The organism is Streptomyces himastatinicus ATCC 53653 (assembly GCF_000158915.1).
GTDB lineage: Bacteria > Actinomycetota > Actinomycetes > Streptomycetales > Streptomycetaceae > Streptomyces > Streptomyces himastatinicus.
The window spans coordinates 10,414,431-10,471,447 of record NZ_GG657754.1; the positions used below are offsets into that span (position 1 = coordinate 10,414,431).

General features: G+C 70.4%; 49 protein-coding genes and 2 pseudogenes. 18 read left to right on the plus strand and 33 right to left on the minus strand.

Annotated elements, in window-relative coordinates; all coding sequences use genetic code 11:
* On the minus strand, positions 1-774 hold a 774-nt coding region (locus SSOG_RS43795), incomplete at its 3' end, for an acyl-CoA thioesterase (RefSeq protein WP_039940190.1).
* Between the two features lie 52 nt (positions 775-826).
* A complete protein-coding gene (locus SSOG_RS43800; protein WP_009720762.1) occupies positions 827-3,340 on the minus strand; it encodes a DEAD/DEAH box helicase in 2,514 nt (837 codons plus the stop codon).
* Between the two features lie 136 nt (positions 3,341-3,476).
* On the opposite strand from SSOG_RS43800, the gene SSOG_RS43805 reads away from it, so the two are divergent.
* Positions 3,477-4,268: a metal-dependent hydrolase gene (locus SSOG_RS43805; protein WP_009720763.1), complete on the plus strand. Its 792-nt coding sequence runs from the start codon at positions 3,477-3,479 to the stop codon at positions 4,266-4,268.
* Positions 4,269-4,343: 75 nt separating this feature from the next.
* On the opposite strand, the gene SSOG_RS43810 is transcribed toward SSOG_RS43805, so the two are convergent.
* The gene (locus SSOG_RS43810; protein WP_009720764.1) at positions 4,344-6,125 is read right to left on the minus strand and encodes an ABC transporter ATP-binding protein; all 1,782 of its coding nucleotides are present in this window, start codon (positions 6,123-6,125) and stop codon (positions 4,344-4,346) included.
* Positions 6,122-8,005, minus strand: coding sequence for an ABC transporter transmembrane domain-containing protein (locus tag SSOG_RS43815; protein WP_009720765.1), 1,884 nt, complete (start codon positions 8,003-8,005; stop codon positions 6,122-6,124). Before SSOG_RS43815 ends, SSOG_RS43810 begins: the two co-directional genes overlap by 4 nt.
* A 146-nt stretch (positions 8,006-8,151) precedes the next feature.
* On the opposite strand from SSOG_RS43815, the gene SSOG_RS43820 reads away from it, so the two are divergent.
* Complete coding sequence (locus SSOG_RS43820) at positions 8,152-8,898, plus strand: L,D-transpeptidase family protein (RefSeq protein WP_009720766.1); 747 nt, start codon at positions 8,152-8,154, stop codon at positions 8,896-8,898.
* A gap of 163 nt (positions 8,899-9,061) precedes the next feature.
* Complete coding sequence (locus tag SSOG_RS43825; protein ID WP_009720767.1) at positions 9,062-10,420, plus strand: C4-dicarboxylate transporter DctA; 1,359 nt, start codon at positions 9,062-9,064, stop codon at positions 10,418-10,420.
* A 24-nt stretch (positions 10,421-10,444) separates the two neighbouring features.
* On the opposite strand, the gene SSOG_RS43830 is transcribed toward SSOG_RS43825, so the two are convergent.
* Entirely contained in the window at positions 10,445-10,885 is a 441-nt protein-coding gene (locus tag SSOG_RS43830) for a MarR family winged helix-turn-helix transcriptional regulator (protein WP_009720768.1), read from the minus strand.
* 92 nt (positions 10,886-10,977) lie between these two features.
* Here SSOG_RS43830 and SSOG_RS43835 point away from each other — a divergent pair, with 92 nt between their 5' ends.
* Positions 10,978-12,798, plus strand: a complete 1,821-nt coding sequence (locus tag SSOG_RS43835) for an ABC transporter ATP-binding protein (protein ID WP_039940194.1) — start codon at positions 10,978-10,980, stop codon at positions 12,796-12,798.
* A 23-nt stretch (positions 12,799-12,821) separates the two neighbouring features.
* Here SSOG_RS43835 and SSOG_RS43840 read toward each other — a convergent pair whose 3' ends face one another.
* The 10 genes from SSOG_RS43840 to SSOG_RS43885 form a co-directional block, all read right to left on the minus strand.
* Positions 12,822-13,961 (minus strand): CaiB/BaiF CoA transferase family protein, encoded by a 1,140-nt coding sequence (locus tag SSOG_RS43840; RefSeq protein ID WP_009720770.1) that lies wholly within the window; start codon positions 13,959-13,961, stop codon positions 12,822-12,824.
* Positions 13,962-14,058: 97 nt separating this feature from the next.
* Positions 14,059-15,027, minus strand: coding sequence for an acetylxylan esterase (locus SSOG_RS43845; RefSeq protein ID WP_009720771.1), 969 nt, complete (start codon positions 15,025-15,027; stop codon positions 14,059-14,061).
* 111 nt (positions 15,028-15,138) lie between these two features.
* Positions 15,139-16,182 (minus strand): LacI family DNA-binding transcriptional regulator, encoded by a 1,044-nt coding sequence (locus tag SSOG_RS43850; protein WP_009720772.1) that lies wholly within the window; start codon positions 16,180-16,182, stop codon positions 15,139-15,141.
* A 129-nt stretch (positions 16,183-16,311) separates the two neighbouring features.
* Positions 16,312-17,166: a hypothetical protein gene (locus tag SSOG_RS43855; protein ID WP_039940195.1), complete on the minus strand. Its 855-nt coding sequence runs from the start codon at positions 17,164-17,166 to the stop codon at positions 16,312-16,314.
* Between the two features lie 168 nt (positions 17,167-17,334).
* Positions 17,335-18,123 (minus strand): amino acid ABC transporter ATP-binding protein, encoded by a 789-nt coding sequence (locus tag SSOG_RS43860; protein WP_009720774.1) that lies wholly within the window; start codon positions 18,121-18,123, stop codon positions 17,335-17,337.
* Between the two features lie 7 nt (positions 18,124-18,130).
* On the minus strand, positions 18,131-18,916 hold the full coding sequence (locus tag SSOG_RS43865; protein WP_009720775.1) for an amino acid ABC transporter permease: 786 nt from the start codon (positions 18,914-18,916) through the stop codon (positions 18,131-18,133).
* A gap of 15 nt (positions 18,917-18,931) precedes the next feature.
* Positions 18,932-19,726 carry an ABC transporter substrate-binding protein gene (locus SSOG_RS43870; protein ID WP_009720776.1) on the minus strand — a complete coding sequence of 265 codons (795 nt, stop codon included), beginning with the start codon at positions 19,724-19,726 and terminating at the stop codon, positions 18,932-18,934.
* Positions 19,727-19,876: 150 nt separating this feature from the next.
* Positions 19,877-20,110, minus strand: a complete 234-nt coding sequence (locus tag SSOG_RS43875) for an SGM_3592 family protein (protein WP_039940196.1) — start codon at positions 20,108-20,110, stop codon at positions 19,877-19,879.
* A 133-nt stretch (positions 20,111-20,243) separates the two neighbouring features.
* Positions 20,244-22,178, minus strand: coding sequence for a glycoside hydrolase family 127 protein (locus SSOG_RS43880; protein ID WP_009720778.1), 1,935 nt, complete (start codon positions 22,176-22,178; stop codon positions 20,244-20,246).
* A 146-nt stretch (positions 22,179-22,324) separates the two neighbouring features.
* The gene (locus SSOG_RS43885) at positions 22,325-23,437 is read right to left on the minus strand and encodes a MerR family transcriptional regulator (RefSeq protein WP_009720779.1); all 1,113 of its coding nucleotides are present in this window, start codon (positions 23,435-23,437) and stop codon (positions 22,325-22,327) included.
* 256 nt (positions 23,438-23,693) lie between these two features.
* Between SSOG_RS43885 and SSOG_RS43890 the strand changes: the two genes are divergently transcribed.
* The 5 genes and pseudogenes from SSOG_RS43890 (at position 23,694) to SSOG_RS43910 (ending at position 31,964) form a co-directional block, all read left to right on the plus strand.
* Positions 23,694-24,725: a DUF8189 domain-containing protein gene (locus tag SSOG_RS43890; protein ID WP_009720780.1), complete on the plus strand. Its 1,032-nt coding sequence runs from the start codon at positions 23,694-23,696 to the stop codon at positions 24,723-24,725.
* 189 nt (positions 24,726-24,914) lie between these two features.
* Positions 24,915-26,798, plus strand: coding sequence for a family 43 glycosylhydrolase (locus SSOG_RS58810; RefSeq protein WP_039940199.1), 1,884 nt, complete (start codon positions 24,915-24,917; stop codon positions 26,796-26,798).
* Positions 26,798-28,232 (plus strand): annotated as a pseudogene (locus SSOG_RS43900) (RICIN domain-containing protein). The gene SSOG_RS58810 and the pseudogene SSOG_RS43900 overlap by 1 nt, the downstream one beginning before the upstream one ends.
* 106 nt (positions 28,233-28,338) lie before the next feature.
* Entirely contained in the window at positions 28,339-30,888 is a 2,550-nt protein-coding gene (locus SSOG_RS43905) for a glycoside hydrolase family 127 protein (RefSeq protein WP_009720783.1), read from the plus strand.
* A gap of 68 nt (positions 30,889-30,956) precedes the next feature.
* On the plus strand, positions 30,957-31,964 hold the full coding sequence (locus SSOG_RS43910) for an aldo/keto reductase (protein ID WP_009720784.1): 1,008 nt from the start codon (positions 30,957-30,959) through the stop codon (positions 31,962-31,964).
* Between the two features lie 60 nt (positions 31,965-32,024).
* On the opposite strand, the gene SSOG_RS43915 is transcribed toward SSOG_RS43910, so the two are convergent.
* Genes SSOG_RS43915 through SSOG_RS43925 form a run of 3 tightly spaced genes read right to left on the minus strand, consistent with a single transcriptional unit; the run spans position 32,025 to position 35,756 of the window.
* On the minus strand, positions 32,025-32,792 hold the full coding sequence (locus SSOG_RS43915; RefSeq protein WP_009720785.1) for an enoyl-CoA hydratase-related protein: 768 nt from the start codon (positions 32,790-32,792) through the stop codon (positions 32,025-32,027).
* 25 nt (positions 32,793-32,817) lie between these two features.
* On the minus strand, positions 32,818-34,155 hold the full coding sequence (locus SSOG_RS43920) for a ferredoxin reductase domain-containing protein (protein ID WP_009720786.1): 1,338 nt from the start codon (positions 34,153-34,155) through the stop codon (positions 32,818-32,820).
* Positions 34,152-35,756 (minus strand): amino acid adenylation domain-containing protein, encoded by a 1,605-nt coding sequence (locus tag SSOG_RS43925; RefSeq protein WP_050800197.1) that lies wholly within the window; start codon positions 35,754-35,756, stop codon positions 34,152-34,154. Before SSOG_RS43925 ends, SSOG_RS43920 begins: the two co-directional genes overlap by 4 nt.
* A gap of 461 nt (positions 35,757-36,217) precedes the next feature.
* Between SSOG_RS43925 and SSOG_RS43930 the strand changes: the two genes are divergently transcribed.
* Positions 36,218-37,261 (plus strand): CobW family GTP-binding protein, encoded by a 1,044-nt coding sequence (locus SSOG_RS43930; RefSeq protein ID WP_039940202.1) that lies wholly within the window; start codon positions 36,218-36,220, stop codon positions 37,259-37,261.
* 9 nt (positions 37,262-37,270) lie between these two features.
* Here the strand turns inward: SSOG_RS43930 and SSOG_RS43935 are convergent, their stop codons facing one another.
* Positions 37,271-37,696: a VOC family protein gene (locus SSOG_RS43935; RefSeq protein ID WP_009720789.1), complete on the minus strand. Its 426-nt coding sequence runs from the start codon at positions 37,694-37,696 to the stop codon at positions 37,271-37,273.
* Positions 37,697-37,792: 96 nt separating this feature from the next.
* On the opposite strand from SSOG_RS43935, the gene SSOG_RS43940 reads away from it, so the two are divergent.
* Entirely contained in the window at positions 37,793-38,515 is a 723-nt protein-coding gene (locus tag SSOG_RS43940; RefSeq protein WP_009720790.1) for an SDR family NAD(P)-dependent oxidoreductase, read from the plus strand.
* A 26-nt stretch (positions 38,516-38,541) separates the two neighbouring features.
* On the opposite strand, the gene SSOG_RS43945 is transcribed toward SSOG_RS43940, so the two are convergent.
* Entirely contained in the window at positions 38,542-39,309 is a 768-nt protein-coding gene (locus SSOG_RS43945) for an SDR family NAD(P)-dependent oxidoreductase (protein WP_009720791.1), read from the minus strand.
* Between the two features lie 144 nt (positions 39,310-39,453).
* Complete coding sequence (locus SSOG_RS43950) at positions 39,454-40,470, minus strand: zinc-dependent alcohol dehydrogenase family protein (RefSeq protein ID WP_009720792.1); 1,017 nt, start codon at positions 40,468-40,470, stop codon at positions 39,454-39,456.
* A 176-nt stretch (positions 40,471-40,646) separates the two neighbouring features.
* Here SSOG_RS43950 and SSOG_RS43955 point away from each other — a divergent pair, with 176 nt between their 5' ends.
* Positions 40,647-41,522 carry a helix-turn-helix domain-containing protein gene (locus SSOG_RS43955; protein WP_078510545.1) on the plus strand — a complete coding sequence of 292 codons (876 nt, stop codon included), beginning with the start codon at positions 40,647-40,649 and terminating at the stop codon, positions 41,520-41,522.
* 19 nt (positions 41,523-41,541) lie between these two features.
* Here the strand turns inward: SSOG_RS43955 and SSOG_RS43960 are convergent.
* The 5 genes and pseudogenes from SSOG_RS43960 to SSOG_RS43980 all read right to left on the minus strand — a co-directional run bounded on the left by SSOG_RS43960 (position 41,542) and on the right by SSOG_RS43980 (position 46,309).
* A pseudogene (locus SSOG_RS43960) lies at positions 41,542-43,736 on the minus strand (xanthine dehydrogenase family protein molybdopterin-binding subunit).
* On the minus strand, positions 43,733-44,713 hold the full coding sequence (locus tag SSOG_RS43965) for an FAD binding domain-containing protein (RefSeq protein WP_009720795.1): 981 nt from the start codon (positions 44,711-44,713) through the stop codon (positions 43,733-43,735). Before SSOG_RS43965 ends, SSOG_RS43960 begins: the two are co-directional and overlap by 4 nt.
* A gap of 12 nt (positions 44,714-44,725) precedes the next feature.
* Positions 44,726-45,346, minus strand: coding sequence for a (2Fe-2S)-binding protein (locus SSOG_RS43970; RefSeq protein WP_009720796.1), 621 nt, complete (start codon positions 45,344-45,346; stop codon positions 44,726-44,728).
* Positions 45,347-45,520: 174 nt separating this feature from the next.
* The gene (locus SSOG_RS43975) at positions 45,521-45,934 is read right to left on the minus strand and encodes a (R)-mandelonitrile lyase (protein WP_039940207.1); all 414 of its coding nucleotides are present in this window, start codon (positions 45,932-45,934) and stop codon (positions 45,521-45,523) included.
* Positions 45,935-45,991: 57 nt separating this feature from the next.
* Entirely contained in the window at positions 45,992-46,309 is a 318-nt protein-coding gene (locus tag SSOG_RS43980) for a carboxymuconolactone decarboxylase family protein (RefSeq protein WP_009720798.1), read from the minus strand.
* Positions 46,310-46,466: 157 nt separating this feature from the next.
* On the opposite strand from SSOG_RS43980, the gene SSOG_RS43985 reads away from it, so the two are divergent.
* Positions 46,467-47,333 carry a helix-turn-helix transcriptional regulator gene (locus SSOG_RS43985; protein ID WP_039940208.1) on the plus strand — a complete coding sequence of 289 codons (867 nt, stop codon included), beginning with the start codon at positions 46,467-46,469 and terminating at the stop codon, positions 47,331-47,333.
* A gap of 43 nt (positions 47,334-47,376) precedes the next feature.
* Here the strand turns inward: SSOG_RS43985 and SSOG_RS43990 are convergent, their stop codons facing one another.
* The gene (locus SSOG_RS43990; RefSeq protein WP_050800198.1) at positions 47,377-48,774 is read right to left on the minus strand and encodes an MFS transporter; all 1,398 of its coding nucleotides are present in this window, start codon (positions 48,772-48,774) and stop codon (positions 47,377-47,379) included.
* Between the two features lie 155 nt (positions 48,775-48,929).
* Here SSOG_RS43990 and SSOG_RS43995 point away from each other — a divergent pair, with 155 nt between their 5' ends.
* Positions 48,930-49,781 (plus strand): helix-turn-helix transcriptional regulator, encoded by an 852-nt coding sequence (locus SSOG_RS43995; RefSeq protein ID WP_009720801.1) that lies wholly within the window; start codon positions 48,930-48,932, stop codon positions 49,779-49,781.
* Positions 49,782-49,985: 204 nt separating this feature from the next.
* Positions 49,986-50,684 (plus strand): TetR/AcrR family transcriptional regulator, encoded by a 699-nt coding sequence (locus tag SSOG_RS44000; protein WP_009720802.1) that lies wholly within the window; start codon positions 49,986-49,988, stop codon positions 50,682-50,684.
* Positions 50,685-50,752: 68 nt separating this feature from the next.
* Here SSOG_RS44000 and SSOG_RS44005 read toward each other — a convergent pair whose 3' ends face one another.
* Together SSOG_RS44005 and SSOG_RS44010 are read right to left on the minus strand one after the other, a co-directional pair.
* Positions 50,753-51,121 (minus strand): dioxygenase family protein, encoded by a 369-nt coding sequence (locus tag SSOG_RS44005; RefSeq protein ID WP_009720803.1) that lies wholly within the window; start codon positions 51,119-51,121, stop codon positions 50,753-50,755.
* Between the two features lie 66 nt (positions 51,122-51,187).
* Positions 51,188-51,865, minus strand: a complete 678-nt coding sequence (locus SSOG_RS44010) for an SDR family NAD(P)-dependent oxidoreductase (RefSeq protein WP_009720804.1) — start codon at positions 51,863-51,865, stop codon at positions 51,188-51,190.
* Positions 51,866-52,115: 250 nt separating this feature from the next.
* Between SSOG_RS44010 and SSOG_RS52895 the strand changes: the two genes are divergently transcribed.
* Positions 52,116-52,307 (plus strand): hypothetical protein, encoded by a 192-nt coding sequence (locus SSOG_RS52895; RefSeq protein ID WP_154686052.1) that lies wholly within the window; start codon positions 52,116-52,118, stop codon positions 52,305-52,307.
* A 59-nt stretch (positions 52,308-52,366) separates the two neighbouring features.
* Here SSOG_RS52895 and SSOG_RS44015 read toward each other — a convergent pair whose 3' ends face one another.
* Positions 52,367-53,113: a hypothetical protein gene (locus tag SSOG_RS44015; RefSeq protein ID WP_039940210.1), complete on the minus strand. Its 747-nt coding sequence runs from the start codon at positions 53,111-53,113 to the stop codon at positions 52,367-52,369.
* A 238-nt stretch (positions 53,114-53,351) separates the two neighbouring features.
* Here SSOG_RS44015 and SSOG_RS44020 point away from each other — a divergent pair, with 238 nt between their 5' ends.
* Both SSOG_RS44020 and SSOG_RS47390 read left to right on the plus strand, forming a co-directional pair.
* Positions 53,352-53,561, plus strand: a complete 210-nt coding sequence (locus SSOG_RS44020) for an IclR family transcriptional regulator (protein WP_009720806.1) — start codon at positions 53,352-53,354, stop codon at positions 53,559-53,561.
* A gap of 149 nt (positions 53,562-53,710) precedes the next feature.
* Entirely contained in the window at positions 53,711-54,517 is an 807-nt protein-coding gene (locus SSOG_RS47390; RefSeq protein WP_009720807.1) for an MFS transporter, read from the plus strand.
* A gap of 41 nt (positions 54,518-54,558) precedes the next feature.
* Here SSOG_RS47390 and paaK read toward each other — a convergent pair whose 3' ends face one another.
* The 3 genes from paaK to SSOG_RS44040 all read right to left on the minus strand — a co-directional run bounded on the left by paaK (position 54,559) and on the right by SSOG_RS44040 (position 56,861).
* Positions 54,559-55,905, minus strand: coding sequence for a phenylacetate--CoA ligase PaaK (paaK, locus tag SSOG_RS44030; protein ID WP_039940211.1), 1,347 nt, complete (start codon positions 55,903-55,905; stop codon positions 54,559-54,561).
* The gene (gene paaI / locus SSOG_RS44035) at positions 55,902-56,351 is read right to left on the minus strand and encodes a hydroxyphenylacetyl-CoA thioesterase PaaI (protein ID WP_009720809.1); all 450 of its coding nucleotides are present in this window, start codon (positions 56,349-56,351) and stop codon (positions 55,902-55,904) included. Before paaI ends, paaK begins: the two co-directional genes overlap by 4 nt.
* A 189-nt stretch (positions 56,352-56,540) precedes the next feature.
* Complete coding sequence (locus SSOG_RS44040; RefSeq protein ID WP_245606523.1) at positions 56,541-56,861, minus strand: cadmium resistance transporter; 321 nt, start codon at positions 56,859-56,861, stop codon at positions 56,541-56,543.
* Positions 56,862-57,017: the final 156 nt, after the last annotated feature.

Sequence of the window (57,017 nt, forward strand, 5' to 3'; positions counted from 1 at the left end):
GCCGCCGGTCGCCACGGGCGACTCCTGGTCGTAGAGGAACCACTCATCGGTACGGAAGGACCGGTGGAACCACATGGCGTGATCCAGCGAGGCCATGTCGAAGCCCCGTGGACCCCATAGCGGCTCGACGGGCACCCGCACCGCGTCCAGCAGCATCATGTCGCTCGCGTAGGTGAGCGCGCAGGTGTGGACGAGCGGGTCGTCCCCGAGCGGTCCGACCGCGCGCATCCACACCGCGCTGCGCGGTTCCGCTTCCCTCAGTTCCTCATCGGTCCAGCGCAGCCGCTCGACGTACCGGATGTCGAAGGGCTGGCGGCGCTCCATCCGGGCGAGCGACTCGGGGAGGGCCCCCAAGTGCTCGCGGATCTCGTCGGAGAGCTTCGGAAGGCTCTCCGGCTCAGGTACCTCGGGCATCGGCAGCTGCTGTTCGATGCCCGGCTCCGGACGGTGGAAGGAGGCCGTCAGATTGAAGATCGTCCGACCCTGCTGGACGGCGACGACCCGGCGGGTGGTAAAGGAGCGTCCGTCCCGGATCCGCTCCACCTGGTACACGATGGGCACGCCCGGCCGCCCCGGGCGCAGGAAGTACGCGTGCAGCGAGTGCACCGGGCGGTCCCCTTCGGTGGTGCGCCCGGCGGCCACCAGCGCCTGCCCCGCCACCTGCCCGCCGAACACCCTCTGGAGCGACTCGTCGGGGCTGAGTCCACGGAAGATGTCCACCTCGATCCGTTCCAGGTCGAGCAGATCGACCAGACGTTCGGCGGGATTGGTCATCGGAGGCGCTCCTTCGCTGAGGTGGTTCGGGGGCCGGTCGGCGGCCGGGGGCCTACAGCTGGCCCACGTCGGTGACCCGGACCACGGCACGGCCCTCCTCGTCCGAGGCGGTCAGGTCGACCTCGGCCGAGATGCCCCAGTCGTGGTCGCCGTTCGGGTCGTCGAAGGTCTGCCGCACCCGCCACAGCCCGTGCTCGGGCTGCTCCTCGATCTGGAGCAGCTTCGGACCGCGCGCCTGCGGACCGGTGCCCAGCTCGTCGTACTCGTCCCAGTACGCGTCCAGCGCGTCTCCCCAGGCGTCCTCGTCCCAGCCGGACTCGGCGTCCATCTCGCCCAGCTCCGCCGCCTTGTCGAGCGCGGCCAGCTCGACCCGGCGGAACATCGCGTTGCGCACCAGCACCCGGAAGGCGCGGGCGTTCGCGGTGACCGGCCGCACCTGGTCGGCACGCTCCTGCGCCTCCTCCGCGGACTCCTCCTCCGGGTTGGCGAGCTGTTCCCACTCGTCCAGGAGGCTGGAGTCGACCTGTCGCACCATCTCGCCGAGCCAGGCGATGATGTCCTCGAAGTCGTCCGACTTCAGGTCGTCCGGCACGGTGTGGTCCAGCGCCTTGTAGGCGCTGGCCAGGTAGCGCAGCACGATGCCCTCGGTCCGCGCGAGGTCGTAGAGCGCGGTGAACTCGGTGAAGGTCATGGCCCGCTCGTACATGTCGCGGATCACCGACTTCGGCGACAGCGGGTGGTCGCCGACCCAGGGGTGGCTCTTGCGGTAGAGCCCGTAGGCGTGGAAGAGCAGCTCCTCCAGCGGCTTGGGGTAGGAGACGTCCTGGAGCCGCTCCATGCGCTCCTCGTACTCGATCCCGTCCGCCTTCATCGCGGCGACCGCCTCACCGCGCGCCTTGTTCTGCTGGGCCGCCAGGATCTGCCGCGGGTCGTCCAGCGTCGATTCCACCACCGAGACCATGTCCAGGGCATAGGACGGCGATTCGGGGTCCAGCAGCTCGAAGGCGGCGAGCGCGAAGGTGGACAGCGGCTGGTTGAGCGCGAAGTCCTGCTGGAGGTCCACCGTCAGCCGGATGTGCCGCCCCTCCGCGTCGGGAGCCTCCAGCTGCTCGACGATCCCGCCGTCCAGCAGCGAGCGGTAGATCGCGATCGCCCGGCGGATGTGCCGCAGCTGGTTCTTGCGCGGCTCATGGTTGTCCTCGAGGAGGAGGCGCATCGCGCGGAACGCGTTGCCGGGGCGCGCGATGACCGACAGCAGCATCGTGTGGGTGACCCGGAACCGGGAGGTGAGCGGCTCGGGGTCGGAGGCGATGAGCTTTTCGAAGGTGTTCTGGCCCCAGTTGACGAAGCCCTCGGGGGCCTTCTTGCGGACCACCTTGCGGCGCTTCTTGGGGTCGTCGCCCGCCTTCGCGAGCGCCTTCTCGTTCTCGACGACGTGCTCGGGCGCCTGCGCCACCACGAACCCGGCGGTGTCGAACCCGGCGCGCCCGGCCCGGCCCGCGATCTGGTGGAACTCCCGTGCCCGCAGCGTCCGCACCCGCTGGCCGTCGTACTTCGTCAGCGCGGTGAACAGCACGGTCCGGATCGGTACGTTGACGCCCACGCCGAGCGTGTCCGTGCCGCAGATGACCTTCAGCAGTCCGGCCTGGGCCAGCTTCTCCACCAGCCGCCGGTACTTCGGCAGCATCCCCGCGTGATGCACCCCGATCCCGTGCCGGACATAACGGGACAGGTTCCGGCCGAACTTGGTGGTGAAGCGGAAATTGCCGATCAGAGAGGCGATCTCGTCCTTCTCCGCCCGCGTGCACATGTTGATGCTCATCAGTGCCTGCGCCCGTTCGACCGCCGCGGCCTGGGTGAAGTGCACGATGTAGACGGGGGCTTGCCGGGTCTCCAGCAGTTCGGTGAGCGTCTCGGTGAGCGGCGTCGTGCGGTATTCGTAGCTCAGCGGCACCGGCCGGGTCGCCGACCGCACCACCGCGGTGGACCGCCCGGTACGCCGCTTCAGGTCCTCCTCGAACCGCGTCACATCGCCGAGCGTCGCCGACATCAGGATGAACTGCGCCTGCGGCAGCTCCAGCAGCGGGATCTGCCACGCCCAGCCCCGGTCGGGCTCCGCATAGAAGTGGAACTCGTCCATCACCACCTGGCCGATATCGGCGTCCTTGCCGTCCCGCAGGGCGATGGACGCGAGCACCTCGGCCGTACAGCAGATGACGGGCGCGTCCGCGTTGACCGACGCGTCCCCGGTGAGCATGCCGACGTTCTCGGTGCCGAACATCTTGCACAGCTCGAAGAACTTCTCCGAGACCAGGGCCTTGATCGGCGCGGTGTAGAAGGTGACCTCGTCCCGGGCCAGCGCGGCGAAGTGGGCGCCCGCGGCCACCAGGCTCTTTCCCGATCCGGTGGGCGTCGACAGAATGACGTTCGCACCGGACACCACTTCGATCAGCGCCTCCTCCTGGGCGGGATAGAGCGAGATGCCCCGCTCCTCGACCCAGGTCGAGAACCTCTCGAAGAGAGTGTCGGGGTCGGCTTCGCTCGGCAGCTGATCGATAAGAGTCACGGACCTATACTGCCTGGTTTCCCCGGCGGGGCGGGAACCGGCTGTGCGGACGAAGATCGTCCGTGGCTAGGGTGTGGTGAGCCGATGCAACCAACTCCCGCACCGAAGCGGGCAAGAACAGGGGCGGGGTACGACCATGATGGGACCGGCGCATTCGCTGTCCGGAGCGGCAGCCTGGCTGGGAGTAGGCGCGGCGGCCGCCGCGGCCGGCCACGAGATGCCCTGGCCGGTGCTCGTCGTCGGCGCGCTGATCTGCGCCGGAGCGGCGCTCGCCCCCGACCTCGACCACAAGGCGGCGACGATATCCCGCGCCTTCGGGCCGATCTCCCGGGTCCTGTGCGAAGTGATCGACAAGCTGTCGTACGCGGTCTACAAGTCGACCAGGAAGCCGGGCGACCCCCGTCGCTCGGGTGGTCACCGCACCCTGACCCACACCTGGGTCTGGGCCGTCCTCATCGGCGCGGGATCATCGGCCCTCGCCCTGGTCGGCGGCCGCTGGGCGGTGCTCGGCATCCTGTTCGTCCATATGGTGCTGGCAGTCGAGGGGCTGCTGTGGCGGGCGGCTCGGGTCTCCAGCGACGTCCTGGTGTGGCTGCTCGGCGCCACCAGCGCCTGGATACTCGCCGACATCCTGAACAAGCCGGGCAACGGCTCGGACTGGCTGTTCACCGCGCCGGGCCAGGAATACCTCTGGCTGGGGCTGCCGATCATCCTCGGTGCCCTCGTGCACGACATCGGCGACGCGCTCACCGTCTCCGGCTGCCCGATCCTGTGGCCCATACCGATCGGCCGCAAGCGCTGGTACCCGATCGGTCCGCCGGAGGCCATGCGCTTCCGGGCCGGCAGCTGGGTCGAGCTGAAGGTGCTGATGCCCGTCTTCATGGTGCTCGGCGGAATCGGCGGGCTGGGTGCCCTCGGCTTCATCTGAGCCCCCGCCCCACGGCGGTCCCGGTCCGGGCGATGCCGGTGCCGGGGACCGCCGGGGCGCAGGTGCCCCGGGGTGTCACTGGTGCCAGGAGCGCCACAGTGCCGCGTACGCGCCGTCGGCCGCCACCAGCTCGTCGTGGCTGCCCAGCTCGCTGATCCGGCCCGCCTCGACCACCGCGATCACATCCGCGTCATGAGCGGTGTGCAGCCGGTGCGCGATGGCGACCACCGTCCGGCCGTTCAGCACCTGGGCCAGCGACCGTTCCAGATGGCGGGCCGCCCGCGGGTCCAGCAGCGAGGTGGCCTCGTCCAGCACCAGGGTGTGCGGATCGGCGAGCACCAGCCGGGCCAGCGCGATCTGCTGCGCCTGCGCCGGGGTCAGCGCCAGGCCGCCCGAGCCGACCTCGGTGTCCAGGCCCTCCTTCAGCGCCCGTGCCCAGCCGTCCGCGTCCACCGCGGCGAGCGCGGCCCACAGCTCGGCATCCTGCGCGGAGGTCCGGGCCAGCAGCAGATTGTCGCGCAGCGAGCCCACGAACACATGGTGCTCCTGGTTGACCAGGGCGACATGGGTGCGCACCTGCTCGGCGGGCATCCGCGCCAGCTCCGCGTCGCCCAGGGTCACCCGGCCGGTCCGCGGGCCGTAGATCCCGGCCAGCAGCCGGCCCAGCGTGGACTTGCCCGCGCCGGACGGGCCCACCAGCGCCAGCCGCGTCCCCGGCGGCACCGTCATGGACACCTCGTGCAGCACATCGCTGCCCTCCCGGTAGCCGAACCGCACCTCGTCCGCCCGCACCTCACGGCCGACGGGCGTCACCCCGGCATCGGCCGGGCCCGGCTCGATCTCCCGCACCCCCACCAGCCGGGCCAGCGACACCTGTGCGACCTGGAGTTCGTCGTACCAGCGCAGGATCAGCCCGATCGGCTCGACCAGCATCTGCGACAGCAGCGCCCCCGTCGTCAGCTCGCCGACCGACATCCAGCCTTGCATCACACAGACGCCGCCGATCATCAGCACCGAGCCGGTGATCAGCGTGTAGCTCACATTGATCACGGGGAAGAGCACCGAGCGGAGCCACAACGTATAGCGCTCCCATGCGGTCCATTCTTTGATCCGCAGCTCGGACTGGGCGATCCGCCGGTCGCCGAGCCGGTGGGCCTCGATGGTCCGGCCGGCGTCCACGCTCTCGGTCAGGGAGGCGGACACCGCCGCGTACCCGGCCGCTTCCGAGCGATAGGCGCTGGGCGCCCGTTTGAAGTACCAGCGGCAGCCGATCACCAGCACCGGCAGCGCCACCAGCACCGCGAGACCCAGCGGCGGGGCCGTCACGGTCAGCGCTCCCAGCAGCAGGCCCGTCCAGACCACGCCGATGGAGAGCTGGGGGACCGCCTCGCGCATCGCGTTCGCCAGCCGGTCGATGTCGGTGGTGATCCGGGACAGCAGATCACCGGTCCCGGCCCGCTCCAGCACGCCCGGCGGCAGGCCCACCGACCGTACGAGGAAGTCCTCGCGCAGATCGGCCAGCATCTGTTCGCCCAGCACGGCACCGCGCAGCCGGACCATCCGCACGAATACGGTCTGCACCACGAGCGCCACCGCGAACAGCGCGACGGTGCGCTCGATATGGAGATCGTCCTTGCCCTGCGACAGATCCTCGACCACCCCGCCCAGCAGCTGGGGGCCGACCATCGAGGCGAGCACGGCGGTGGCGTTCACCGCCATCAGCACGCTGAAGGCCTTCCGGTGCCGCCGCAGCAGCTCGCGCACATAGTCCCGCACGGTGGCGGCCGTGCCGACCGGCAGTGTCGTCGCCGACTCCGGTGCGGCCGGGTCGTAGACGGGTGGCGCCACGCCGATCATGCCGACTCCTCGATCTGTTCCTCGATGCGTTCCAGTTCCGTGAGCCTGTCGCGGCCGTTGTCCCGCTCCCGGACGCCGTCGGGCTCCCGGGTGACCACCGCGCGATACGCGGGGTCGGTGCCCAGCAGCTCGCGGTGGCTTCCCACCCCCGCCGCCACGCCGTCGTGCACGAACACCACCCGGTCGGCCTGGTCCAGCAGCAGCGGGCTGGAGGTGAACACGACCGTGGTCCGGTCCGCCCTGAGCCGCTTCAGCCCCTCCCCGATGCGTGCCTCGGTGTGCGAGTCCACGGCGGACGTCGGTTCGTCCAGCACCAGCACCTCCGGGTCGGTCACCAGCGAGCGGGCCAGCGCCAGCCGTTGCCGCTGGCCGCCCGACAGCGAGCGGCCGCGTTCGGTGATCCGGGCACCCATCGGGTCGCCGTCGCCGGAGTCGGCCACCGAGGCCTGCTCCAGCGCCTCCAGCACGTCACCGCACTGCGCCGCGTCCAGCGCCTCCTTCGGCGGCACCGCGCCCGACCGCGGCACGTCCAGCAGCTCGGTGAGCGTGCCCGACAGCAGCACCGGGTCCTTGTCCTGGACGAGTACCGCGGCGCGCGCGGTGGCCAGCGGCACATCGTCCAGCGCGACCCCGCCCAGCAGCGCCGAGGGCGCCCCGCCGCCGTCCCCGGATTCCGCGTCGTCCTCGGTGGGATGACCGCCGAGCCGGTCCGCCATCCGCCCCGCCGCGTCCGGATCGCCGCACACCACCGCGGTCAGCTGCCCGCTCGGTGCGAGCATCCCGGTGGCCGGGTCGTAGAGATCACCGGTCGGCGGCTTCGCGTCGATCCCAGCGTCGAGCCCGGCGTCGGACCCGGCCGCCCGCGCGTCCTCGAGCGCGGCCGAGGGGCGCCGCAGCGCCAGCACCCGGGCCGCGCGCCGCGCCGAAGGCCGGGAGAAGGAGTAGGCCATCGCGATCTCCTCGAAGTGGCGCAGAGGAAACAGCAGAAACGTGACCGCGCTGTACACGGTGACCAGTTCGCCCACCGTGATCCGCCCGTTTCCTGCCAGCACCGCCCCGTACCAGACGACCCCGATCAGCAGCATCCCCGGCAGCGCGACCTGCACCGCCGCGATCAGCGACCACATCCGCGCGCTGCGCACCGCCGCGGTCCGCACCTCCTGGGAGGCCCGCCGGTAGCGGCTCAGGAACAGGTCCTCGCCGCCGATACCGCGCAGCACGCGCAGCCCGGCCACGGTGTCCGACGCCAGCTCGGTCGCCCGGCCCGCCTTCTCCCGCTGCTCATCGGCCCGGCGCGCGGCCCGCGGCAGCAGGGGCAGCACCGCCAGCGCCAGCGCGGGTACGCCGAGCGCCACCACCGCGCCGAGCGCGGGCTGGTAGATCACCAGCCCCACGCACACCCCGACGATCGTGATCGCGGCCGCGGTGAAGCGGGACAGCGCCTCCACGAACCAGCCGATCTTCTCGACGTCGCCCGTGGACACGGCGACGACCTCGCCCGCCGCCACCCGCCGGGTCAGCGCCGAACCCAGCTCGACCGTCTTACGCGCCAGCAGCTGCTGCACCCGGGCAGCCGCCGTGATCCAGTTGGTGACCGCCGCCCGGTGCAGCATGGCGTCGCCGAGCGCGATGAGCACGGTGAGCCCCACCATCAGCGCCCCGGCCAGGGCGAGCCGCGCACCGGAGCGGTCGACGACCGCCTGTACGCCGGTGCCGATCGCGAGCGGGAAGCACACCAGGGCGCCCATGTGCAGCAGCCCCCACAGGGCGGCCTTGATCTGCCCGCCCAACTGGTTCCGGCCCAGCCAGACGAGGAACCGGGTACCTGACCGTACGTCGGGTAGACCGGGGTCGGAGTACGGAAGATCGCGAATGCGCATGACGTTCCTGGGTGAGTGGCGGCGGCCGCGAAGGCAAAGAGACGTGAAAGGTTGGCTCTTCACGGGTGCGAATTTCAACTGGTTTTTCCGCAGTGGGACGGAACGCGCCAATCCCGTGCGCGCCGGGCCCGCGCCGGAGTGGGACGATGGGGCACATGCGAATTTCCGGGACGATGTCCATGCGTACGGCGGTCGCGGCCGCCGCTGCCCTCGCCCTGCTCACCGCCTGCGGCGGCGGCGGGGACGGCGGTGGCGACAAGGGCGGTGGCCAGGGGAAGCAGGCGATGGGCAGCAAGGCCCCGGCGTCGGACCCCACGCGCATCCCGGAGGTGGGGAACGCCCTCCAGTCCAAAATCCCCGGAAATTCACGGCAGGTTGTCGCGGTCTACGGCAAAGGAGTGAACTCCGCCGACGCGACCGTGGTGCTGTACACCAAGGAAGGCAAGGACTGGAAGCGCACCCGTAGTTGGGCCGGTCACAACGGCAAGCGCGGCTGGACGACGCGTCATCACGAGGGCGACAAGCGCAGTCCTGTCGGTGTCTACACGCTCAGCGACGCGGGCGGAGTGCTCCCGGACCCGGGCGCCCGGTTGCCGTACACCGAAACGGCCGCCTTCGCCGCTCCCCACTACTGGCCCAAGTCGCACTGGACGGACTTCAACTACGTCATCGCCATCGACTACAACCGCGTCAAGGGCACCTCGCCCCTCGACCCGTCCCGGCCCGAGGGGCAGCGCAAGGGCGGGAGCATCTGGCTGCACATGGACCACGGCAGTGGCACGTCGGCCTGTGTGAGCCTGCCCAAGTCCGGTATGGAGTATCTGCTGCGGAACCTCGACCCCGAGCGGCACCCGGCGGTGGTGATGGGGGACAAGGCGCATCTGGCCGCCTGACCCCAGTGGGGCGCCGCCTGAACCCGGCGAGGCACAGACGTAACACAACGACACCAGGGTTTTCGCGGCTGTTACACGGAACTCATCGGCGGAAACGTGCGCTCGGCAATAGTGGCGCGGAATTAGTTTTCCGCATCTCAGAAGTTCTGCCGAGGAGTTTCTCGTGCCGCACCCCTCACCGTCCGTCGTCCGGCGCGCAGGCCGAATGCTGCGCACCTCGCTGTTCACGCAGGTCGCCTGCGCGCTCGTCCTCGGCATCGCGGTCGGGAAGCTATGGCCGGACGTCGGCACGGCCGTCCAGCCGCTCGGCGACGGCTTCGTGCGCCTGATCAAGGCGGTCATCGCGCCGCTCGTCTTCTGCGTGGTCGTCGCGGGCATCGCGAAGGCCGGGGATCTGAAGGCGTTCGGGCGGATCGGGCTGAAGGCGCTGATCTGGTTCGAGGTGGCCACCACGGCGGCGCTGATCATCGGTCTGCTCGCCGCCAACCTCGTCGGGCCCGGCACCGGTATGCACGTCAATCCCGCTTCCCTGGACGGCTCGGCCGTGGACGACCAGACCGCGGGCGGCCATCTGCCGTCGGCGTCCCAGTTCGTGCTGGACGCGCTGCCGGACAGCGCGGTCGGCGCCTTCGCCGAGAACTCGCTGCTCCAAGTCCTGGTGCTGGCCTGCCTGGTGGGTGCGGCCGTGCTGCACCTCGGCAAGACCAAGGTGCCCGCGATCCTCTCGGGCATCGACCAGGCGCAGCAGGTCGTCTTCGCCGTCGTCGGCTTCCTCATGAGGCTCGCGCCGCTCGCGGTCTTCGGCGCCATGGCCCATCTGGTCGGGGAGTACGGACTGGGCGCCCTGTCGACGTACGGCAAGCTGATCGCCCTGTGCTACGGCGTCGCGCTGCTCTTCCTCGTCCTGCTCGCCGTGGCCCTCAAGCTGGTCACCGGGCTGAGCCTGTGGAAGTTCGTCAGGTACACCCGCGAGGAGATGCTGCTCGCGCTCGGCACCGCCTCCAGCGAGAGCGTGCTGCCGCGCATGATGCAGAAGCTGCGCGCGGCCGGGTGCCGCGAGGACGCGGTCGGGCTGGTGCTGCCCACCGGCTACTCCTTCAACCTGGACGGCGCGTCGATCTACCTGTCCATCGGCACGCTGTTCATCGCCCAGGCGGTCGGCGTGGACCTGAGCCTCGGCCAGCAGATCACCGTCGTCCTCGTGCTGATGCTCACCAGCAAGGGCATGGCGGGCGTGCCCGGATCGGCCTTCCTCGCCCTGTCGGCGACGGCCTCGGCCCTCGGGGTGATCCCTGCCGCCGCCGTCGCGCTGCTGCTCGGGGTGGACCGGATCATGGACTCGATGCGGGTGGCCACCAACCTGCTCGGCAACTGTGTGGCGGTCTTCGCCGTCGCGCGGTGGGAAGGTGCGCTGGACATCGAACGGGCCAAGCGGGTCCTCGCCGGTGAGGAGGTCGTGGCCCCGGCGCCGGACCCCGTGGTTCCGGCCGAGTCCGTCACCGCTCCGGCCCCGCGCGGCTGACCGCTCGCAAGCTCCGCCCCCGGTTCAGCAGCGGTTGCCGGGGGACCCGGAGAGGTCGTCGAGCAGATCGCCCAGGGCGTCGCGCTGCTGATCGTTCAGCGGTGCCAGGACGTCCTCGGCGGCTGCTCGGCGCGCGTCGCGCAGGGCGCGCAGCGTCGACCGGCCGGTGTCGGTCAGCTCGATCCGCACCACCCGGCGGTTGGACGGATCCGGCGCACGGCGTACCGAGCCGTGCGCCTCCAGTGCGTCCACCAGCGAGGTCACCGCGCGCGGCACCACCTCCAAGCGCTCTGCGAGGTCCGCCATCCGCGGCAGCCCGTCGTGGTGGGCCACGGTGCGCAGCAGCCGGGCCTGGGCCGGGGTGATGCCCAGCGGCTCCATGTGGCGCTTCTGGGCGCGCTGAAGTCGGCGGGTCAGGCGCAGCAGCTGCTCCGCGAGGCGGCCGGATGTCTCGGGGGTGGACATGATCGCAGTCTATCGGACCCCGTTCATTGTGAGTATAGGTAACAGTGAGCTATGCTCGGAAAGTCCGTGCCGTCTGCCATCAGAAGGAGCCCATGCGTCACGACACACCGCCGTGGACCCCAGCCACCCCCGATCCGGAGCGGCCCGCACAAGTGCGGCGCATCCTCCGGCTCTTCCGCCCCTACCGCGGCCGCCTCGCCCTGGTCGGCCTGCTGGTCGCCGCCTCCGCCCTGGTCTCGGTCGCCTCGCCGTTCCTGCTCCGCGAGATCCTCGACGACGCCATCCCCGGGCGGCGCACCGGTCTGCTGACCCTGCTCGCCCTCGGCATGATCGCGGCCGCCGTCGTCAACAGCGTCTTCGGCGTCCTCCAGACCCTCATATCCACCACCGTCGGCCAGCGCGTCATGCACGACCTGCGCGCCGCCGTCTACGACCGGCTCCAGCGGATGCCGCTCGCGTTCTTCACCCGCACCCGCACCGGCGAGGTGCAGTCCCGGATCGCCAATGACATCGGCGGCATGCAGGCCACCGTCACCTCCACCGCGACCTCGCTGGTCTCCAACCTCACCAGCGTCGTGGCCACGGTCGTCGCCATGCTCGCGCTCGACTGGCGGCTGACCGTCGTCTCGCTGCTCCTGCTGCCGCTGTTCGTCTGGATCAGCCGCCGGGTCGGCAACGAGCGCAAGAAGATCACCTCGCAGCGCCAGAAGCAGATGGCGGCGATGTCCGCGATGGTCACCGAGTCCCTGTCGGTGAGCGGCATCCTGCTCGGTCGCACCATGGGCCGCTCCGACTCGCTCACCCAGGACTTCACCCGGGAGTCCGAGCGCCTGGTCGGCCTCGAGGTGCGGGCCAGCATGGCGGGCCGCTGGCGGATGTCCACCATCGGCGTCGTGATGGCCGCCATGCCCGCCGTCATCTACTGGGCCGCCGGAATCGCCCTCCAGGCCGGGGGCCCGGCCGTCTCCATCGGCACCCTGGTCGCCTTCGTCTCGTTGCAGCAGGGGCTGTTCCGGCCCACCGTCAGCCTGCTGTCCACCGGGGTGGACATGCAGACCTCCCTCGCCCTCTTCGCCCGCATCTTCGAGTACCTCGACCTGCCGATCGACATCACCGAGCCCGCCCGGCCGGTGCGGCTGGAGACGGTGCGCGGCGAAGTCCGCTTCGACGGCGTCGACTTCGACTACGACGCCAAGGACCCGGCCTCCCCGAAGGGGACCCTGCGCGGCATCGACCTGACCATCCCGGCGGGCGGCAGCCTGGCCGTCGTCGGGTCGACCGGCTCCGGTAAGACGACCCTCAGCTATCTGGTGCCCCGGCTGTACGACGTGACCGGCGGCCGGGTGCTGATCGACGGGGTCGACGTGCGGGACCTGGACTTCGACAGCCTCGCCCGCGCGGTCGGCGTCGTCTCCCAGGAGACCTATCTCTTCCACGCCTCGATCGCCGACAACCTGCGCTTCGCCAAGCCCGACGCGACCGACGCGGAGATCGTCGCGGCGGCCGAGGCCGCCCAGATCCATGACCACATCGCCGCCCTCCCCGAGGGCTACGACACTCTGGTGGGGGAGCGGGGGTACCGCTTCTCCGGCGGTGAGAAGCAGCGGCTGGCCCTGGCCAGGACGATTCTGCGCGACCCGCCCGTCCTCATCCTCGACGAGGCCACCAGCGCCCTCGACACCCGCACCGAGCAGGCCGTGCAGAAGGCCATCGACGGCCTCACGGCCGGCCGCACCACCCTCACCATCGCCCACCGGCTCTCCACGGTGCGCGACGCCGACCGGATCGTCGTCCTCGACGGCGGCCGGATCGCCGAGCAGGGCACCCATGAGGAACTGCTCGCCCTGGACGGCCGCTACGCCGCCCTGGTACGGCGCGACGCCAAGCTGTCGCCCGTCGTCCCCGCCGCGTAAGCCCCGGCCGCGCTCGTGGGGCGTCAGGAGAACTCGGCGCGCACCGCATCCGTGTGCTCGCCCAGCGCGGGCACCGGCCGCAGCGCCGCCTGACGCCCCGCCACCTCGACCGGCGGCAGCAGGCCGCGCAGCGGCCCGACGGGCGAGCCGAACTCGCCCCAGCGCTCCCGGGCGGCCAGCTGCGGATGGTCGGCCAGCCCCGCGACATCCCGCAGCCGGGCATTGGCGATGCCCGCCCCGTCCAGCAGGGCCACCAGACCGTCGGCCGTATGGTCCGCGAAGGACCGCTCCAGCTCGGCCGTCAGCTCCTCGTCGTGGGTGCGGCGCAGCGGATTGTCGGCGAAGCGCGGATCGCGGATCAGATCCGGGCGGCCCACGACGCGTTCGCACAGGGTGATCCACTCGCGGTCGTTCTGCACGCTCAGGAACACCTGGGCGCCGTCGCCGCAGCGATAGGCACCGTACGGGGAGATCGAGGGATGGCGGGCCCCGCTGCGCACCACCCCGCCCCCGCCGTACGCCTGCGCGAAGTACGGATGGCCCATCCACTCGCCCAGCGCGTCGAGGAGGCTGACGCTCAGATCCGTCCCCGCACCGGTGCGCTCCCGCTCGTACAGCGCGGTGAGGATGCCGGTGTACGCGTACATCCCGCCCGCGATGTCGGCGATCGAGATGCCGGGGCGGGCGGGCTCCTCGGGGCTCCCGGTGATCGACAGCAGCCCCGCCTCGCACTGGACGAGCAGGTCGTACGCCTTCTTGTCCCGGTACGGCCCGTGGTCCCCGTAGCCGGTGATCGCGCAGTTGATCAGGCGCGGATGCCCGGCCCGCAGCACCTCCGCCGAGAGCCCGAGCCGGTCCACCGCGCCGGGCGCCAGGTTGTGCACGAACACATCGGCGCGGGCCAGGAGCGCGTCGAGCAGGGCCCGGTCCGCGGCGTCCTTCACATCGAGGACGACGCTCTCCTTGCCGCGGTTGACCCAGACGAAGTACGCCGACATGCCCTTGACCTCACGGTCGTACTCCCGGGCGAAGTCGCCCCGCCCCGGCCGCTCCACCTTGATGACCCGCGCGCCGAGATCGGCGAGCTGGCGCGTGGCGTACGGGGCGGCGACGGCCTGTTCGAGGGCGACGACGGTGATCCCGTCCAGGGGCTGTGCGGGCATGGGCGACTCCTTCGGTACGGGTAGCCCCTGTCTTCCCCGCGGTGAGCGGCCGCCGAACGCCGCTCACCGCGCCGGGTTCACCGGAAAGGCTTCCGGTTCAGCCCAGCAGCTTCCGCAGGTAGGCGATCTGCTCGCCCTGCTGGTGGGTGCCCCCGCCCTCGTGGCCGTTGAAGGACCACACCTTCAGCTCCTTCTCGCCCGCGTAGTGGTGGTACGCGGCGAAGCCGCACGAGGTCGGGGTGGTCGCGTCGCGCAGGGCGGTCGAGAAGAGCGCGGGCGCGGTGGCCCGGGCCGCGAAGTTGAGGCCGTCGAAGTGGTCGAGGGTCGCGAAGACCTGCTCTGCGAGATCGCGCTGACCGGCGCAGAAGCGGACCAGTTCGCCGTAGGGCTCGGCGTCGGTGATCTCGACGGCCCGCCGGATGTGCGTCATGAACGGCACGTCCACCAGCGCCGCGGTCAGATCCGGCACCAGACCGGCCGCCGCCAGCGCCATGCCGCCGCCCTGGCTGCCGCCGCTGACGACGATCCGGCCCGGGTCGACCAGCGGATGGGCGCGGGCGGCCTCCACGGCGCGCACGGCGTCGGTGTACAGCCGCCGGTAGTAGTAGTCGTCCGGGGAGAGGATCCCCTGGGTCATCTTGCCCGGTGCCTCGGGACCGGTGCCGCCGGCCGGATCGGGGGTGGCGCCGGGGGTCTGCTGGGCCCAGCCCTGGCCGCGGGTGTCCATGACGAAGACCGCGTAGCCCACCGACGGCCACAGCAGCCAGTTGTGCGGCAGGCCCCGGCCGCCGGTGTAGCCGATGTACTGCACCACGCACGGCAGCGGGCCCGCGGCCTCACGCGGCGCCAGCAGCCAGCCGCGTATCCGGTGGCCGCCGAACCCGGAGAACTCGACGTCGTAGGTGTGCAGCCGGGCCAGGCCCGTGTCGGTCTCGGTGAAGACCGCGTTCAGGTCCGCGGTGCGGGCCTCGGCGAGGGTGCGCTCCCAGAACGCGTCGAAGCCGTCCGGCTCGGGCAGCGGGGGCCGGTACGTGCGCAGCTGGTCCAGGGGCAGATCGACGAACACGGGGCGAAGACCTCCGGAAATCGGTACGGCGATGGCCAGGGACAACGTGGTAGGAGTGAGGTGCGGACGTCATGGATCGTTCGGATATCCGATCAGCGTTCGACTTCTCGGTCAAGAGGAAGTACGGGCCGGGGGAGCGGTGCTGGAGCGGACGATCAGCCGGGTGGACAGCTCGGTCCGCATCCCCTCCGGAACCTCACCCGCCCTCAGCCGCAGCAGGGTCCGCAGCGCCGTCGCCGCCATCTCGGACAGCGGCTGACGGACCGTGGTGAGCGCGGGGGTGGTCCAGCGGGCCTGCGGCAGATCGTCGAAGCCCACCACGCTGACGTCCTCCGGCACCCGCAACCCCCGCTCCCGCAGCGCCCGGTACGCGCCGAGCGCCATCGGGTCGGAGCACACGAACACCGCCGTCGGCGGCTCGGGCAGCGTCAGCAGCTCCGTCATCCGCTGGTACGCCCCGGCCTCCCGGAAGTCCCCGTAGCGTACGTACGCGGGCGGCACCCGCAGCCCGGCCGCGGCCATCGCCGAGCGGAACCCGGCCACCCGCGCCCCGCTGCACACCTTCTGCCGGTACCCGCCGATCACCGCGATCCGCCGGTGCCCGAGCCCGAGCAGATGCTCGGTCGCGCTCACCCCGCCCTGCCAGTCGGCGGCGCCCACGGACGGCACACCCGGCGGCGGCACCGGCCCGGGATCGATCAGCACGAACGGGACCCGGTGCTCATCGAGCCAGGCGTACTGCGTGGGCGTCAGCTCCGCGAGATGGAACAACACCCCGGAACTGCCCCGGGCGCACAGCTTGTCCAGCCAGCCCCGCTCGGGCCGCCCGTCGCGGAGGCGCGGCAGCCCCGCCGACACCACCACCTCGAGCCCCGCGTCATGCGCCGCCGCCTCCACGCCGTGCAGCACCGCGCCCGACCACGCGCCGTCCAGGGACTGCACCACCAGATCGACCAGGGCGGGCGGCCGGGGCGTCTCCGGGCGCGGTTTGCGGACGTACCCCAGACGGTCCAGGACCTCGCTGACCCGGCGGCGGGTGTCGGGCGCCACGTCCTCGCGGCCGTTGACCACCTTCGAAGCGGTCGGCACCGAAACCCCTGCCTCGCGGGCGATGACCGCCAGCGTAGGACCCGTCGATCCCGGGGAACGCGCCATCGAGATACCCCTTCCCGAACCCGCCCAAGCGCGACACCGACCGGGCAGAAACCGGTTACTACAGTAAGGCCGCCCCAACTCGGACGGGAAGACCCGGGAGTTGAGGCGGCCCCCTTCGGTCCGTGACGGTCACAGGCCGTAGCGGCTCTTCAGATGGCGCCAGAAGTCCCGGTACATCCACTTGTCGAATTCGGTGATGCGGTCGGCCGATCCCGCCTTCATGAGGAAGCCGCCCACCCCGGTCGGGGACCAGTCGTAGAAGTCGTCCAGACCGTAGGTGTGCCCGATCTCGTGCAGCAGGATGTGGATGTTGTCCTGGTTCACCGCGCCCAGCATGTACTCACTGCCGATGCGCTGCCCCCAGTCGCCCCCGGCGCCGCCGCCGAAGCCCTTGGTCAGCCACAGCGACTGGTCGTAGTGGCGCGCCGCGCCACCGGGGCACTTGGAATAGTTGCCGTCCTGGTGGAAGAAGCGGCCGCAGTCCGGGGCGCACTGCGGAGCGCCGCCGCCGTCCAGTCCGGTGTAGATGTCGACCGAGTTGTCGCTCCACTGGAGCGTGGAGCGGTTCTTGACCGCCCAGCCGACGATCTTGACCGGGACATCGTTGTACGGGAATTTCTCGAATCCCGCGACCTGGTCGATCCACTTCTTCGACTGGCGCTTGAGCGCCGTATGGATCTGGTCGCGCATCTGCGCCGTGACCGGCTGGTCGGATTCCCAGCGGACGCAGTAGTTCAGGCTGCCCTTGTTGGCCATCACCTGATCCCAGCCGTAGTTCTTGAAACCGTACAGGTCGGGATAGGTGGACTCGACGTGCCTCCAGACCTCGTTCAGCGGCTGGACGAGGTTGCTCGGCGGGTTCCAGGTGTCCGACGCGCCCGTCCCGGCGGCGTCGGCGGGTGCGGTGAATCCGATGAGGGACAGCGCCCCGGCCGCGGTGGCGGTCAGGAGGGCGCGTAATCCGCGAAGTCTTCGTTTGGGCATCCCCGGCTCGCTTCCGTGTGGGGAACGGGAGCGGGCGGCGCACCGCCGGGGAGTGGCCGTACGGGGACGCCGCCCGCACCCCCCCAGTGGCCCCCGAGCCCCGGAAAGTTGCCGCCCCTCCCCGGATACGCACGGACTGACAAAACGCACCGACACACCGCGGTGCGCTCAGCCGCCGGTACGGGCGTCATGCGGCCCCTTGTCCGGGACCTCCCCCACCCGGGCCGCTGCCGGGTCCAGCACCCGGGTGAGGAACGCCCGGGTGCGCGGATGCCGTGGCGCGGCCACCACCTGCTCCGGGCCGCCCTCCTCCACGATCACCCCGTCGTCCATGAACACCACCCGGTCGGCGACCTCCCGCGCGAAGCTCATCTCATGCGTGACGACCAGCATCGTCATCCCCTCGTCTGCCAGCGCGCGCATGACGGCGAGCACATCCCCGACCAGCTCGGGGTCGAGGGCCGAGGTCGGCTCGTCGAACAGCATCAGCTCCGGATCCATCGCCAGCGCCCGCGCGATCGCCACCCGCTGCTGCTGTCCGCCCGACAGCTGCGCCGGATAAGCGGTCTCCTTGTCCGTCAGGCCCACCCGGCGCAGGGTGTCCCGCCCGATCCGTACCGCCTCGGCCCTGTCGCGGCGCAGCACCCGCCGCTGCGCGATGGTCAGGTTCTCCAGCGCCGTCAGATGCGGGAAGAGGTTGAACGCCTGGAACACCATGCCGATCCGCCGCCGCACCCGGTCGATGTCCACATCCGGGTCGGTGACCTCGGCCCCGCCCACGGTCACCGAGCCCGACGTCGGCTCCTCCAGCAGGTTCACACAGCGCAGCAGGGTCGACTTGCCGGAGCCGGACGGCCCGATGACGCAGACCACCTCCCCCCGCTCCACCGCGAGGTCGATGCCCTTCAGCACCTCCAGCCCGTCGAAGGACTTGTGCAGCCCCCGGATCCGGATCACGGTCCGTTCACCTCGCCTTCGCCGTACGGGACTCCAGCCACCGGACCAGCTGGCCCAGCGGAACGGTGATCAGCAGGTAGCACAGCCCGGCGACCAGGATCGGAGTGAGGCTGCGGTGCTGATTGAGCGCCTCCCGGCCGAACTTGGACAGTTCGTACTGGTCCAGGGAGAGCCCGAGCAGATAGACCAGGGACGAGTCCTTGGTCAGCAGGATCAGTTCGTTGGTCAGCGGCGGCAGCACGATCCGGAACGCCTGCGGAATGATGATCGAGACCATCGCCCGGCCATGGGACATACCGAGCGAACGCGCCGCCTCCATCTGCCCCTTGGGCACGGCCCGGATGCCCGCGCGGATCGTCTCCGCCATGTACGCGGCCCCGACCAGACCGAGCGCCAGCATGACCGTGACATAGCGGTCCAGCGCCACCTGGAAGGCGAGCGGCACCCCGAAGCCGAGCGCGATGAACACCAGCAGCGCCGGAACGCCGCGGAAGAACTCGATGTACGCCACCGACAGCCAGCGGTACGGCGGCACCTGCGAGAGCCGCATCAGCGCCAGCACGAGCCCGGCCACGAGCCCGAACCCGAAGCCGAGCAGGGTGTAGACGACGGTGTTGAGCAGGGCGGTGGTGAGGATGTCGGGTAACAGGGACCGGGCCACGCCCGCGTCGAAGAACGCGCGGCGCAGTTCACCCCAGTCCGCGGCCAGGACGATGACGAGCAGCACGACGGCGAGCACGGCGTACTGCACCGTCCGTACCGCCCGCGCCCGCTGCCGACGGGTCATTGCCATAACGGTGCGGACTCCTCAGCTACTGGGCGCGGTGCCGAACCACTTCCGGTAGATCGTGTCGTAGCGGCCGTCCTTCTTCGCGTCGGCCAGCACCTGGTTGATCTTCTTGCGCAGGGCGTCGTTGCCGGTGCGTACGGCGATGCCGTACTTCTCCCCGGTGCTGAACTCGGCCGTCACCTCCGTGTCCGGGTTGTCCTTGACGAAGTCGTACAGCACCCCGTTGTCGTTGATGCCCGCCGCGACCTGTCCGGTCTTGACCGCGGACACCAGCAGCCCGAGGTCCTCGAACTGGACCAGCGTGGCGCCCACGGCCCGCTTCTGTGCGTAGGTCTCCCCGGTGGTCCCCTGCTGGACCGCCAGCCGCTTGCCCTTGAGGTCGGCGAGGGTCCGGTACGGCTTGCCCTTCCGGGTGAGCAGCGCCTGGGTGGCTTCGAAGTAGGGGCGGGAGAAGTCCAGGTTCTTCTCGCGGACGGCAGTGATCGTCATCCCGGCCGCGGCGACATCGCAGGTGCTGGTGTTGAGGTCCTCACCGGACTGGATGCCCTCGAAGGGCGTGTCCACGATCTCCTGCTTCACCTTCAGCTCCGAGGCGACGAGATCGACCAGATCCACGTCGAAGCCGACGATCTTCTTGCCCTGCCGGGACTGGAAGGGCGGATAGGGCAGATGGGTGCAGGTGGTCAGCTTGCCGGACTTCACCAGGCTGATGTCCGGGCCGCCGGAGGCCGACGGTTCGGTGCTGGTACAGCCGATGAGCAGGACGGCAGCGGCGGCAGTGGCTATGGCGGGCAGCGCGGAGCGAGCGGACACGGCACCTCCGGGACGTGGTCGGTGAACGACCCCACGGGACACGTGATCAGTACGTCGGCCCGCATCCTGCCACTCTCCGTGCCGCCTTGACCCCGCCGTGTGCGTTGCGAGCGCATAACGGCCGCGCGGCCCGCGATACGGGAGGCTCCGCTAGCGCCGCCGCCGTCGCCGCCTGCGGCGCTTGCTCCAGAACCAGCCGGCCGGCGGTTCGTCCGCCCGCCAGGGCTCGGGCTCGGGCGCACCGCGCCGCCGCCAGCGCGCGGTCAGCATGCGCGTGCGCGCGGCGGGCTCGGTGACCTCGGCACCCCGGACGAAGTCCTCGTCGAGAACGACGTCGTCCCAGTCGTCCGCGTCGTCCCCGGGGGCTGTGGATCCGGTGCTCAAGGGGCACCTCCCGTCCGCCGTGTGCCACTCGGGCACGAAAGCGTGTTCCTGGAGCGAAAAACGTGCGGGACGCCCACCGAGTTCCGGCGGGTTCACAAGGCTCACAAGGCTCACAAGGCTGACGAAGGGAGGCTTACGAGGGGATCCAGACCCGCATCGGTCCGGCCTCCCGGTTCGCCCAGGCGTAATAGGGGATCGCGGTGACGCGCACCGGGTCGCCCACGCCGCCGATGTCGCCCCCGGCGCCCGGGTACGGCCACCAGCCGCCGTCCGGGGCCGCCCGGCGCAGCGCCCGGGCCATGATCACGGTCACTCCGCCCAGCAGCCGCGGCCGGTGCTCGGCGACCAGCTCGGTGCCGGTGTCGAGCGTGATGCCGTCCAGCCGCAGCCCGGCGGGCTGATCCGGCTGCTCCAGGCAGTACACCAGCGGTCCGTGCTCGATCGCGGCGCAGCCGCGCACCGCGTCCACCCGTGGATCGGGGCGGGTCAGCCGGGGCGCCAGCGGCAGGGTCAGGACCACGGTCTCGCCCGGCCGCCAGCGGCGCCGCAACCGTAGCCAGCCCCGCTCCGCGCGCTCCGTCGCCGCCTCGCCGCCGACGGTCGCCTCGTACCGGTCGGCCCAGTGGGGGATGCGCAGCGACAGCGTCCAGTCCGCCTCCGCGGGAGCCTCGTCCACGACCACCGCGATCCGGCCTTCCCACGGGTAGCCGGTGCCCACCCGCACCGTTCCGCCGCCCGCCGCGTACACCCCCGACGCGTACTGGTGCAGCTGAAGGCCGCCGGCGTCACCGCTCGCCATGTAGTGCGGCAGCGACGCCAGCAGCCGCATCACGTTGGGCGGGCAGCAGGCGCAGCGGAACCAGGGCGTCCGCCGCGCCTCCTGGTCGCCGTGGGACTCCGTACGGCCCTCCGTACGGCCGTCGCGGACCTGGAGCGGATTCACGTACAGCCAGCGCTCGCCGTCCAGCGAGACGCCGGACGCGAAGCCGTTGAACAGGATCCGTTCGATCAGGTCGCTGTAGCGGGCGTCCCCCGTGAGCAACGCCATCCGCCAGCTGAACTGGATGGAGGCGATGGCCGCGCAGGTCTCCGCGTACGCCCGGTCCGGCGGGAGTTCGTAGGCGTCGCCGAAGGACTCCAGATCGTGCCGGGAGCCCACGCCGCCCGTCAGATAGGTCTTGGTGGCGACCATGTCCTCCCACAGCCGCACCAGCGCGTCCCGCAGCTCCCGGTCGCCGGTCTCGGCCGCCAGGTCCGCGGCCCCGGCCAGCAGATACAGCTGGCGCACCGCATGCCCGGCGACCGCCCTCGCGTCCCGCACCGGGATGTGGTCCTGCCAGTACGGCGCCCCGGGGCGCGGGCCGGTCCCGCCGCTGTCGCCCAGGGTGCCCTGTCCGCGCCGGTCCACGAAATACCCGGCCAGATCGAGATAGCGCCGCTCGCCGGTCTCCCGGTACAGCTCGACCAGCGCCGTCTCGATCTCCGGATGCCCGCACACCGCGTCCACGGCCTTGTCCGGGCCGAAGACCGCGTCGATGTGATCGGCGAACCGCACCGCCACATCGAGCAGTCCGTCCTCACCGGTGGCCCGCCGGTGCGCGACGGCCGCTTGGAGGAGATGGCCCGCGCAGTACAGCTCGTGCCCCCAGTGCAGCTCCGACCACCGCCGGGCGCCTGGCCGGGCCTGGTAGTACGTCTGCACATAGCCGTCCGCGTCCTGAGCGTCCGACACCAGGGCCGCCAGCCGCGCCACGTGCCCGGCCAGCTTCTCGGCGGCCGGGCCGCCGTGCTCCTCGGCGAGCTGCCAGGACGCGGCCTCCAGCCACTTGTGCACATCGGAGTCCTGGAACGGGAAGTCCCCGGTGAACCCCTCCTCCGCCGTCCCCGCGGCAGCCCGCAGATTGGCGAGATTGCCCGCCTCCTCCAGTCTCCCCGGCCCCTGTGGAACGCTGACCTCGGCGTTGACGCGCCGCTTCGCGGCCCAGAACCCTCCGGTGATCCGGGCCATGACGGGCGGCCGGAGAGCGGTGTGCGCATCCTGCGAGAGCCGGATCGGTCCTACGGACATCTGCCTACCCCTTACCCCGTACGTTCCGTGGCGGCCATGCCTTCCACGGACTGGCGAGCCGCGCGCGCCATGTGGGCCATTCCACTGCACTTCGGCGCCGGAGTCAGGAGGGGCGACCGTGGTTCGTGCGAGGAGGCGACGGGACGTCAGGCGGCGGGCAGCTCCGCCCCGTCCACCACATGGGCCACGCCGCACGTGACGTTGTCGGGCCCGCCCGCGCGGTTGGCGAGGGCGATGAGTTCGCGCGCCGCCTCCCCGGGATCGGCCACCGAGCCCAGTACGCGCCGGATCTCCTCCGCGGCCACCACACCGCTGAGCCCGTCCGAGCACAGCAGATACCGGTCACCCACCAGGGCGTCCCGCAGCGCCAGATCGGGCTCGAACGCCGCACCGCCGCCCACGGCCCGCAGCAGCAACGCCCTTTGGGGGTGGGACACGGCCTCCGCCGCGGTGATCCGCCCCTCGTCGAGCAGCGACCGCACCACGGTGTGGTCGTGGGTGATCTGGAACAGTTCGCCGTCGCGCAGCAGATACGCCCGCGAATCGCCGATGTGCACCAGGCCCAGCCGGGACCCCGACCACACCAGCGCGGTCAGCGTCGTCCCGACTCCGCGCAGCGCGGGGTCGGACGCGGCCAGCTCGCACACCGAGGCGTGCGCCCGGTGCGCCGCGTCCTCCAGGGCGCTCAGCAGCTCGGCTCCCGGGACCTCGGCCTCCAGCGGCTTGAGCGCCTCGATCGCCGCCTCGCTCGCATGGCGGCTGCCGCCGAAGCCGTCGGCGACGGCGAGCAGACGGGGCCCGGCGTACCCGGAGTCCTCGTTGCTTGTCCGGACCGAGCCCCGGTCGGAGAGCATGGCGTAGCGAACTCCCAGAGTGGCGTGGGCAGAAGACATGGCGTTGTCCTTTCCGGACAGCTGTGGCAGTTGAGACAGCTGTGACAGCTGGTCGACGAGGAAGGCGGCCAGGTCGCGCCGGGCCGCCGTATCGGCCTCGACCTGCGCCCAGTACGCCCGGACCTCCCGCGCCGCCGCGCCCGGGTCCAGCTCGCACACGGTACGGATCCGGGCCAGCGGCATCCCCAGCCGGCGCAGCCAGGCCACCAGCCGGGCCCGCTCCAGCTGCGCCGGGTCGTAGAGGCGGTAGCCGGAGTACGGGTCGACGCGGGCGGGCGGCAGCAGCCCGAGTTCGTCGTACAGGCGCAGCGCCTTGGGGGACAGCCTCGATGCCTTCGCGAACGCGCCGATCGTCAGCAGTCCCATGCTCGCCCTCCTCGTGCCGGGCGCCTCGCCCGGCCACCACGATGCTGGAGCTTCCCCCTCGGAGAAGGTCAATCGACGTCAATCAAGGCCAATGAAGACCAATCAGAGATCGCATCCAAACCCATATACCGCACTCATTTATATTTATCAGTCATATACTTTCATTCAGCCTTCTTCAGGTATTCGTTGTGATTAGCGCGGGAATTGACGGGACATCCGCACAGACTCGTGGCAGCCACGAGGTGAGGGAGGACCCATGTCCGTTTCCACCACGCCCGGAACCGTGTGGGGCACCTGGATCAACTTGCAAGGCGGCATCCACTCCGAGCCCGCACCGGTGGCCCAGGCCGACGACCGGATCCAAGTCTTCATCCGCGGCGGGTCGAACGTCCTCTGGAGCAGACTCGAGACCCGCGACGGGGGGTGGGGGCCCTGGCAGCAGTACCCCGGCGTGTCCGTCGACGGCATCCCCGCCCCGATCCGCGGGAAGGACGGAAAGGTGCGGGTCTTCTACCGCACCCCGGGCAACAACCTGGAGGTCATCACCCAGACCTCCATCAACTCCGGTTACGGATCGCCCCAGATCCTGGCCACCGGTATCGGGGACGATCCGGCCGCGACGCTCGGCGCCGACGGCCGAATCTATGTGTTCTTCCCCGGCACGGACGACGCCCTGTGGTACCTGCGCAACCTGGATCTTCAGTACGAGACGTACACCGCCGCGACATCGCTGACCGGCGCCATCTTCGCCACGCCCTCGCCCATCCTCGACGGGGGAGGGCGGATCGTGGTGGCGGTCAAGGGCAGCGGCGAGACTCTCTACACCATCCAGCAAACGGGCACGAACTCCGCCACCTGGGAGCCCTTCTCGCTGGACGCCCCCAACGTGACGAGCCGCCCGTCGGTGTGTCTGGACGCGGCGGGCAGAGTACAGATCTTCTTCCGGGGCGTCGACGGCTCCGTCCGGCGCGTCGGGCAGACCGACGACTACAACTCGTTCAACGCCCCCGTGAGCCTGGGTGCCCAGATCGTGTGGCGGCCCACCTGCGGCCTGGGCCAGGACGGCCGGGTCAACGTGTTCATCAAGGCGACGGACAACGCGCTGTGGGTCGCCGTCCAGACCACGGAGAACGGCAACACCTACACCGGCTTCCAGTCCCTCGGTGGCGTCATCGGCTCCGCCGGGATCAGCGTCCCCATCGCCAACGAGGAGAACCTGCTGTACGTGTTCCTCCAGGGCAACGGGATCGCCAGGGACCTCTGGCTCCAGCGCCAGACGTTCGTCTGAGCCGTCCGTCCGCGTCGCATCCCAGGGGGCATGTTCCCGGGGGCTCCACGGTTTTCGAAACTTTCGCACCTGCCTCAGGGGCTGTCGGAAGTCATCAGAACCCTTAATCTCCGAACAAATTCGATCAACGAACAGGTTGATCAACGGAGAGCGCGGGAGCCCCCGCATGCCCACAGCAGGAGAGCGACGATGAGCCGCAGTGACGGACAGCCCAGCCGCAGACGGGTCCTGATGGGTGCCCTGGCCCTGGGAGCGGTGGCAGGAACCCCCGGCTTGGCCGAGGCCGCCACCCCCTCCGCACGGGAGACGGCCGCCAGGGCCGCCCGGTACGTCAATCCGCTGGTCCGCAACCGCGCCGATCCGCACATCTTCAAGCACACCGACGGCTACTACTACTTCACCGCCACCGCCCCGGAGTACGACCGCATCATCCTGCGCCGCTCCAGAACCCTCGGTGGCCTCGCCACCGCTTCCGAGTCGGTGATCTGGAAGAAGCACACCAGCGGCGACATGGGCGCCCACATCTGGGCTCCGGAAATCCACTTCATCGACGGGAAGTGGTACGTCTACTTCGCGTCCGCGCCCGCGAACGACGTCTGGAAGATCCGGATGTGGGTGCTGGAGAACGCGAGCGCCAACCCCTTCACCGGGACCTGGACCGAGAAGGGCCGCATCGCCACCCCCATCGACTCGTTCTCGCTGGACGCCACCACCTTCGTCCACCGCGGGACCCGCTATCTCCTCTGGGCCCAGAGCAACCCGGACGTCGGCAACAACTCCAGCATCTACATCGCCAAGATGGCCAACCCCTGGACCATCACCGGGCCGCAGGTGGAGATCTCCCGCCCCACCTACGACTGGGAGACCCGCGGCTACAAGGTCAACGAGGGCCCGTCCGTCCTGTCGAAGAACGGCCGGCTGTTCCTCACCTACTCCGCCAGCGCCACCGACGCCAACTACTGCATGGGGCTCCTCACCGCCTCCGCGGACAGCGACCCACTGTCCGCCGCCTCCTGGAAGAAGAGCCCCCAGCCGGTCTTCACCAGCAACGACACCACCAAGCAGTACGGCCCGGGCCACAACTCCTTCACCGTCGCCGAGGACGGCCGCACCACTGTCCTCGTCTACCACGCCCGCCAGTACAAGGACATCACCGGCGACCCGCTCAACGACCCCAACCGGCACACCCGCGTCCAGACCCTCGGCTGGAAGGCCGACGGCACCCCGGACTTCGGCATCCCCGTGGCCGACGGGCCCGCCCCGGACACCACGGCCGCCACCCGCTACACCATGACCGCCTTCACCAACAGCAGCGAATCCAACATGTACGTGTACGAGTCGGCGGACGCGCTCACCTACACGCTGCTCAAGGGGCCGGCGTTCACCCCGCCTTCGGAGCTGATCCGCGACCCCAGCATCATCAAGCACACCGACGGCTACTACTACATCGTCTACACGACCAACTGGACCGGGAACACGATCGGTTTCGCGCGCAGCCGGGACCGGGTCAACTGGACCTTCGTCCGCAACCACACGCTGCCGCTCGCCGGGGTCGAGCGCACCTGGGCGCCCGAGTTCTTCGTCGACGCGAACGGCAGCGTCAACATCATCGTGTCGCTCGACACCACCGCCACCCCGGATTACATCTTCCGGCCGCATCTGCTCACCGCCACCAACGCCTCGCTCTCGTCCTGGACCACCCCGAAGCCGCTCACCGGCCTGGACAAGGCGAACTACATCGACACCTTCGTGGTCCGCCACGGCGGGCAGTACCACGCCTTCACCAAGCAGGAGACGACGAAGTACATCGAGTACGCGACCGCCACCAGCCTCGGCGGCCCCTACACCCTTCGCGGCACCGGTGACTGGGCGGGCTGGGGCAGCTGGCGGGAGGGACCGGCGCTGGTGCCCCTGGCAGGCGGCGGCTGGCGGATCTACTTCGACGGCTACGCCGAGAAGAAGTACTACTACAGCGACAGCCTCGACGGTTTCCGGACCTGGACCCCCATCCGGCAGTTGCCGGGGCTCTCCGGCTTCGCCCGCCACTTCACCGTCCTGAAGGAGAGCGTGTGATGCGCGGACGTCTGTGGGCCCTCGTCGTGGCCGCCGTTCTCGGGCTGCTGGCCCCGCTGGCGGGCGCCGGTGCGGCGCAGGCGGCCCCCGCCACCATCGTCAACGCGACGCAGTTCACCACCACATCGGGAGAGGCGGTGCACGCGCACGGCGGCGGAGTCATCAAAGGTTCGGGCGCGTACTACTACTGGTTCGGCGAGGAACCGCAACCCGGACAACACCTTCCGCTATGTGTCCGCCTACCGCTCGACGGACCTCAAGAGCTGGGAGTTCCGCCGCCACGTCCTCACCGAGGCCACGGATCCCGAGCTGGCCACCGCCAACATCGAACGGCCCAAGGTCATCTACAACGAGCGCACCAAGCAGTTCGTGATGTGGATGCACAAGGAGAACGGCAGCGACTACAGCGAGGCGCGCGCCGCCGTCGCCACCTCCGCCACCGTCGACGGCGACTACACCTGGCGGGGCAGCTTCCGCCCGCTGGACCAGCACATGTCGCGCGACATCACCCTGTTCAAGGACAGCGACGGCACCGGCTACATGATCTCGGCCGCCCGGGAGAACTACGACCTGCACATCTACCGGCTGACCGACGACTACACCGGGGTGGCGAGCCTGGTGGGCAACCCCTGGCCCGGCGGCCACCGTGAGGCCCCGGCCCTCTTCAAGCGCGGCAACGTGTACTTCATGCTGACCTCCGGCGCCACCGGCTGGAACCCCAACCAGCAGCAGTACGCCACCGCCACCAGCCTGGCCGGTCCCTGGAGCGCGATGCGCAACGTGGGCGACGCCACCGCGTACGGCTCGCAGACCGCGTATGTCCTGCCGGTGCAGGGCGACCGGGCGACCTCGTACCTCTACCTGGGCGACCGCTGGGGCAACTCCTTCGGCGGCAAGGTCAACGACTCGCGTTATGTGTGGCTGCCGCTGAACTTCCCCACCGCGACCACCATGACCATGGACTGGTATCCGCAGCTGACCATCGACACCGCGGCGGGCACCGTGACCGGCTCCGGCGGCCCGTACACCCCGCTGAAGGCCCGGCACAGCGGCAAGTGCGCCGACATCCTCTCCGCCGCGCAGACCGACGGCACCGCGGCCGTGCAGTACACCTGCAACGGCGGCGGCAACCAGCTGTTCTGGTCCAGGAGCACGGGCGGCGGGTACGTCCAGCTGATCGCACGGCACAGCTCCCAGTGCCTCACCGTGGCCGGTGGCTCCACCGCCGACGGCGCGGCGGTCGTCCAGTCGGCCTGCGGTACGGGCGCGAACCAGCAGTGGCAGGTCACGGACGCGGGCAGCGGCTACGTCCGGCTCGCCGCCCGTTCCAGCGGCAAATGCCTGGACGTGGCCGACTCCTCCACGGCGGACAAGGCCGCCGTCATCCAGTGGAGTTGCACGGGCGGCGCCAACCAGCAGTGGCTGCGCGGCTGAACTTCTCCTCGGTGCAGGGCTGTTGACATCCCCGGAGGCGCCGGTAGCTTCACGTGCGCACGATGTCGGACATTGTTCGTAATTTCGAACCTCCGTGAGGAGAGTCATGAACGAACCAGTCGACAGACGGCACTTCATCGCCACCACCGCCTCCGGGGCCGCGGCCGTGGTGCTCACCGCGGCCGCCGGTGGCACCGCGGCGGCGGTCACGCCCGGCGCCGCCCCGGCCGCGGCCCCGCGGAAGCCCCGGGCGCTGACGCGCGTCCAGCCCTTCCCGCTCACCGCCGTGACCCTGCTCCCCGGCGCCTTCAAGGACAACCAGTCCCGCAACACCGCCTATCTGCGCTTCGTCGACATCAACCGGCTGCTGCACACCTTCCGCCTCAACGTCGGCATCGCCAGCAGCGCCCAGCCCTGCGGCGGCTGGGAGAGCCCGACCACCGAACTGCGCGGCCACAGCACCGGCCACCTCCTGTCCGGCCTCGCCCTGACCTACGCCAACACCGGAGACACCGCGCTCCTCGACAAGAGCCGCAAACTGGTCTCCGCGCTCGCCGCCTGCCAGGCCAAATCCCCGGCGGCCGGCTACCGGACGGGCTATCTGTCGGCGTTCCCGGAGAACTTCTTCGACCGGCTGGAGGCCGGCAGCGGGGTCTGGGCCCCGTACTACACCATCCACAAGATCATGGCCGGACTGGTCGACCAGTACCGGCTCGCGGGCAACGCCGAGGCCCTGGAGACCGTGCTGCGGCAGGCCGCCTGGGTCGACACCCGCACGGCGCGGCTCAGCTACGACCAGATGCAGCGCGTCCTGGAGACCGAGTACGGCGGCATGAACGACGTCCTCGCCGACCTCCACGCGATCACCGGCGACAGCCGGTGGCTGAGGGTCGCCGAGCGCTTCACCCACGCCCGCGTCTTCGATCCGCTCAGCCGGAACGAGGACCGGCTCGCCGGACTCCACGCCAACACCCAGATTCCCAAGATGGTCGGCGCCCTGCGGCTGTGGGAAGAGGGGCTGGACAGCCGCTACCGCACCATCGGCGAGAACTTCTGGAAGATCGTCACCGACCACCACACCTACGTCATCGGTGGCAACAGCAACGGCGAGGCCTTCCACGAACCCGACGCCATCGCCGCCCAGCTCAGCGGCAGCTGCTGCGAGAACTGCAATTCGTACAACATGCTCAAGCTCGCCCGGCTGATCCACTTCCACGCGCCCGAACGCACCGACCTGCTCGACTACTACGAGCGCACCCTTTTCAACCAGATGCTCGGCGAACAGGACCCCGACTCCGCCCACGGCTTCAACATTTACTACACGGGCCTCGCCCCCGGCTCCTTCAAACAGCAGCCGTCCTTCATGGGCCCCGACCCGAACCAGTACTCCACCGACTACGACAACTTCTCCTGCGACCACGGCAGCGGCATGGAGACCCACGCCAAGTTCGCCGACACCATCTACACCCGCGGCGACCGCAGCCTCCTGGTGAACCTCTTCATCCCCTCCGAGCTGCGCTGGCAGGAGAAGGGCATCACCTGGCGCCAGACCACCGGCTTCCCCGATCAGCAGACCACCACCCTCACCGTCAGCTCCGGCGGGGCCTCCCTGGAACTGCGCGTCCGGATCCCCTCGTGGGCCTCCGGGGCCCGCGCCGCCCTCAATGGCGCCACCCTCCCCGACCAGCCGAAACCCGGCAGCTGGCTGATCATCGACCGGCAGTGGAAGACCGGCGACCGGGTCGAGGTGACCCTGCCGATGAAGCTGCGGCTCGACCCCACCCCAGACGATCCCGACATCCAGGCCGTGCTGTACGGGCCCGTCGTGCTGGCCGGGGCGTACGGCACCGTCACCGGCATGACCATGTCGCGCCTCAAGCAGGACTCCGTGGTCCAGCAGGCCACCAGCCCGATGCGCTTCACCGCCACCGCGGACGGGCAGAGCGTCACCCTGCTGCCCATCGCCCGCGTCCACCACCAGCGCTACAACGTCTATTGGCTCACCGGGCAGCCGCCCACCCCGCCGCCCGCCTTCGCCGCCTGGTACCGCTTCGACGAGACCTCCGGCACCACCGCCGCCGACGCCACCGGCCGCGGCAAGACCGCCCGGCTCACCGGCGGCGCCACCTGGACCACGGGCCGGAGCGGCGGCGCCGTCGCTTTGAGCGGCAGCAATGGGTACGTGACCCTCGCCGACGACCTCCTCGCGGGCGCCACCGCGTACACGGTCGCCACCTGGGTCCGGCTGGACGGCACCCCCGCCCAGTGGACCCGGATCTTCGACATCGGCACCGGCGTGACCGCCAACATGTTCCTCACCCCGATCGCCGACTCCGGGAAGCTGCGCTTCGCCATCACCGCGGGCGGCGGCGGCGCCGAGCAGCGCATCGAGGCCGCGCCGCTGCCCACCGGCCAGTGGACCCATGTCGCCGTCGCCTACGGCAGCGGCACCGCCGTCCTCTACGTCGGCGGGCGCGAGGTCGGCCGCAACACCCGCGTCACCGTCGAGCCGGTCCACTTCGGCAACCACATCCGCGCGGCCTACCTCGGCAAGTCGCAGTACCCGGACCCGTACCTCAAGGCCGCGTTCGACGACTTCCGCGTGTACGGCCGGACACTCAGCGCGAATGAGGTCGCCACCCTGGCAGAAAGCTGACAAGCTCGGGCGGGCGGGCCACGGCCTGCCCGCCCCCGAACCGATCGGCATGGACAAGGACGACGTACATGGCCCACCTCGCGGCGGAGAACCGCTACGACTCCATGCAGTACCAGCGCTGCGGGCGCAGCGGTGTGCTGCTGCCGAAGGTCTCGCTCGGCCTATGGCACAACTTCGGCGACACCCATCCGCTCGAAACCCAGCGCGCCGTGCTGCGCCGCGCCTTCGACCTCGGCGTCACCCACATCGACCTGGCCAACAACTACGGGCCACCGCCCGGCAGCGCCGAGAGCAACTTCGGCACGGTCTTCGCCCAGGACTTCCGCCCCTACCGCGACGAGCTGTTCATCGCGAGCAAGGCCGGATACCTGATGTGGCCCGGGCCGTACGGCGAGTGGGGCTCGCGCAAGTACATGCTGTCCAGCCTCGACCAGTCGCTGACCCGCATGGGCCTGGACTACGTCGACGTGTTCTACTCCCACCGTTTCGACCCGGACACCCCGCTCGAAGAGACGATGGGCGCGCTCGACAGCGCCGTACGGCAGGGCAAGGCCCTGTACGCCGGGCTGTCGAACTACCCGCCGGAGGCCATCGCCGAGGCGGCCGCGATCCTGAGGGAGCTGCGCACCCCGTACCTGATCAACCAGCATCCGTACTCGATGCTCCAGCGCGGGGTCGAGGGCGGGGTGCTGGAGGCCTCCGCCGCGGCCGGTGCCGGTGTCATCGCCTTCTCGCCGCTCGCGCAAGGCCAGCTCACCGACCGCTACCTGAACGGTGTGCCCGCGGACTCCCGCATGGCGCTCGGCCACTTCCTCAAGCGCGACGCGCTCACCGAGGAGCGGCTGGCGCTGCTGCACGCCCTCAACAAGATCGCCGGGGAGCGTGGCCAGACCCTCGCCCAGCTGGCGCTCGCCTGGGTGCTGCGGGACCCGCGGGTGGTCTCCGTGCTGATCGGCGCGAGCAGCGTCGCCCAGCTGGAGCAGAACATCGCGGTCCTGGACTCGCCCGGCTTCAGCGACGCCGAGCTGGCCGAGATCGACCGGCTGTCCGCCGAGGCGGGCGTCGAGATTCCCTGACCGGGCGCTTCCCGTCCCCGCTCCCGGGCTTCCGGCACCGGGAGCGGGGACGGGTGCGCCTCAGCGGCCGGTGAAACGCGGAGCGCGCTTCTCACGGAACGCGGCCATCCCCTCGGACTGGTCCTCGGTGGCGAACAGGGCGTGGAAGGTGCGCCGTTCGAAGAGCAGCCCCTCGCGCAGTCCCACCTCCAGCGCCCGTTCCACCGCCTCGCGCGCCGCCATGGCGGCCGGTTTTCCGTACGAGGCGACGGTCGCGGCCATGGCCGCCGCCTCCGCCGTCAGCCGGTCGTCGGGGACCACCCGGGAGACCAGCCCGGCGCGCTCCGCCTCTTGGGCGCCCATGGTGCGCCCGGTCAGGATCAGGTCCATCGCCTTGGCCTTTCCGACCAGTTTCGTCAGCCGCTGGGTGCCGCCGATGCCCGGGATCACGCCCAGTTTGATCTCCGGCTGACCGAACGTGGCCGATTCTCCGGCCAGGATGATGTCGCACATCATCGCCAGCTCGCAGCCGCCGCCCAGGGCATAGCCGGACACCGCCGCGATCTTGGGGGTGCGCAGCGCGGCGAAGGCGTCCCAGCCCGCGAAGTAGTCCTCGGCGAACATCTCGACGGACGTCTTGGGCTCCATCTCCTTGATGTCGGCGCCCGCCGCGAATGCCCGCTCCGAACCGGTGATCACGAAGCAGCCGGTCCCGGGGTCGCGGTCCAGCGGCCGCAGCGCCTCGACCAGTTCGGCCAGCAGCCCGCTGCTGAGCGCGTTGAGCACCTCGGGGCGGTGCAGCGTCACGGTGACGACGCGCTCCTGTCGCTCGATCTTGATGAAGTTCACGGTGTCTCCCTTTCCGGGGGCCGGTTCACGAGTCCCAGATGGCGCCGTACGCGGGGATCCCGCGGCACTCCAGGCCGTGGACCACCTGCCAGGTGAGCTTCTTGTTGGAGATGCAGATGACGGCCTCGGCCCCGAAGTCCGCGTACGCGGCGTGGGCGAGCCGGACCATGTCGGGCTTGCCGTGTTCGGAGGTGTCCCAGATGACCGCGTCGGGCTGAACGGCCAGGATCTCGTCCACCAGGCCGTCGCCGTAGGTCGTACGGGGGCTGCGGGTCGCCCACACCAGCCGCGCCGGGACCTCCTGGGCCAGCAGGTGGGGGAGGCAGGGACCGATGCCACTGCCGGTGGCCACGTAGACCACCTTGCGGAACAGCGTCTCGATGTTGGCCACGCCCGCGGTGGTGATGCCCTTCACCCACACCCGGGACGGTGCGTCGTCGATGAACTTCCCCGTCCAGTCCCCGGCGCGGGAGATGGTGAGCCGGAACCCCGACTCGCCGGGCGCGGGCACATTGGCGAACGAATGCCACTCCCGCAGCGGGCTGCGGCTGATCGCCGTCGAGGACCCGGCGAAGGGCGTCACCCCATGGTTGAACCGGGCGAGCGCCACATGGGCGGAGGGGCGTTCGACGGCCACCCGTACCCGGCGCAGCCGCAGCCACGGCAGCGCCACACTGAAGGTGATCACGGCCAGCACCCACACGCCCGGCGCCGCCAGCAGCCGCCCGGCGGCCGACCCGTCGCCGGGCGCGTCGAGCGTGGTCAGCACGGTCTGCGCCCAGAAGAGCACGAGCGCCGCCCAGCCGCCGAAGCGATGTGTCCTCTCGAAATGGTCGTGGCACCGCGCCCGGAAGGGCGGCAGCGCCGTGGCCGTGATCCCGATCAGCAGGACGACCAGGGCGTACGAGACGGCGAGCGTCGCGGCCGGGGCGGCGTGCCGGGTCAGCGAGGCCACCAGGGCGAGGAACCAGACCGTGCCCGCGAGGGCGCCGCCGACGTGCACCCCTCCGAAGTGGTAGACCTTCGCCAGCGTCCACCGGATCCTCAGCGGCCAGCTGGTGGGCGCCGCGGTGGCGATGCGGAAGAGCAGATTGATGACGTACTGCTGGCGGATGACGATGGCGACCGCGAAGTTGACGAGCGCCGCGTCGGAGAGCGTACGAGGCGTCAGGCCATCGCCCGAACGGGACAGCAGGAACGCCAGGTTGACGGCGAGGACCAGGGCGATGAGCCGGTTGTAGTGCATCAGGCGCGGATGCTTCAGCAGCCCGCGTACCCCCGGTGTCCGGGGCGGCAGCGGCAGGTCCGCGGCGCGCGGCGGCGCTTCGGCGCGGGGTGTGGTCACGATGCGGGGTGTGGTCACGACGCCACCTCACCGGCCGTGCGGCGCTCGGCGGCCAGCCGCAGCAGCGCCGGCTTGTCGACCTTTCCGCGGCTGGTGAGCGGCAGCGCGGGGAGGGTGTGGACGGCCACCGGAACGCAGTAGTAGGGGAGGGCCCGGGCCACGGCCTGCCGCGCCGTCTCGGGGTCGACCCGCAGCGGGGCGGCGAAGGACACCAGACTGCGGTCGTCCAGCTTGAGCGTCACCGCGCGGACGCAGCCGGGGACCGCTTCGAGGACGGCCGATACGGAGTCCAGTTCGACGCGGAACCCCCGCACCTTGACCTGGTCGTCGGTGCGTCCCAGATGCTCCAGCTCGCCATCGGGCGTCCAGCGGCCCAGGTCGCGGGTGCGGAACATCAGCCGCCCGCCGCCGAGGAACGGGTCGGGGGCGTACCGTTCCGCGGTGAGCCGTGGATTGTGCAGATAGCCGGCGGACACGCAGTCGCCACCGGCCCACATCTCGCCGGTCTCGCCGATGGCACACGGGCGCCGCTCGGCGTCCAGGACGTACACGGTGTTGTTGGGGGTCGGCCGTCCGATGGTCAGCCGCAGCGCCGCCGGGTCATGGCGCTGCATGGTGTTGACGATGGTGGTCTCGGTCGGCCCGCACGCGTTGTAGAAGGTGCAGACCCGGGCCCAGCGGTCGGCGAGCGCGCGCGGACACGGCTCCCCGGCGACGGCCGCGACCTTGATACGCCCGCACAGCTCCGGTTCGACCGCGCTGAGCACGGTGGGGGTCGCGATGACCACGTCCACCCGGCGTACGGTCTCGGCGATGTCGGCGCCGCGGATGACCAGGGTGGCGCCGTGGCTCAGGCAGCCGAGGATCTCCCACGCGGCCATGTCGAAGGCCACGTTGAGGATCTGGGACACCCGCATCCCGGGCCGCATTCCCAGGTCACCCGGCTCGGTGAGCAGGAGGTTGCACACATTGCGATGGGTGACGGTGACCCCGTTGGGCGCTCCCGTGGTGCCGGAGGTGAAGAGTACGTAGCAGCCGTCGTCCGGTGTCACGGGCCGGGCGGGGGCGAAGGGGCATCCGGTCCCCTCGCCGTCGAAGGGTTCGGCCATCGCGGTGTCGATCGGGACGACGGTGTGGCCGGGCGGCGCCGGTATGCGGTCCGCGTAGCCGGACGTCGTCAGGATCACCCGGGTCGACGCCGTACGGATGACGTGGCCGAGCTGGGCCGGGGGCGCCAGGCCCGCGTCCTGCGGCACATAGGCCGCGCCCGCTTTCAGGGTCGCCAGCAGCCCGACGAGCATGGGGATGGAGCGCCGGACGAACAGCGCGACGTGGTCACCGGGGCGTACGCCCAGCCGGGCGAGCCGCGCCGCCAGCCGCCCGGCCTGCCGGTCCAGCTCCCCGTACGTGATCGTCTCGCCGAGGTGCTCGGCCGCGACGGCGAGCGGGGACGCGGTGGCGTGCCGCTCGATGGTCTGGTGGATCAGGGACCAGGGCGGCGTGGTCACCGGCCCTTGGCCGAACCGCTGGAACAGCCGCCGGTCCATGCCGGAGAGGTGCCGGAGGGGATCGGCGGGCCAATCCGGTCGTGCGTCGTGATGCAGGGTGTGTATCCGCATATGTCGCCCACTCTCGTTCGACAAGTCGGTCATCGTTCGGCTGATGGAGCCGGGTGCGGGCACGACAGGCCCAGGTGCGGAGGTGAGGGTGAAAGTGATGAGCCGTATGAGGTGCGGAGGTGGCACGTCGGTGAGGAGATCAGGCCGCCGCCGACCAGGTCACATGCGCATCGTGTGGCACGTGGTCATCAGCCTTCTCGCTTGCTTGAGAGCTTAAGGACCTGCGCGGCGCACACGGAAGACGGACGACGGGCGCAAGTTGGCCAGGATCCCACTAGAGTGCGTCCGCGCGGAAAGGTATGCCTTGTGGCCTTGATGCCGACCTGGTAGCGGGCAGAAGCGGGGCGGCGCCACCGAAACTGACGCCATGTCACCCCGCTCGCCGATGGCCGAGATCCGCCCCGGGCCGTCGTCCGGATAGCATGAACGGCCCGCCCGCACCGCCGCACGGAGACAGAGCCTTGGCCACACAACGGATCCCGGTCCTTCTCATCACGGGTTTCCTGGGTTCCGGAAAAACCACGATGCTCAACCATCTGATGCGCGACAGCGTGGACACCCGGATCGGGGTCATCGTCAACGACTTCGGCAGCATCAACATCGACGCCATGGCCGTCGCCGGACAGGTCGACTCGATGATCCCCATCGAGAACGGCTGTCTGTGCTGCGCCGCGGACGCCTCCGAAATGGACGAGATGCTCGACCGGCTCACCGATCCGGAGCTGCGCATCGACGTGGTCGTGATCGAGGCGAGCGGCCTGGCCGAACCGCAGAGCATGATCCGTACGCTGCTGTCCAGCGGCAACGAGCGCATCCGCTACGGCGGCCTGGTGGAGGTCGTGGACGCCGCCGAGTTCGCGAGCACCCGCGACCGCCACCCCGAGCTGGACCGCCATGTGCGCGACGCCGACCTGATCGTGCTCAACAAGACCGACCGGGTGGGGGAGGAGGAGCGGCAGCGCGTCCTGGACACCGTCGCCGAGATCGCCCCGGGGCTGCCCGTCCTCACCGCCGAGCACGGCCGCGTCGACCCCGGCCTCCTCTTCGACCACGAGCCCCGGGACACCCCCGAAGAGCGCTTCCGGCAGCTGTCCTTCGCCGATGTGTGCACCGACGAGCACGACGACCACAGCCGCCATCTGCATGCCGCTTACGAGAGCGTCGAATTCACCTCGGCCGAGCCGCTGGACCCGCGCCGGTTCATGGAATTCGTCGACGCCCGGCCCGCGGGCCTCTACCGCCTCAAGGGCTTCGTCCACTTCGCGGGCGCCGACCCGCAGCGGAAGTACGGACTGCACGCCGTCGGCGCGTACCTCCGGTTCCAGCCGGTGCCCTGGGAGCGCGGGGAACCCCGCACCACCCAGCTGGTCATGATCGGCACCGGCATCGACGCCGACACCCTCACCAAGCGGCTGACCGACTGCGTCGCGACCGGTCCGGACGCGGGGGAGGCCGACGAGCGGCACATGATGGGAGTGCTGCGCTACGTGGACGACGCGGACTAGAAATGCGGACTAGAAATCGGGAAGGGTGACCGAGCCGTCCTCGGCGAGCGGGAACCCGGGGTTGTACGCGACCTCCCAGGCGTGGCCGTCCGGGTCGGTGAAGGCGCTGGAGTAGAAGCCGATGGCGTTGACGGCCGCGGGCTTGGTGATCGTCCCACCGGCCCGCTCCACCACCGCCAGCAGAGCGTCGACCTCCGCCTCGGACCGTACGTTGTGCGCCAGGGCGATCCCGCCGAACCCGGCCGCCGCCCCGGGCTCCAGCCCGCAGTCCCGCGCCAGCTTGTCGCGACCCCACAGGACCACCCCCAGGCCGCCCGCCTGGAAGAACACGGTCTCCTCGACCTCCTGCCCCCGCCAGCCCAGGGCCTCGTAGAAGCCCTTGGCCCGGGCGAGATCGGACACCCCCAGCGTGACCAACGTGATGCGCTGTTCCATGCGATCACGGTACGGCTCAGCGCACCCGCGAGCACAGCGCCTCGACGAAGCAGCAGAGGGCTATAGGGTTCATCGCCCCATCCCCACAGACAGGAGATGACTGACATGGCACTGGTCCTGGTGACGGGTGCGTCCAGCGGGCTCGGGCGCAACACGGCGAAGGCGTTGGCCGAAGACGGGCACGACGTGGTCATCCATGTCCGCAACCCGGCCAGTCTCACCGACGCGGATGCCACCGCTTGGTGGAAAGGCGTCGTCACCGGGGACCTCGCCGAGCCGGACGACATCCGTGGCGTTGCCCGGCAGGCCGCCGAGTTCGGTCGCTTCGACGCCGTCATCCACAACGCGGGCGTCATGCACCGCCCGGAAGTGGCCACCGTCAACACGGTGGCGCCCTATGTGCTGACGGCCCTGATGGACAAGCCGGCCAGGCTCATCTATCTCAGCAGCTCCATGCATCGCACCGGCTCCACCGATCTGCGACGTCTGGCGGCGGGCCCCGCCTCGTACGACGACACCAAGCTATGGGTCACCACCCTCGCGCTCGCCCTCGCGTCCCGCTGGGAAGGAACCTCCAGCCACGCGGTCGACCCCGGGTGGGTGCCCACCCGCATGGGCGGTCGCGGCGCACCGGACGACCTCACCGCCGGACACCGGACACAGGTGTGGCTCGCCACCCACCCCGACGTGGCCCCGAGTACTGGCGGCTACTGGTACCACCAGCAGACGCAGACACCGCACCCCGCCGCGCAGGACGAAGAGTTCCAGGCTCGCCTCATCCAGACCTTGGAGAACCACACGGGCGTTCCACTCGGCTGACCGCGCGCACGGCTCCTCGGCGGTCGCTATCGGGCGACGTAGCCGCCGTCGACGGGGAGGGCGACGCCGACGACGAAACCGGCTCCGGGGCTGCACAGCCACAGCACGGCCTGGGCGATTTCGTCTGCGGTGCCGAGCCGGTTGATGGGCTGGTTGGCTTCGGCCTCGGCGCGGTCCAGCTCTCCCTTAGTGATCATGTCGCTGACCATGGGGGTGTCGATGGTGCCGGGGCAGACGGCGTTGATACGGATGCCGCGCGGGGCGTATTCGAGAGCGGCACTGGTGGTCAGGCCGATGACCCCGTGCTTGGAGGCGTGGTAGGAGGCGCGTCCGGGGATGCCGACGAGGCCGCCGAGGGAGGAGCAGTTGACGATGGCGCCGCTGCCTTGTGCGCGCATGTGGCGCAGCTCGTGCTTCATGGCGGCCCACACACCGCGGAGGTTGATGGCGTTGACGCGGTCGAACCGCTCGGCGGGTTCGTCGGCGGCGTCGCTGGGCGGGATCTGGATTCCGGCGTTGTTGTAGGCCATGTCGAGGCGGCCGAAGGTCTCGACGGTGCGGTCGACCGCGGCGGCGACCTGGCCCTCGTCGCTGACGTCGCAGGGGAGGGCGAGGACGCGGTGTCCTTCGTCGGTGAGTTCCCTCGCGGCCGCGTTCAGAGCGGCTTCGTCGATGTCGGTGAGGGCGATGGCGGCCCCCGCTTCGGCGAAGGCGCGGGCGGTGGCCAGACCCATGCCGGAACCCGCTCCGGTGACGAGGGCGACCTGACCGCTGAAGTCATAGGTGGGGTTCATGCTGTGTTCTCCCGTCGAAAGCGGAGTCAGTGCTGCGCCGATGTCTGAATATGTGCGTGGTCGGCGCTGGCGAGCCGGATGTTCATGGCGGTGTTCCTGCGGACGGTGCGGTGGGTGCCCGGCCCCACCGGCGGGGCGTGTGGATCAGGGCTTGAGAAGGGTCTTGATGGCGCGGCGCTCGTCCATCGCCTGGTAGCCCTCGGCGACCTGCTCCAGGGGGAGGGTGAGGTCGAAGACCTTCCCGGGGTCGATCCGGCCGGAGAGGACCAGATCGATCAACTCTGGCAGGTAACGCCGCACGGGAGCGGGTCCGCCACGCAGGCCGACGTGGGAGAAGAACAGCTCCTGCCCGTCGACCGCCACCTCGTGGGGAACGCCGACGAAGCCGACGTTGCCGCCGGGACGGGCGGTGTGCAGGGCCTGCCGCATGGCCTCGGGGGTGCCGACGCACTCCAGGACCGAGTCCGCGCCGAGGCCCGCGGTGAGGTCCTTGACCTGGGCGACACCTTCGTCACCGCGTTCGGTGACGATGTCGGTGGCGCCGAATTCGAGGGCGAGCTTCTGCCGCGAGGCGTGGCGGCTCATGGCGATGATCCGCTCGGCGCCGAGTTCCTTCGCGGCGATGACACCGCACAGGCCGACCGCTCCGTCGCCGACCACGACGGCCGTGGAGCCCGGCTTGACCTCGGCGGCGAGGGCGGCGTACCAGCCGGTGCCCATCACGTCGGAGACGGCGAGCAGGCCCGGCACGAACTCGCCGTCCGGGTGGCCGTCGGTGGCGACAAGAGTGCCCTGGGCGTTGGGGATGCGGACGTAGTCGGCCTGACAGGTGCTCATGAACTCGCGGTGCAGACAGCTGGACTGCCAGCCGCCGCGGCAGTTCGCGCAGGTGTTGTCGGAGGTGGCGAACGAACCCACGACGAACTGGCCCGGCGTGACGGAGGTGACCTCGCTGCCGACCTCCTCGACGACGCCGACGTACTCATGCCCCATCGGGTGAGGGTCGCCGATCGGCTCCAGACCGCGGTAGGGCCACAGGTCCGAGCCGCACACGCAGGTGGCGACCGTGCGGATGACCGCGTCGGTCGGGTGGACGATCTTCGGGTCGTCCAGGGTTTCGAAACGCACGTCGCCGGGGGCGTGGATGACTGCTCCGCGCATGAGGGTGCTTCTTTCGGTGCTGGGGTTGGTGTGCACGGCAACCGGAACGAGGACGAACGGCTGCGCGCGGTCGAGCCTCACAGACGACGGCAGACGCGAAAAGCGGAGAAAACCATCCCGGGAGGGGAACATCCTGGGAGTAAATCCTCCCCCCTTCCCAGGGTGGGATCGGTGACATGCTGGGAAGCATGACCGGCAACGTCCCCCTCAATGAGCTGGGAGAATTCCTCAAGAAGCGCCGCTCCGAGCTGAGCCCGCGCACGGTGGGCCTGCCCGAGACCGGCCGCCCCCGCCGGGTGGCAGGGCTGCGCCGTGAGGAAGTCGCCCAGCTCGCCAGCATCAGCACCGACTACTACACCCGTCTCGAACAGGGCCGCATGCAGGCGTCGGCGCCGGTCCTGGACGTCCTGGCCCGGGTACTGCACCTGGACGACGACGAGCGGGGCTACCTCTTCCAGCTCGCGGGAAAACCCACCACACGTACCCGGCGCCGCGGCAGGCAGAAGGTCCAGCCGCAGCTTCAGCGGGTCCTGGACGACCTCACCGCCACCCCGGCCATCGTGCAGGGCCGGCGCGGCGACATCCTCGCCTGGAACGCGCTGGCCGCCGCGCTGGTCACCGACTTCTCCCGCATCCCGGAAAAGCACCGCAACTACCCGCGGATCATCTTCACCGATCCGGCGATGCGCACCCTGTACGCCGACTGGGAGGGCTCCGCCCACATCGCCGTGACCCAGCTACGGATGGAGGCCGCGCAGTACCCCGAAGACCCCCGGTTGATCGAGCTGGTCGGTGAACTGTCCATGCGGGACAAACAGTTCGCCCAGTGGTGGGGCGATCACCGCGTCGCCGCCCGCACGGTGGGCACGAAGACACTGAACCATCCGGTCGTGGGCGAGCTCGTGCTGGACTGGGACACACTGACCGCCAACACCGACCCCGATCAGCATCTGACCGTGTGGACTGCCCCGCCCGGTTCCCCCACCCATGAGCGGCTGCGCATCCTCGCTTCCTGGGCCGCCGAGCAGGATCTGCCGGCCTCCGCGTCCTGACCCAGGGGCCTGCGTCCGGTCAGAGCAGCGCCTCGGCGGTGATGGGCAGTTGGCGGACGCGGCGGCCGGTGGCGTTGTACACCGCGTTGGCGATGGCGGGTGCAACGCCGACGTGGACGACCTCCCCGAGGCCCTTGACGCCGAGTGGGTCGGCTTCGCGGTCCTCGCCGTCCAGGTAGATCGCCCGGACGTCGGGGACGTCGGCGTTGACGGGGACGAGGTAGTCGGCGAGGTTGGCGTTGACGATCCGGCCGTCGCGGTGGTCGGTGACGGTGTGTTCCAGCAGGGCCGTGCCGATACCGCCCACGATGCCGCCGATCGCCTGGCTCTCGGCGAGCTTGGGGCTGATGATGCGGCCCGCGTCGTACACCCCCAGCATCCGCCGCACCCGCACCAGCCCGAGCGTCGCGTCGACCGCCACCTCGGCGAAGGTCGCGTTGTAGGCGTAGAAGGAGTGCCGCTGCGATCCTGACGGTCCGGTGAAGGAGCCGAGAGATTCGAGGTGGGTGCGGGTGTTGCGGGTCAGCAGGGTCCGGTAGGTCTCGCCGCGCGTGGGGTTGTCCTTCACGTGCAGCCTGCCGCCACGGACGACGATGTCGTCGGCGGCCACCCCGTACAGCGGCGACTCACGGTCCTCGATGGCCAGCGAGATGGCCTGGCGTCGCACCTGGTCGCAGCCGTCGAGGACGGCGGAGCCGACGCTCGCCATGGTCTGCGAGCCGCCGTGCGGCGGGGTCGGTGGGTACAGGGAGTCGCCGAGCCGGAAGGTGACGGTGCGCATCGTGAGTCCGAGGGCGTCGGCGGCGACCTGGGTCTGGGAGGTGTAGGTGCCCGGCCCCATGTCGCTGGAGGCGGCCTCGACCACGGCGGTTCCGTCCGCGTCCAGACGTACCCGGGCCTTGGCGGTGTTGCGTGCGGTGTCGTAGACGCCCGCGGCCATGCCCAGGCCGATCAGCCAGTCGCCCTCACGGCGGGAGCGCGGCCGGGAAGCGCGGCGGTGCCAGCCGAACTCGCGGGCGCCGACGCTGTAGCACTCGCGTAGCCGGCGGGTGGAGAACGGCAACCCGGACGACTCGTCCTCCGCCGGTTCGTTGCGCCGGCGCAGCTCTACGGGATCGATGCCGAGCCTGTCCGCGAGTTCGTCCATGGCCGACTCGATCACGAACGATGCCGTGGCGAAGCCGGGGCCGCGCATCCAGATCGGGGTGTTCACGTCCAGCGGCACCGTTCGGTACGCCTGGCTCACGTTGGGCATGCTGTAGAGCATCTGCCCCGCGGGCAGGACCGCCTCGGTGAACGTCTCGTACGAGGAGGTCTCGGCGTCGATGTCGTGGACCGCGGCGGACAGCCGCCCACGCCGGTCGCTGCCCAGCCGCAGCCGGTACGCGTAGGAGGGCCGGAAGCCGATCCCGAAGTACATCTGCCTGCGGCTCAGGACCAGCTTGACCGGACGGCCCGTCTCCCGGGCGGCCAGCGCGGCGACGACCACGTGGGGCCAGCAGCGCAGCCCGCTCCCGAAGGCCCCGCCGACGAAGGGAGAGATGACGCGGACGGAGTCCATGGGCAGGTCGAACACCGTGGAGAGCTCGGTCTGCGTGCCCACCACCCACTGCGTCTTGTCCCACACGGTGAGCTTGCCGCCGTCCCAGCGGGCGATGGTGGCGTGCGACTCCATCGGGCTGCTCGTTCATCTCGCCGGACATGATCCTCCAGCCGTACGGCGGCGGAGCGCAGGCCGGCTTCCGCGTCGCCGCGCGCGTAGTTCGTCGGACCGCCCGGCTCGGCCTCGGTGAAGTCGGTCGAGGGCCGCTCGGCGTCGTAGCCGACCTGGACCAGGCTCGCGGCGTGCTGTGCGGCCTCCAGGGTGGTGGCGACCACGACGGCGACCGGCTGGCCGTGGAAGAGCACCCGGTCGTCCTGGAAGACCCGCAGCCGACGGCCGCCGGGCGGATTGTTGGAGCCGGAGTTGTCGCGGTACGGCAGCTTCGGGGCGTTGCGGTGGTGGATCACCTTCAGGACGCCCGGCTGGGCCTCGGCATCGCGGGTGCGGATCGAGGTGATACGGCCGCGTCCGACGGAGGCGTCGACGATGACGGCGTGCATGGCACCGTCGACCTCGTGCTCGGCGGCGTACAGCACCTTCCCGGTGACCTTGAGGCGGCCGTCCACCCGGGACAGCGGCGCACCCACGGCTGCCTGCGGCTGCGGGCTCACTTCGTACCTCCTACGATGCGCAGCTGGCGTTCGACGGTCCGCTTCAGCAGCTCGACCTTGAACCGGTTGTGCTTCAGCGGACGGGCTCCGACCGCCGCGCGCTCGGCGGCCGCCGCCCACAGTGGCGCGGAGGGGCGTTCACCGACGAGGTGACGCTCGACCGCGGGCAGCTTCCACGGCACGGTCCCCACGCCACCGGCGGCGACCTTCGCTTCACGGATCACCCCGCCCCGGATGTGCAGGGCGATCGCTGCCGAGGTCAAGGCGAACTCATAGGACTGCCGGTCACGCACCTTCAGATAGCCCGAGGTGAGCGGGCGCGGATGCGCCGGGATCTCGACCGCCGTGATCAACTCACCCTTCCGCAAGGATTGTTCGCGCTGCGGGGTGTTGCCGGGCCGTAGCAGGAAGTCGGCGAAGGGGACCTGACGCTCCCCGTCCGGCCCCGTCAGACGCACCCGCGCGTCCAGTGCCGCGAACGCCACGGCGACGTCGGAGGGATGGGTGGCCACGCAGTGGTCGGAGGCGCCGAGGATCGCGTGCGTGCGGTTGAAGCCCTCCCGGGCGGCACAACCCGAGCCGGACGCACGCTTGTTGCAGTCGGCGGTCACATCACGGAAGTACGTGCACCGGGTGCGCTGCATGACGTTGCCGCCGATGGTCGCCATGTTCCGCAGCTGGGCCGACGCGCTCAGCTCCAGCGCCTGCGAGATGATGGGATACAGCGTGCGTACCTTGGGATGCGCCGCGGCCTCGGCCATGGTCACCAAGGCGCCGATACGCAAGCCCCCGCGTTCGGTGACGGTGACCTCGTCCAACGGCAGACCGCTGATGTCGACGAGGACCTCAGGGCGTTCGACGGTCTCGCGCATCAGGTCGACCAGGGTGGTGCCACCGGCGATGTAACGCCCACCGCGGTGACCGGCGTCGAGGGCTTCCCCGGTGTCGGAGACGCGGGTGTAGGAGAAGGGATGCATGGCGGCCCGGCCTCACTTCCGGCCCGCGGTCTGCTGGACCGCGCGCACGATCTTCACGTAGCAGCCGCAGCGGCAGATGTTGCCGCTCATCCACTCACGGATCTCCTCCGGCGAACCGGTGTGCCCCTCCCGGATGCACCCGACGCCGGACACGATCTGACCAGGGGTGCAGTAACCGCACTGGAAAGCGTCCTCGTCGATGAACGCCTGCTGCAAGGGATGCAACTGGTCGCCGTCGGCCAGGCCCTCGATCGTGGTGACCTCGGCGCCCTCCAGCCGCACGGCCAGCGTCAGGCAGGAGTTGACCCGGCGTCCGTCGACCAGCACCGTGCACGCCCCACAGGCACCGGCGTTGCAGCCCTTCTTCGACCCGGTCAGGCCGAAGTGCTCGCGCAGCAGATCCAGCAGCGACGTGCGGTTGTCCACCGTCACGGTCCGGGGCCGGCCGTTGACCGTCAGGGAGACAGGGCTGGAGGGCGCCGGTCCCGCGGCGACCGCATCCCCGGAGCCGACGAGCAACGACCCTCCGACCACGCCACCCGCGACGACTGCACCACCGACCGCCGTACTGGTGGCGACGAAGGTACGCCGGGTGGGGAGTCCAACAGCGGATTCAGGGCATTCGGTTGACATACCTAAGCCTTCGCATCACGAACGGATCGGCCCGTACAGAGCGGCACGGCAGGGAGGGATCGTCGTCGCCGCGGGCCCTGGAGACCGCGCGCCTCACTGCCGCGGCCGTCCATGAGTCTGGCATCAGGCGTCATGCCTGTGGCAGGGAGAGTTTTGTCCCCCCTTGGTTCTGGCTCAGCGGCCGACGGTGGCGAGGGCCGCCGTGTACTGCTCGTCGGTGACGGGCTCCAGCCAGGTGGTGCCGTCGCCGCTTTCGTCGCCGACGACCATGGCGATGTGGGCCAGGAGGGTGGTGTCGGTGGCACCGTGCCAGTGCTCTTCGCCCGCCGGGCACTTCACCGTCTCGCCCGCGCTCACGCGCGCCACGTGGCCGTCGCGTGTGCCCACCAGACCGACGCCATCGGTGATGTACAGGACCTGGCCCTTGGCGTGGGAGTGCCAGTTGGTGCGGGCCCCGGGGGTGAAACGCACCAGGGCGGAGGACAGACGGGCCGGGTCGGAAGGCGCCTCGATCGGGTTGAGGTAGACGTCGCCGGTGAAGCGCTCGGCCGGAGCCTTGATGGTGGCGGTCTCAGTGATGTGTTCCACGACAGCTTTCCTTGATCGGGTCAGGAGGGGAAGGTTCGGTACCGGTGGCTGCACCGGTCAGGAGCGCTCGTCGGCGATCTTCTTCAGCTGGGTGATCGCCGTCATGGCGTTGGGCCAGCCCGCGTAGAAGGCCAGGTGCGTGATCGCCTCGGACAGCTCCTGGACACTCAGGCCGTTGTCGAGGGCGACGCCCAGGTGGTAGCCGAGTTGCTCGCCGCGGTAGAGGGCGGCCAGCACGCTCACCGTCACCAGACTCCGGTCGCGCGGCGACAGTCCGGGCCGTTCCCAGACATCACCGAAGAGGACCTCGTTGGTGAGCTCGACGAGCTTCGGCGCGATCTCGGCCAGCTCCGCGGGTGCGGACTGCGTCGGCATGAGGGGCAACTCCTTGATCGAAACGAGAGGGGGGATGGGAGCGTCATCGGCTGCCGTTATCGAGGAAACCGCAGCTCATCGTGGTGGGGGAGGGTTTGCCGTTACGGGTACTGACAGAGCCCCCCACGTGGAGGCCACCCGGCCTAGCCTGGAAGGCGTGAGTACCGAGAGCGACATCCGCGAGTTCCTGGCCTCTCGCCGCGCCAAGATCACTCCGCAGCAGGCCGGGCTGCCCGCCTTCGGCGGCAACCGGCGTGTGCCCGGCCTGCGGCGCGAAGAGGTCGCCCTGCTCGCAGGGGTCAGCATCGACTACTACGTCCGCCTGGAGCGCGGCCGCATCGCCGGTGCCTCCGAGGAAGTCCTCGACGCCGTCGCAGGCGCCCTGCAATTGGACGACGCCGAACGTGCCCACCTCTTCGACCTGGCCCGCGCCGCCGCCAAGCGTCCCGCCCGCCGCTCCCGGCGCGCCCGTGGCCCGCTCCCGGACAGCGTTCTGCGCGTGCTGCACTCGATGACCGGCTCGCCGGCCTTCATCCGCAACGGCCGCCTGGACATCCTCGCCACCAACACCCTCGGCCGCGCCCTGTACGCGCCGCTCTTCCCCGACCCGAGCGCGCGGACGGCGAACATCGCCCGCTCCCAGTTCCTCCTGCCAGGGGGCCGGGACTTCTTCCCCCAGTGGGAGGAGTCCGTGAACACCACCGTCGCCCTGCTGCGCACCGAGGCCGGACGCGCCCCGCACGACAGTGAGCTGACCGGCCTGATCGGCGAACTCGTCACCCGCAGCGAGGAGTTCCGCACCGCCTGGGCCAAGCACAACGTCCGCCTTCACCACACCGGCCGCAAGTCCTTCCGCCACCCCGCCATCGGCGTGATCACCTTCGACTTCGACGCCATGGAACTGCCCGCCCAGCCCGGCCTGACCCTCACCGCCTACAGCGCCGCCCCTGGCACACCCGATCACGACACCCTGCAACTCCTGGCCGCCTGGGCCGCGACCGAAGCCGACCAGCCCACCGGGTGACCGGCGTCCCGCGGCCAACAGGACGGATGAGCGGTCCTGGCGATCACGTGTCGCCGCGTCGGGTGGCGCCCATGCGGGAGGCGGCCAGCGCCGCGGCCAAGGCCACGGCGGCGGCCAGGAGGAGGCTGAGGCGCAGGCCATGCTCGAAACCGGCCGAGTCGGACAGCAGCGCGCCGAAGACCGCGACGGCGAGGGCGCCGCCGATCTGCCGACTGGTGTTGAACACGCCGCTGGCGGTGCCGGTGTGGTGCGCGGCGACGTGCTCCAGCAGCAGCGCGGTGGTCGGCGGCATCACCAGCGGCCCGGACAGGCCGATGGGGATCAGCAGCAGAGCGGTCACCCACACCGGCACCGACGCCGGCACCGCGGCCAGCGCGATCGATCCGACCGCGATCAACGTCAGCCCGGCGACGACCGGCACGCGCGGGCCGGTGCGCTCGGCGATACGGGCGGAGAACGGGGTCAGGCAGGCGCTGAGCAGCATCATCGGCAGGAACGCGATCCCGGCGGCCGGCGCGGACAGGCCGTGCTGCTGCTGGAATGAGAGGCTGAACAGGAACGGCAGTCCGTAGAAGCCGACCATGAACGCGAATCCGATGCCGGTGGCGACGACCACCGTCGGCGACCGGAACAGGGTGAGGGGCACCATCGGGTGGGCCACCTTGGCCTGCGCTGTGATGAACGCGGCCAGCGCCACGACGGCGACCGCGAAGGAGATCAGTACCTGCGGTGCGGTGAACCCGGCCGCTCCGGCTTCGATCGCCCCGAAGGTGAGGCCGCCCATCGCGAGGATGGCGGTGATCTGGCCGATCCAGTCGAACGGTGCCGGACGGGTCGGCGAGTGCGGGGCACGGGCGAGCAGCAGCAGGGTGAGGATGCTGACCGGCAGGTTGATCCAGAAGATCATCCGCCAGGAGACGAGGCTCAGCACACCGCCGAGGACCGGGCCCGCGGCTGCGGCCACGGCGCCGCCCATCGCCCACACACCCACGGCGCGCGCCCGGCGGGCCGGGTCGGGAAACGCGTGACGCACCAGCGCCATCGAGGTCGGCATGGTGACGGCCGCACCGATGCCCTGCACCACGCGGGCGGCGATCAGCACCGGTAGCGACGGGGTCAGCCCGCACGCCACGGACGCGACCACGAACAGGACCAGGCCGCCGGTGAACGCCTTGCGCGCGCCGATCCGGTCCGACAGGGAACCGGCCGACAGCAGCAGGGCGGCGAACATCATCGTGTAGCCGTCGACGACCCACTGAAGGCCGGTGATGCCGCCGCCCAGCGCGTCACGGATCGAGGGCAGGACGACGTTCACGATCGTCGCGTCCAGGGTGATCACGAAAAAGCCGAGGACGGCGGCCACCAGCGTCGCCGTGGCGTGCCGGTCCGTCTCGGGCGCGCCCGCCTCCGGCGACCGGTGCGAGGAAGCGGTGAGGGTCATGACGGTGCGTGCTCCTTCCAAGGGGACAAGGACCGGACCCGCTCGGCCGGTCACATGTCCAAGGGACCACCCACCCCCTTTGACCTGGGAGTTCTTGTCAGGAGGGGTACTGGCAGGGACCCTCCGCGCACCATCGGGTGCACTAGGGTGGAACGGTGCCGGCCGACAGCGTTCGCGAGGACATCCGTAACTTCCTCACCAGCCGCAGGGCCCGCCTGGCCCCGAAGGCGGCCGGTCTGCCCGACTACGGCGGGCGCCGACAGGTCAGCGGTCTGCGGCGCTCAGAGGTCGCCCAGCTCGCCGCCATCAGCGTCGAGTACTACACCCGCCTGGAACGCGGCAATGTCCGGGGCGTCTCCGAGGAGATCCTCAACAGCCTCGCCACCGCCCTCCACCTGGATGACGTCGAACGCGCCCACCTGGCCGCCCTCGTCCGTGCCGCCAACGTTCCCCACCGCACCCACGACCGCGACGGCGGCGCCTCACATGTGCGCGACAGCCTCCAGCAACTCCTCGACGCGATGACCGGCGCCGTCGCCTTCGTACGCAACGCCCACCTGGACATCCTCGCCACGAACCAACTCGCCCGCGCCCTGTACGAAGAGGCACTCGACACCACCGAGCAGCCGCCCAATCTGGCCCGCTTCGTCTTCCGCGACGCGCGAGCCCGACGCTTCTACCGCGACTGGGAGGGCATCGCCCACGACGCGGTCGGCAGCCTGCGCACCGAGGCCGCCCGCACGCCCGGCAACACCGAACTCGCCGACCTCATCGCCGAACTCACCGCCCACAGCAGCGAGTTCGCCACGCGCTGGGACGCGCACGATGTCGAGTACTACCGCAGCGGTCAACAACGCTTCCACCACCCCGCAGTCGGTGACCTCGACCTCGACTACGACGCCCTCGAAATCCCCGCCGACCCCGGCCTCACCATCGTCACCTACACCCTCGCCTCCGCCTCCCCGCACGCCGGCGCCTTCACGCGACTCCGGAGCGAGCCGACTTGAGGTGCTCCGACGAGTGCAGGCGACGACTGCGCCCACGAGGCGTTCACCCGACCACCTCGAAGCGCAGGTCCGGGATGCGCCGCAGGCCCTCGGCCCAGTAGGCGCGAAGCGCGTCCGCCCGTTTCCGCACCGATGAGGGCAGCCCCGACGGGACCGGATCGGCAGCATAACTGGATAGGGCAATCCGATTGCTAGGGTGGCCGTATGAACCCTGGCGCCCAACACTCCGACGACTCCGCCGCCCAGCCTCTGCGCAGTGACGCCGAGCGCAACCGCGGGCGGATCATCGCCGCTGCGCGCACGGTGTTCGGGCGTGATGGGCTGACCGCCTCGATGGCCTCCGTGGCCCGTGAGGCGGGGGTGGGGATCGCCACCATGTTCCGCCGTTTCCCCACGAAGGAGGAGCTGGTCGCCGCCGTCTTCTCCGACCGGATGGACGCGTACGCCGACGCGGTCGCGGTCGCCCTGGACGACCCCGACCCCTGGCACGGTTTCGTCGGCTACGTCGAGGCCGCCTGTGCGATGCAGGCCGCCGATTACGGCTTCGCCGACGTGCTGACCATGACCTTCCCCACCGCCAAGGAGCTGGAGGAGCGCCGCGACGAGGCGTACCAGGCCATGCTGAAGCTCATCAAGCGCGCCAAGGCGACGGGTCGTCTGCGCGAGGACTTCGACCCCTCGGATCTGGTGCTCCTGCACATGGCCAACGCCGGTGTCGTGAACGCCACGGGCGACGCCGCGCCGGATGCGTGGCGGCGTGTCGTCGCCCTGATGATCCAGTCCTTCGAAGCCCCTGCCCGTGGCCCCCTGCCCGACTCGCCCGAGCACGACGCCCTCTATCAGGCCATGCTCCGCGCCAGCCCCGAAGGCCCCACCGCACCGGCGCCGGACAAGAGCGGCTGACTTCAGGACCGGAGGTCAGGGCTGGTGCGGGTCTTGAGGACGAAGTCGACGGGGATGACGGGGTCACCCTAGAAGTAGATCTCGCCCCGCCAGGGCGTGATGAGGTCGGCGTTGTGGACCTCGTAATGGATGTGTGCCGGTCGGCAGAGGCTGCGTCCGAGGGCCGCGACGGCTTCGATGACCCCGTCGACCGCCGTGACGTTGGGGTCGGCGTAGGCGACGGGGGTGATGGTGGTGAAGGTGTAGCGGTCGTCGGGGCCAGTGAACAGGTGTCCGCGCAGGTTGCGCTTGGGCACTCCGTCGTCGTACAGCCCGGAGTAGTTGCCGTTGTCGGCCGCGTGGTAGATGTCCAGCTTGGCGCCCGCGAGCGGTTGGCCGTGGCCGTCCAGGACGTGGCCGGAGACGATCAGCGGGGTTCCGGGTTCGTCAGGCCGCATCGGAGAGCGTGGTCATGCCGGTCTGCTCCTTGAGGGAGGGGCCTCAGCAGGCCACGGGGTGCGGTGTCAGAGGCTGAAGACGTGCTCGGCCTGGTCGCGCTTGGTGGTGTGCAACTCCCAGTAGACGGGGGAGATCTGCTCGGGCTGGGCCGTCGGCAGGCCGGGGATGACGGCGGTGCCGATCGACACGTCGATGCCCACGTGGGCGGCCTGGATGCCGGTGCCGGCCAGCTCGTTGTGCAGGTTCATCGCCCAGTTGCGCAGGGCCGCCGCGGCGGCGTTGACGTTGGCGACCTGCGGGACGGGCTCGATCGAGCCGGCGCCGGTGGTGTACAGCAGGGTGCCCGCGCCGGTCGCGCGCATCGCGGGCAGCACCGCCTTCGTGGCGGTGATGGCCCCGTAGAGCTGGAAGTTCATCTCGTGCTCCACATGAGACGGCTCGGTCTCGGCCGGAGTGGTCAGAACGGTGGTGCCGAACGTCCCCACGGGGGAGTACTCCAGGACGTCGATCCCGCCGAACCGCGTGGCGGCGTCCTTGAGCGCCTGGGTGAGCGCGTCGCGGTCGAGTACGTCCGCGGGGAACGCGGCGGCGGTGATGCCCTCGGCGGTGAGCTTGCCGACGAGATCGTCGAGCTTGTTGCCGTTGCGGGAGATCAGGGCGACGTCGAGGCCGTGGGAGCCGAAGGTACGGGCGATGGCCAGGCCCAGCTGGGGCCCGGCTCCGACGATGGCGATGCTGGTCACGGCACGGTCCTTTCATGAAGGCATGCGGGGGGAGAGGGGTTATCCACTTCGCGATTCGGATAGCCCTTTCCGTTTCACTGCTGTCACGGTACCACCAAAAATGGATAAGCCAATCCACTTGCTCGATGGTCGCCGCGAACCCGGGCTGGCCGCCACCTTCCCGCGTAGGATGAGCGGCGCCACGAGGAGCCGTGTTCCTGCGTCAGTTCCACGCGCGAGTGGCGCTACACGCATGTGAGGCGAGCGATGGGTGAACAGCCACAAGCCGGAAGGCGAGCAGGAGAAGGGCTCGATGACGGCGATGGCTTGGGCGACGCGGATTTACCAGGCGGGCGGGGCACGGGCAGGAAGCCGGCGCGGTCCGCGCCGGAGAGCAGCGTCGTCGACCGACTGGTCGCTCTGCAACGCAGGGCAGGAAACGCCGCTGTTGTGTGTTTTCTGAGCCCTCCGAAGGAAAGAGGGGCGGGGCCAGCGGCTCCAACCGCTTCGTCAACGCGGACTTCAGCCCGCCCCGCCCGGGTCGTCGAAGTTCTTGTACTTGTCGATCGGGAAGCCACCCGTGATGCCGGCCACCTGGCCCGCGTCACCTCCCGTGGGCCTGTAGTGACCGCTGTCGTTCGTCCACTTGTCCAGGACGCCGTTGGTGAACACGGCAGTGCCTGCCCAGTACACGTGCCCGTCCCCGGCCTTCGTGGCCTTGGCGAGCGCGGAATGCCCCTCTTCGTGCTCGGTGCCGACTTGCGAAGCCATGATCTTGTCCGGCTTACGGACGGGGACCACGAAGTTGTACTTGCCATTCGCCAGCGCAGGGGCTCCGTACTGCTTACGGCCCTCGTGAGGTGCCGCGGAATACAGCATCGTCGAGAGGTCCAGGGAGAGCTTGTAACGGCGGCCGCGACGCTCCTGGACCATCATCTCGTTGGCGAACGCGACCGTCCCCTGCATGGGCAGGGGAAGCGATTTGTCCAGCTGGCCCTCCAGCTTCGCGGCCTTGTCGTCCATACCCTGGGACCGCAGCAGCCGGGCGGTCCGTCCCAGGGCCGCAGTGGACCGGGATGCTTCTATGTCCTCTCGGGTCGACCGCAGGGCACGCTGCACCGCGATGGCACCGGTCGCGACCCTTTGCACGTCATGCCCGCAGGCGTGGCTGTGCCGGTGCTGCTCGGCGTCGTTGTCCACTCGCTGCACCTGGGCGTGGTCCGCGCTCTCTCCCTCGCGGTCGGCAGGTTCGTGCCCGTTGGCCGCCATACGTTGCAAGTGGGTCAGCCAGGCGCTCGTCAGTCCCGCGCGAGGCGCGTTGGCGCGCGATGTGGGTAAGGGCTGTCCGTTCCTACGAGCGTGTCCGTGTCCTAGGTAATGCACGCAATTCCTCTCCAGCGGCACGGGATCTTTCGTCCCGTTCTAAGCCACCACGGAGGTTGCGGCAAGGTCCGTTCGGGCAGGCTGTCTGCCCTCCTGGTGCCCGAGCACTACGGATTGGCTTGCCGTGGAGCAGGGGAGCGGGTTGTTGCGGCTCGGCCCGTCGGCCGCGCGGCTGGCCTCCGCGGCGGTGAGCTCGACGGATCTGACCGCTACGGCGATGCCGGTCATCTCCCGGCTGATGCGCGAAACCCGGGAGACCGCCAGCCTCGGGGTGCCGAACGGCGTGAACATGGTGTTCGTGCACGTGAGCGCGGTCCGCGTCCGGTGGCGGTGACGACGAGTCCAGTTGCTGCGAGGACGCCTTCGCGCAGCGGGTTCTCGCCCCGGTCGAATTCGAAGATCAGCGGCTCCCCGCCGGCCATGCCGAAGGGCGCGCGGGGCACCGCCGACAGCAGTTGAAGTGTCGCGGCCTGGACGAGCCCCATGGGCGTGTCCTCGCTGCTCATCGCGCTGCTGCCGGGCTATGCCAGGCTCGGTCTGGCCGCGCCCTGTCTGCTGATCCTGCTGCGCTGCGTCCAGGGGTTCAGCCTGGGCGGAGAGTCCACCGCGGCCCGGCTCATGGCGATGGAGTACGCGCCGCCAGGCCGCCGGGCGCTCTACGGGGCCGTGGTCAACATGGGCTCACCGGCCGGACAGGTTCTCATCGCGCTGGTGCTGCTCGGGCTGCGTGGCGCGGTGGGAGAGGACGCCTTCGCCTCCTGGGCCTGGCGGATCCCCTTCGCCATCGGCTTCGGCCTCGCCATCGTCGGTTACGTACTGCGCCGCAAGGTGGAGGAGTCGCCCGCCTTCCGGGAGGCGTTGCACCGCAAGGCGACGACGGACCGGCCGCTGGCCACCGTCCTGAAGACGCACCGGGGCCACATCGCCCGGCTGACCTTCCTGTGGGCCGCGAACATCGCGTGCAGCTCATGGCCGCTGATGCTGCTGGCGATGGTGCTCACGCTGGTGGCGGACTACATCGAGTTCGGCGTGCTCGCCGCGATCTTCGCGGAGCCCTACCCGACCCAGTTGCGCTACTCCGGGCACGCCTCGGCGTACACCTTCACCAATCTGCCGGGTGGCGGCCCGACGCCCTTCGTGGCCGCCCTGCTGCTGGACTGGACGGGCTCACCCTGGAGCATCGCGGGGCTGTTGGCGGCCGCGTACGTGCTGAGCCTGGTCCTGATCGCGTGCACACCGGAAACCAAGGACGTCGACTTCCACGGCCCGACCGATCCGGCGCATGAGTGAATGCCGGGAAACGGCGCCGTCATTCGCCGTAGGCGTGGCGATCACTGCCGACGCAGGTCCTTGACGCGGCGGAGTTTGCCGAGCGAGCGCTCCAGGGTCTCCATCTCGACGATCGCCACCTCGACGGTGACTCCGATGCTGTCCTTGACGCCCTGGACGATCTCTCTGGCAGCCGCCTCCCGCTGCTCCTTGCCGACGCCGGGGCCGGCCTCTACGCGGATGGTCATGTGGTCCATGCGGCCGCGCCGGGTGAGCTGGATCTGGAAGTGCGGGGCGACGCCGGGAGCGCGCAGCACGATCTCCTCGATCTGGCTGGGGAAGATGTTCACCCCACGCAGGATGATCATGTCGTCGCAGCGGCCGGTGATCTTCTGGATGCGGCGGAAGGCGGGCCGGGCGGTACCGGGCAGCAGCCGGGTCAGGTCGCGGGTCCGGTAACGGATGACCGGCAGGCCCTCCTTGGTGAGGGAGGTGAAGGCCAGTTCGCCGTCCTCGCCGTCGGGCAGGACGTCGTCCGTGAGGGGGTCGACGATCTCGGGGTAGAAGTGGTCCTCCCACACGTGCAGACCGTCCTTGGTCTCCACGCACTCCTGGGCGACGCCGGGGCCGATCACCTCCGACAGGCCGTAGATGTCGACGGCGTGGATGTCCATACGCTCCTCGATCTCGCGGCGCATCTCCTCCGTCCAGGGTTCCGCGCCGAAGATACCGACCTGGAGGGAGGTGGACCGCGGGTCGATGCCCTGCTTCTCGAACTCGTCGAGCAGGGTGAGCATGTACGAGGGGGTGACCATGATGATCTCGGGCTTGAAGTCCTGGATGATCTGCACCTGGCGTGCGGTCATGCCGCCGGAGGCCGGGACGACCGTACAACCGGCCCGCTCGGCGCCGTAGTGAGCGCCGAGGCCGCCGGTGAACAGGCCGTAGCCGTAGGAGATGTGCACCTTGTGGCCGGGGCGGCCGCCGGCCGCGCGGATCGAGCGGGCGACGACGTCCGCCCACAGGGAGAGGTCGTTGTCGGTGTAGCCGACGACGGTGGCCCGGCCGGTGGTGCCGCTGGAGGCGTGGACTCGGCGGATGCGGTCCATGGGCACGGCGAACATGCCGAAGGGATAGGTGTCGCGCAGATCGGCCTTGGTGGTGAAGGGGAAGCGGGCCAGGTCCTCCAGCGAGCGGCAGTCCTCGGGCGCGACGCCGGCGTCGTCGAACTTCCTGCGGTACAGCTCCACGTTGTCGTACGCGTGCCGCAACGTCGTTCGCAGTCGGCTCAGCTGAAGCGTTCTCAGTTCCTCGCGGGACATCCGCTCCGCGTCGTCCAGCAGGTGGGCGGGGAGCGGTTCGCCACGGCGGGCCGCGGCAGTCGGCGGGGTCATGACTTCCCTGGTCATGGCGACTCCTCGAGGTGCGTGCTCCTGATGCTGCGGCTGCGACCGCGGAACTCCGCGATCACCTCGTCGCCACGCCGGACGCTCACGTCGTAGATGCCGCTGCGGCCGAACCGGGTGCGCTCCCGGGCGGTGGCCACCAGGACGTCTCCCTCATGCGCGGGGGCGATGAAGTCGATGTCGGCTCCGGCGGCGACGGTCACCGGACCGTGACTGTTGCAGGCGCAGGCGAACGCGGTGTCAGCGAAGAGGAACAGACAACCGCCGTGGGCGATCCTGTGGCCGTTGACCATCGCCGCGGTCACGGTCATCCGGAGCGCGGCGGTCCCTTCGCCGTGCTCCAGCAGTTCGATGCCGAACTCCCGGGACGCCCGGTCCATGGCGAGCATCCGCTCGACGGGGTCCTGTGCCGCGTGAGTGGCTCGCGTCACTGATTCCACCACCTCCATCCCGACCGAACATTCGGTTACCGAGCAGCACGGCCAAGTAATCCAGCCCGGCCACTGCCTGTCAAGAGAGGGGAATGGATGCCGCGGAAGAACCCTCTCGGACTCGAAAAGCCATGGCCAAGCGGCGTGGCGGCATGCGTCGATCAGGTCGCCGATGGGGACGAGGGAGAGGTGCCTGCCGGGGCCGGGTCACATGCCGAAGGCGCCGCCTTCGATGAGAATGAGCAGGCCGATGGCGATCAGGACCAGCGGCAGCAGGATGTGGCCCCGACGGGCGAGGGCCTTGGCGATGACCGGTCGGGTGGCGAAGAACCGGCCGGCGAAGCACCACACGGCCACCAGCGCCAGGAACACCGCGGCGTACACGCTCATCCCGCCGATGCCGGCGGTGGCGAAGACGGGCACGTAGACGCCGATGTTGTCGCCGCCGTTGGCGAAGGTGACCGCGGCGACCTCCAGCGGGCTCGGCCCGCCCTCCTCGGCTCGCGCCTCCTCCGAACGCGGCGGCAACCGCCACGGCGAGGATCGCCGCGAAGCCCAGGTACTGGCCGAGCACGATGCGGCGTGTGGAACCGCGGCTCCCGGCGCCCTGCGCGAAGAACAGCGCCAGGATCAGGATGTCGTCGATGTTGGTGACGGCGAACAATCCGGCCGCCTGCCCGATGA

Bases quoted from the DNA above. Each gene is read 5' to 3' on its own strand.
- SSOG_RS43805 (WP_009720763.1), top strand. From the start codon at position 3,477: ATGATGGGACCGGCGCATTCGCTGTCCGGAGCGGCAGCCTGGCTGGGA.
- SSOG_RS43810 (WP_009720764.1), bottom strand. From the start codon at position 6,125: ATGATCGGCGTGGCGCCACCCGTCTACGACCCGGCCGCACCGGAGTCG.
- SSOG_RS43815 (WP_009720765.1), bottom strand. From the start codon at position 8,005: ATGCGCATTCGCGATCTTCCGTACTCCGACCCCGGTCTACCCGACGTA.
- SSOG_RS43820 (WP_009720766.1), top strand. From the start codon at position 8,152: ATGGGGCACATGCGAATTTCCGGGACGATGTCCATGCGTACGGCGGTC.
- SSOG_RS43830 (WP_009720768.1), bottom strand. From the start codon at position 10,885: ATGTCCACCCCCGAGACATCCGGCCGCCTCGCGGAGCAGCTGCTGCGC.
- SSOG_RS43835 (WP_039940194.1), top strand. From the start codon at position 10,978: ATGCGTCACGACACACCGCCGTGGACCCCAGCCACCCCCGATCCGGAG.
- SSOG_RS43840 (WP_009720770.1), bottom strand. From the start codon at position 13,961: ATGCCCGCACAGCCCCTGGACGGGATCACCGTCGTCGCCCTCGAACAG.
- SSOG_RS43850 (WP_009720772.1), bottom strand. From the start codon at position 16,182: ATGGCGCGTTCCCCGGGATCGACGGGTCCTACGCTGGCGGTCATCGCC.
- SSOG_RS43855 (WP_039940195.1), bottom strand. From the start codon at position 17,166: ATGCCCAAACGAAGACTTCGCGGATTACGCGCCCTCCTGACCGCCACC.
- SSOG_RS43865 (WP_009720775.1), bottom strand. From the start codon at position 18,916: ATGGCAATGACCCGTCGGCAGCGGGCGCGGGCGGTACGGACGGTGCAG.
- SSOG_RS43880 (WP_009720778.1), bottom strand. From the start codon at position 22,178: ATGTCCGTAGGACCGATCCGGCTCTCGCAGGATGCGCACACCGCTCTC.
- SSOG_RS43885 (WP_009720779.1), bottom strand. From the start codon at position 23,437: ATGGGACTGCTGACGATCGGCGCGTTCGCGAAGGCATCGAGGCTGTCC.
- SSOG_RS43890 (WP_009720780.1), top strand. From the start codon at position 23,694: ATGTCCGTTTCCACCACGCCCGGAACCGTGTGGGGCACCTGGATCAAC.
- SSOG_RS58810 (WP_039940199.1), top strand. From the start codon at position 24,915: ATGAGCCGCAGTGACGGACAGCCCAGCCGCAGACGGGTCCTGATGGGT.
- SSOG_RS43905 (WP_009720783.1), top strand. From the start codon at position 28,339: ATGAACGAACCAGTCGACAGACGGCACTTCATCGCCACCACCGCCTCC.
- SSOG_RS43910 (WP_009720784.1), top strand. From the start codon at position 30,957: ATGGCCCACCTCGCGGCGGAGAACCGCTACGACTCCATGCAGTACCAG.
- SSOG_RS43925 (WP_050800197.1), bottom strand. From the start codon at position 35,756: ATGCGGATACACACCCTGCATCACGACGCACGACCGGATTGGCCCGCC.
- SSOG_RS43935 (WP_009720789.1), bottom strand. From the start codon at position 37,696: ATGGAACAGCGCATCACGTTGGTCACGCTGGGGGTGTCCGATCTCGCC.
- SSOG_RS43940 (WP_009720790.1), top strand. From the start codon at position 37,793: ATGACTGACATGGCACTGGTCCTGGTGACGGGTGCGTCCAGCGGGCTC.
- SSOG_RS43945 (WP_009720791.1), bottom strand. From the start codon at position 39,309: ATGAACCCCACCTATGACTTCAGCGGTCAGGTCGCCCTCGTCACCGGA.
- SSOG_RS43950 (WP_009720792.1), bottom strand. From the start codon at position 40,470: ATGCGCGGAGCAGTCATCCACGCCCCCGGCGACGTGCGTTTCGAAACC.
- SSOG_RS43955 (WP_078510545.1), top strand. From the start codon at position 40,647: ATGCTGGGAAGCATGACCGGCAACGTCCCCCTCAATGAGCTGGGAGAA.
- SSOG_RS43965 (WP_009720795.1), bottom strand. From the start codon at position 44,713: ATGCATCCCTTCTCCTACACCCGCGTCTCCGACACCGGGGAAGCCCTC.
- SSOG_RS43970 (WP_009720796.1), bottom strand. From the start codon at position 45,346: ATGTCAACCGAATGCCCTGAATCCGCTGTTGGACTCCCCACCCGGCGT.
- SSOG_RS43980 (WP_009720798.1), bottom strand. From the start codon at position 46,309: ATGCCGACGCAGTCCGCACCCGCGGAGCTGGCCGAGATCGCGCCGAAG.
- SSOG_RS43990 (WP_050800198.1), bottom strand. From the start codon at position 48,774: ATGACCCTCACCGCTTCCTCGCACCGGTCGCCGGAGGCGGGCGCGCCC.
- SSOG_RS44000 (WP_009720802.1), top strand. From the start codon at position 49,986: ATGAACCCTGGCGCCCAACACTCCGACGACTCCGCCGCCCAGCCTCTG.
- SSOG_RS44005 (WP_009720803.1), bottom strand. From the start codon at position 51,121: ATGCGGCCTGACGAACCCGGAACCCCGCTGATCGTCTCCGGCCACGTC.
- SSOG_RS44015 (WP_039940210.1), bottom strand. From the start codon at position 53,113: ATGGCGGCCAACGGGCACGAACCTGCCGACCGCGAGGGAGAGAGCGCG.
- SSOG_RS47390 (WP_009720807.1), top strand. From the start codon at position 53,711: ATGGGCGTGTCCTCGCTGCTCATCGCGCTGCTGCCGGGCTATGCCAGG.
- paaK (WP_039940211.1), bottom strand. From the start codon at position 55,905: ATGACCAGGGAAGTCATGACCCCGCCGACTGCCGCGGCCCGCCGTGGC.
- paaI (WP_009720809.1), bottom strand. From the start codon at position 56,351: ATGGAGGTGGTGGAATCAGTGACGCGAGCCACTCACGCGGCACAGGAC.